Here is a 57,671-nt window from a genome sequence, read left to right as displayed (position 1 = left end):
GCGGACCGACCTGTTCGCGATTTCAACGCTCCTCCTGATCGGCGTGGCCGTGTCCATCATCATGCTGGAACGGCTGACCCGCTGGAGGCACAATTGAGCCGCCTGCCCGGGCTCGCGGCGGAGGCGGCGGAGGCGGCGGAGATCAACGCGCCGGGCGCCGGACGGCTAAGGGGCTCGCGCGCGCCGCGCGGAGCCCGGCGGACTCCTGCGCGTAAGCGCAGCGATGCACAGCCCTTGTTCACCTTGGCGCTGGGCCTGACCAGCGCCTGAGCAGCGCGACCTCGCTCGGGCTCGCGCGCAGCTCGGCCCCGGGGCGCCGAGCTCGAACGCTTGCCCGACGGCGCCTCCTGCGGGGTACCGGGCCCAGACCGCGCGCCGCCCAGGGTTCGCTCACTCTGTCATGCGCTCCGCGCAGGGCGCCTACACAGCGGCGTCCACGCGGGCGTGAGGTCCTCGGCCGTCTGTGCGAACAGGTTGGATCGGCTGACGGCTTACGGTAAGCTGACCCGGCAATGCGGCTGTTTCGTCCCAAGCTCGCCGGGTTTTTGCGTGACGGCTGGACCCGGCGGACGGCGCTTTGCGCTCCACTTCGACCGTTGGGAATCGAGATCGAAAGATGAGCTTTCGTCGCTCCGCACTCCTACTCATACTCGTAGCACTCCTCACATTCTCCGGTCGGCCTGCCTGGGCGGACGATCTGGCCGATGAGGCCGATCTGCACTTCAGGATCGCCACGGAGCGCTACTCGGCGCGTGACTACCGAGGCGCCCTGGAGCACTTCCTGGTGTCGAACCGGCTCGTCCCGAACCGAAACGTCATCTTCAACATCGCCCGAACTTACGAGGCGCTCCAGGAGTACCCAGACGCATTTCGCTACTACGTTCAGGCGCTCGATCTCGAGCCCAACGCCGCGCGCAGGCCGGCGATCGAGGAGGCGCTCGCGCGCATCCGACCCAACGTCGCCGTCATCAACGTGACGACGGACCCGCCGGGAGCGACGGTGTACATCAACCGCCGCGATCTCGGCGGCCGCGGCAACACGCCCCGCCTCCTCGGCTTCCAGCCCGGCAAGCACAAGATCATCGTCGACCTCGAGGGGTATGAGCCGGCGGAGGTCGAGAACGTCGAGGCGAAGATCGGCGAGCAAACGAACGTCGCGGTCAAGCTGAAGCGCATCGTCGGGACGGTGCGCGTGGTCGGTGAGATGGCGGGCACGACGGTGCGGGTCAACGACGCGAGCGGCCCCCCGGCGTGCACCGCGCCGTGCGATCTCACGCTGCCTCCTGGCCGGCATCGCCTCTACCTCTCGCAGGAGGGGTATCAGCCGTCGGAGCAGGACGTGAATGTGGCGGCCGCGAGCACGGTGACCGCGCGTTACCGGCTCAACCCGCTCACCGGCAGCCTCGTCGTCAACGCGGATGAGCGCGACGCGCTCGTCGAGGTCGACGGAAAGCCGATGGGCTTCACGCCCGCGGTCCTCAACGTGCAAAGCGGCCAGCGCCGCGTGCGCGTCTCGCTGCGAGGCTTCCGCCCGGTCGAGCAGTCAGCCAACGTGATGGCCGGACAGCAGACCCGAATCGACATCTCCCTCCGGCAGCTCGAGGAGGTCGAGGCCGCGTCGCGTACGGCAGAGGCCGTCGAGGACGCGCCCGGCTCGGTTACCATCATCTCGGGCCAGGAGCTCCGCGCGATGGGGTATCCGACCGTCGCGGAGGCCTTGAGGGGCATGCGCGGCGTCTACACGACGTACGACGGCACCTACTCCTGGGTTGGCATCCGCGGGATCAGCATCCCCGGCGACTACAGCAACCGCGTGCTCGTGCTCCTCAACGGACACTCGATCAACGACACGTGGGACGGTCTGGCCTTCGCCGATCAATCGGCGCGCACCGACCTGGAGGACGTCGAGCGGATCGAGGTCGTCCGTGGCCCGGGCTCGCTGCTCTACGGTACGGGCGCGTTCGTCGGCGTCATCAACATCGTGACCAAGGGCCGCCCGACGTCGTTCGGCGCGGGCGTCGGGGTGGGCGCGGCGCAGCACGGCTTCATCCGGGGCCGCGGCCAGGTGCAGGTGCCCTTCGGGCGCGACTCCGGCATGTGGCTGTCGGTCGCCGGCGGCCACGGCCAAGGGCGAGACTACTTCCTGCCGATCCCGGAGGGACTCGAGACCAAGTGGAAGGACGGGGATCCCAACTCCCGCGGCGCGGACCACTTCAATGTCGGGACGGTCCAGGGGCGGCTCTGGTACAAGTCCCTCTCGGCGCAGCTGTCCTACAACGAGCGCAAGAAGTCGCTCCCGACCGGCGCCAACTTCACCATGGTCGGCGACGACAGGACGTTCTACCGCGACAGGCGCGGGTTCGCCGAGCTCACGTTCTCGCCGCGGTTCTCCGATAGCTTCTCGATGACGACCCGCGTGGCCGTCGACATGCAGCTCTACGATGACACGCTGTGGCTGTTCGCCGACGGTGCCGGCACGACCCATGACGTCGAGAAGTACCAGGACACCTGGCTGCTCGCCGATCAGCGATTCGAGGTCTCACCGCTCCGCGAGCTGAAGGTCACCGTCGGTGCCGAGGGGCAGATACACATGCTCGGCAGGCAACGCATCGAGGAGAGGGATTGCGCCGGTGATATCTGCACCGATGAGCTTGTCCTGCCCGTGGGCGGCCTCGACCCCAACGACGAGGATCTGTTCGACTCGCACCCTTACCAGATCCTCGCCGGCTACGGCGTTGTCGACTTCGTCCCCTCCGACCGCGTCCGCGTCTCCGCGGGTGCTCGTATCGATTACTACAACTACGGCAAGGACAACCTCAGCTTCAACTCCGGGATCAGCCCGCGTATCGCGCTCGTCGTCAAGCCCTACGAAGGGGGCAACCTGAAGGTCACCGGTGGCCGCGCGTTCCGCGCTCCGCCCATCTACGAGCTCTTCCTGCAGGTGCCCTCGAGCTTCTTTGCACCGGGCTTCAATCCGCTCGAGCCGGAGGAAGAGCAGATCGGTCCCGAGAGCGTGCTCTCGGGAGAGGTCGAGTTCACGCACCGGCTCTCGTCCACGCTCTCCCTGCTCGGCGCGGGGTACGTGAACTACATGACCGACATGATCGCGCAGACCGGCTCGTTCACGGCAGACGACAAGGGTAGGTACGACAACACCAAGGATCCGATCCTCGTGCTGGGCGCGGAGGCCGAGCTGCGCCGCGAGTGGCGCCAGGGCTGGATGGCCTCTGTCTCCTACTCCTATTCACGGGCGCGGTACCTCAGGGAAGGAGACGTCGAGGAAGTGCTCACGAAGGTGCCCAACTCTCCGGAGCACATGGCCGCCGTCAAGGGGACCGTGCCGCTGTTCGGAAAGGCCCTGATGCTGTCGACGCGCCTCACCGTCGAGTCGCCGCGCCTCGACAAGACCCTGGAAGAGACCGACCCCGCGGTGATCTGGGACGTCGTCCTCTCCGGCCAGGCGGACGTGGCCGGCCTCCGCTACAACATGGGCGTCTACAACGTCGCCGACTGGGAGTACGAGGCCCCCATCTCGCCCCAGTTCACGGCGACCAGGATGCCGCAGGCAGGCCGCACCTTCCTCCTCTCTGCCAACCTGAACTTCTGATCATCGCGCGGCCGACCTGGCCGCGCGCTCTCCACCTCACGGCCATCACCTCTCGGCGCTCCGCCCCCGCGCCGCCCTGCTCGACCGCAGCGCAGGGCGGCCAGCGCAGCGCGTAGCCTCGCGCCTCGCGGGCCATCGGGCGGCGTCGTCTCGGCGGACTCATCCATTCCAGGCGTGGTGCAAGCCACACGTGCGGCACCGTTCCACTCTGGCAGGAGTTGCCCCGCTGCACGCGGTTCGCGCCACGCGCGAATTCAGCGTCTCGCGTGAACTCAGCGCCTGGACCGCCCTCGCGCGTTATGCAGCGCTCTCGGGCGCTTCCTTGCCAGGTGCAAATCGTGCGCCGAGGCGCAAATCACGCATGATCATCCGCATTCCGCGATCGAGGCGCGATGGTATGGATCGGTGCGCTCGCCTCACGCCGCCGTAGGAAACGCGGCGTTCTGACGATGCTCGGCGACGTAACCGAAACCGAGTAACCACATCATCGGACCCGCACCTCTTGTGACAATCGGCGCGGTCATGATTTTGCTTGAAAGCAAAACATCGCTTGTCCATCATGGTCACTCGTGAATTTCCGCTCCTCGACCTCGGATCACGCGACCCACGGCGCGCGCGGTCCGGAGCGACGGCGGAACGACGGGCGCGCCGCTCGGCGGATCGCGCCGCGAATAGGAGCGACCAGGAGAGCGATGGGCGCCGATTTTCGCGCCGAGCCGTAGGCCACGAGACGAGCGCGCGTTGGGTATGCCGCCCGTGGCGCGCCGTCTTGACGGTGTTTTTGCCAACCTGACGATTGTCAGCCATCCCGAGCAAGAGGTCCATGCTGCCCGACCGCCCGATCGATGTCCCCGAACAGTCGTTCGCTTCCGTCTACGACCGGCGTCGCCTCGCGGCCGCAGGGGAGATGTTGCCACAGCTGTGGGACACCCTACCTGAGTGGCCGAGCGTCGGCGGCGGGCGCCGTGTCATCGTGCTCGGCGGCGGGATTTCGGGGCTGTGCACCGCATGGTCGCTGCGGAAGGCCGGCTTCGACCCGATCATCCTCGAGCGGAATGACCGTGTAGGCGGTCGCTTCTACACGCTCCGGAACCACTTCGGCGACCAGTACGCCGAGCTCGGCGTCACCCGGATCGCCGACACCCACGTCCTCACGCTCGCCTATGCGCGCCACTTCGGGCTGGAGATCCTGGAGTACCCGCTCGATGCGACGCAGCTGTACTACGTCATGGGCAGTCGCTTCCTGAGCACCTCGCGAGGCAAAGCGCACTATCCTGCTGACTTTCCGCTCACTCCAGAAGAGCGGGACATCGACGCGGAGTCGCTCAACCTGCAGCTCGCGGCGAAGGCGTTCTCGGTGATCGGAGACCCGCGGGACGCGCAGTGGCCACCGGCCACTGTCCGCAAGGACTTCTCGGGCGAGACGTTCTACCGCAGCCTGGATCGGACCGGGGCTTCGTTCGCCGCGAGGGAGATCTGCCGGGCGTACGAGGGAACGGAGATCGAGATGTTCAGCGGCCTCGCCTGGTCCGCGAACCAGAGGCTCGACGCCAAGTGGTTCCACACGTACGCGATCGCCGGCGGGAACGACCGCCTGACCACCGCGTTCGCTGACGATCTCGGCGATCGCATCCTCAAGGGGGCCCATGTTCAGCGGGTGATCTCCCGCGAGGACGGAGTGTCCGTCGAGTTCCTCAGGAACGGGGACCCCGAGACGATCGAGGGCGACTTCGTGGTGTGCGCGCTCCCCCACCGCATCCTGCTCGAGGTCGCGTTCGACCCGCCGCTCTCCGGCCCCAAGCACCGCGCTGCGTCGGAGATCCCGATGTTCACCGTCACCCGCCTCAACTTCCAGTTCTCGCACCGGTTCTGGGCGGATGAGGGCATCATCGGGTTGCTCGCGGCATGCACGACCACGCCCATCGAGCGTCTGTGGGACCTGACCTCGCTCCAGGCGGGCACCTCGGGCATCCTCACGGCGTACGTGCAGGACCGCAACGCCGCGGCGCTCGACGAGCTGCCCACCGCGGCCGATCGCATCGAGTTCGGGCTCAAGACGATGGAGTCGTTCTTCCCGAACGCCCGGCAGTACTTCCAGAAGGGGCTGTCGTTCTCGTGGCACCACCAGCCGTACACGCGAGGCGGCTGGCCCGCGTACCGGCCTGATCAGACCGACCTGATCGCGGATCTCCAGCGCGGTGAGGGGCGCGTCGTCTTCGCCGGCGATCACACGTGTCTCTACACGGGCTGGGCGCAGGGTGCCCTCGAGTCGGCGCACTTCGCCACGGCCGAGGTGATCGCGGCATCGCGCGGGTTGATCGAGCCGACCACCTGAGCGAGCTCGCCAGGCGCCTCCCCGGCGCGACGTTCGCGACTCCCCTCGGACGCACGCCGCAGCGGGCATAACCAAGCTCGTTCGGTCGCGCTCAGCGCACGAAGCCCTCCACCCCACCATCGATCACCAACGTGGACGTGAACGTTTACGTGGACGTTTACGTGGTCGTGGTCGTGGTCGTTCACGACCTACCGTTGACGACCACGACCACGTTCACGTCCACGTTCACGTTAACGTTCACGTCCACGACCACGTCCACGACCACGACCACGTAAACGTCCACGTAAACGTTCGGATGTAGGAGAACGCGGCGCGAAGCTTGGTTAACGCCTATGCGCCGCAGACGGGGTGTATAAGGTCGCTGGTATGGCTCGCCTCCTCCACGTCATCGGAGTCCAGTCCCGGCCCGTGCCCGGCGACCCTGCTGCGACGCTCGAGAAGCTCGAGCGCGAGGTACAGACGCTGGGGGCCTCGTTCCCCGAGGCGCAGCTCTACCTGTTTCCCGAGCTGTGGCTCACGGGGGATCACCCGTTCCGCCACACCTCCCCGTCGCACGAGCTCGCCCAGCCGATCCCGGGGCCGCTCACGAGGCGGCTCGGCGCGATCGCGCGCAGGGCTGGGAGATGGCTCTGCGCCGGGTCGATCTACGAGCGCGCGGGCGACAAGCTGCACAATACCGCGGTCGTCTTCTCGCCGAGCGGCAAGCTCGTCGCCCGGTACCGCAAGCTCTATCCCTGGATGCCCTTCGAGACCTGTGCGCCGGGCGATGAGCCCGCTCCCGTGTTCGACATCCCGCGCGTCGGCCGGCTGGGGCTCATGATCTGTTACGATGGCTGGTATCCCGAGGTCGCGCGCGGCCTGGCGCTGCGCGGCGCCGAGGTGATCTTGCACCCGACGCTCACCACGACGCCGGATCGCGAGGAGGAGCTCGTGCTCGCCCGCGCCCGCGCGATCGAGAACCAGTGTTATGTGGTGAACGTGAACGCCGCGGTGGAGATCGGCGGCGGGCGCTCCATCGCGGTCGATCCCGAGGGCCGCGTCCTCTTCCTGGGCGGCTCCGGGGAGGAGTACCTCGGGGAGGTGCTCGATCTCGACCGCGTCCAGACGGTCCGCGCACACGGCACGCGCGGGCTGAACCGGGTGCTCCGCCAGTTCACCGAAGACTCGCCAGAAGCCGTGTTCACGCCGTACCGAGAGCGCTCTCCGCGCCGCCGGACACGCTCGTAGACGCGACGCAGAGCGGCGGTCTCCCGCACAGGAGACGGGTCCAGATCGGCGTTTTCGGCGCGGAAGCGCACTCCTGTGCGCTGAGCACCGAAAACGACGAGATGGGCCCGTATCCGAAGCGGGTGACCGTCGCTCTAACGCCGCTCTCCCTCGGCCGGCTCCCTTGCTTTGTTTGCGCCAGGCCGGCACGCGATGAGCCCGAGCCCCTCCTGGGCGATGGTCGCCCCCGCAAGCGCCGTGATCTCACCCACGTCGTACGCGGGCGCGACCTCCACGACATCCATGCCGACGAGCGCGATGCCCTGGAGACCCCGCAGGATCTCCAGCGCGACCGCGGTGGACATCCCCCCGCAGACCGGCGTGCCGGTGCCGGGCGCGAAGCTCGGATCGAGGAAATCGATGTCGAACGTCAGGTAAACCTCGTGGTCTCCGACGATGTTACGAACGTGCTCGATCACCGCCCTCGCGCCATGGCGATGAATCCAGGGCGCGTCGAGCACCTGGAAGCCAAGCGTATCGGCGTTGTAGGTGCGGAGCCCGATCTGCGCCGAGCGGCTGGGCTCCACGAGGCCCTCCCGCGCCGCGTGGAAGAACATGGTGCCGTGATCGACCCGACCCGATCCGACCTCGTCGCTCCACGTGTCGGAGTGAGCGTCGAAATGGATCAGCGAGAGCTTCCCGCGCCGCTTGGACACGGCGCGCAGGATCGGATAGCTCACGAAATGATCCCCCCCGATCGAGAGGGGCGTCACCCCGGCGTCGAGGATGCGGCCGATGTGCTCCTCGATGGCGGCAGGGCTCTCCTCCGGACGCCCGTAATCCCAGACGCAGTCGCCGTAGTCCACCACGGCGAGCCGGTCGAGCGGATCGAACTCATAGCCGTAAGGGCGGTTCCACGCGAGGTGCGCCGAGGCCTCCCTCACCGCGCGCGGACCGAAGCGCGTCCCTGGGCGGTTGCTGGTCGCCGTGTCGAGGGGAATGCCGGTGACCGCCACATCGACGCCCGTCAGGTCGCGCGTGTACTTGCGGCGCAGGAAGGAGAGCGCACCGCTGTAGGTCGGCTCGCGCCGGATGCCATAGAGGCTCTCGCCCGTGAACGCGTTGTCTACGATCATGCCTCTCGCACGAGAACTGGTCTTGGAGCGATGATCTTCCATGGGGGTCCTTACCTTCAGATCGACACGCTCCACCGCGTCGCATCGGACGCCTTGGGCGCGGTGCGCTCCGGTGGCAGCGAGCTACGCCGCGCGCTCCAGCCGGGCTCGTCGCTCACGCGTCGGGGACGCGCCGGCGAGACGAGCGCCGCGCCAGAGTGACACGTCGATGGCAACGAAGCATTCAGTTTTGCAAGGGACTCCACGCAGCGGCCCGGTTTCCAGCTCGGGCGTGCGCTCGACACCGGCACGTCGCGCAGGATGGGCATCGGCGTGATCGGAGGCTGAGCACCTCGTTGGCGCGCCATCGCCTCGCGGTCAGTTCGACTTCACGGCCGCCCAGACCTCGTCGTAGAGCTTGGCCGACTCGCCGAGATCACGATGGGCCTCCAGGCGGGTCGCCATATCGCCCGTCGGATAGATGAGCTGGTTCGTGCGGTCTTCGACCGGCAGCTTGGCCTGCGCGGCGCTGTTCGGGGTCGCGTACTTCGTCATCATCGAGAGCTGCGCGCCGCCGTCGGGGGTCAGCATGTAATTGATGAACTTGTGAGCCATCTCGGGGTGGGGCGACTTGGTGGGCACGGTCATCACGTCGACCCAGATCACGGAGCCTTCCTTCGGAATGACGAGGGCGAGGCGATCCTTGTCCTCCCAGACCACCTTCTGCGCGTCCCCGTTCCAGACGACCGCCATGTCGACGGAGCCGCCCTTCACGTCCTGCGTCGCGCCGATGCCGCCCTTGAAGCCGAGGCACTTCGGATTGCTCTTGGCCTCCTTGAGGATGCGCCCGGCCTCCCGGATCTCTTCAGGCTTCGACGTGTTGCTGGAAAATCCCTTGTACTTCAGCGCCGCGCCGACCATGTCCCGCATCTCGTCGATCAGCACGAACGTCCCCGGCGTCTTCTGGGCGTCGAAGAGCACCCCCCACGTCGGATCCATGTTGGGGATCTTCTTCTTGTTGTAGATGATCGCGACAGTGCCCCACTGGTAGGGGATAGAATATTTGTTGCTCTCATCGAAGTTCGGGCCCGAGAACCGCGACTCGAGGTTCTTCAGGTTGGGGAGCTGGGCGTGATCCAGGGGGCGGATGAGCCCGCGCCGCGCGAGCCGCCCGCTGGCGTGGGCCGCCATCACGACGACGTCGTACTGCGCGTCGGCGCCCGCATAGGCGAGCTTGCTCTCCATCTCCTCGGTGGAGTCGTAGATCGTGAGCCGCAGGCGGGCGTTGTTCTGCGTCTCGAAGTCCTTGATGCTCTTATCGTCCAGGTAGTTCGGGAAGATGAGGACGCTGAGCTCGGAGGGCTGAGCCGCAGGTTCCTTGGCGCCCGACTCTGCACGTGCTTCAGCAGGAGCCTTATCTTTGCCGCAGGCGGCGACCGATAGGACACCCAACAGAATGGCTAATACCATCAGGGGTCGACGTTGAGTTTTCATAAGTTGTCCTTTCTCCAGCTGCTCAAGGCGGACAGGCCTGCGGGTGTTCGCTGGCGCGATGCTGGCCTCTGAGATCTCCGGAAGCGCAAACCAGCGGAGCGCGTCTGCGGACCGAGGCCCCCATCGGCCGGTAGGACGCGCGCGGGATGCCGGGAAGCCCCGGCCGCAACCCTATGGATCGTGGATTGCAAGCGCGCGTCCCCTTGTCAAGGAAAATGTGGTGCCCAGTAAGCACCGCGACTGGCCTTCTCATTCGGAGCGAAACCACGACTGTTCGCAAGCTTAGGCGAATCGTACATTCCGTGGCTCTGAATCCGAAAGAGATCGTCGAAATTGCATTCAAATGTGTGTTCGCCACGCATCCACGCGCATCTGGGATAGCGTTTACACGAGATTGTTCTCCCCCAGGTGAAACGGCGCGCGGCACGGCAATGCGTGTTTCGACGCTACCGGAACACAGGACCGCAATGTTCGCAGGCTGCGCTCGATGCTCGTGCGCGTCGTGCTCGATCGGATCTGCCGGATCCAGGTGCTCACGCGTGCAGCATTGAAGAGCGGGCACACCGGCTCCCCGGCGCGCAGCGCGCACCGGCGAGAGGCGTTCTGCCGTCGCACCATGCTGCAAGCGAGTCTCCACGGGAACGCAACGCTCCAGGCCGATCCGATCGAGTCTAGTTGAACAGCGATTTCACGGGCCCCGTCGAGTGCACGATCCTCCGGGCCAGCAGCGTGACCACGTTGTGATGGAAGGCCGCGGCCAGCTCGGGCGCCTCCGCCGTCATTCGCCGCAGCGCCTCCTCCGAGAGCCGGTAGAGCGTGGACTGCCGGCTGGCGGTGACCGTCGCCGACCGCTTCTCGCCCATGTAGAGCCCGGACTCGCCCACGACCGACCCCGGCCCCATCGTGCGGAGCCGCTTCACCTTCTTTCCGCCGATCTCGAGCCAGGCCGTGAGCTCGCCGCTCTCGATGAGATAGAGCTCCTTCGAGACATCTCCGGCCCGGAACAGATCGAACCCATCCGGGAGCTCCACGCGCTCGAGGTAGCCGAGAAAACGTAGCATTTCATCGCGACCGCCGAATACATCCTGGAGATCGTAGAACAGCATCGGAGGCGGCAGCATGCTGGGCGGCGCCTCCGCGATGATGTCCTTCTCACACGCCTCGAGGCCTCGATCCAGATCCGGGTAGATCTGGCAGACGTCGTCGCCGTCGCCGACGAAGACCTCGCCCCGCTCGAGGTGATTGCGGATGTCCACGCGCACCTCCGTGAAGAAGAGCTTGACGCTGTTCGCCTTGGCGAGCCTGCGGAGCCGGAGGAAGCTCGCGATGGCGGACGAGTCGATGCCGTTGACGTGGCGGAAGTCGAGCAGCAGATAGCGCACCTCACCGTCGTCGCTCTGGATGCGCTGCTGGGCGGTCGAGAGGAGATTGTACGCCGTCCCGAAGAAGATATACCCTTGGAGCTGGAGCACGTAGAGCTGCTTGGCGCGCTCCGTCAGGGTCATCTCCTCACCGTCGCTGCGAGCGACGTTGCTGCGCAGGTGGAGCCCGGAGATGGCGTTGCGCACCACCTCGATGCGGCTGTAGCTGAGCGCGAAGAGGATGAACGAGACGCCGAGCCCCACGCCGATGCCGACAAGGAAGCCCCGGACGGCGACGACAAGGAGGATCACTACGATGACGAAGTACTCGATGCGCCGCAGCCGGAACCAGCCCTCGTAGAGCGTGTTGATGAGGAAGTGGAATCCGAGATAGGCGATCAAGCCCCCGAGGACGGGGCGCGGGAAGTACAGGATGGCGTCGGCGCCGACGAAGAGCACGATGCAGCTGATCGCCGCCGCGACCAGCCCCGAGACGCGGCTATTCGAGCCGGCCTTGTAGCTCATCGACGACTCGGCCAGCGACAGGTAGCCGACCATGCCGCCAAAGAGGCCCGTGACGATGTTCGCGACGCCCGTGGCCCGCAGCTCGCGGTCGAGATCGATCTCCTGCTCGGTCGCGAGCTCGACGCCTGACGCGCTGAGCAGCACGGTGATGGCGGCCATGATCGTGACGGCGGCCATGTTGCCCGCGCTGCCGAACAGGACCGCCCAGTCCACCTTCCCGAAGTCCGAAGCGCCGATCGGCGGCCAGAGCGACGCGGTCGGGAACGGACCGAGGAGCCAGCCGCTGTCGAGCACCTGCTGCACGCTGACGCCGGCGAGGCCCAGCGAGACGTAGAACACAACGATCGAGCCCCCGAGCAGCACGGGGAGGAGCAGGAGCGACGAGAACCGCCGCAGCACCAGGAGGAGCAGGACGCCGAACACGATGCCCGGGAGGACCCGCTTCAGGAGCTCCGGATCCATCACCACGCTCGGAAAAATATCGAGCGTCGATGGTTGGCCGGACATCACCGAGATCGAGCCCTGGAGGAGGAGCCAGCCAGCGCCTGCGATGAAGCCGCCGGCGACGGGGTACGGGATGAAGCGGACCAGGATGCCGAGCCGTAAGAGGCCGAGCAGCAGGAAGAAACCGCCTGCGACCACGGAGGTGATCGCGATGGCGGCCACGACCGTCGGGAACGGGCTCGCCGCCGGGTCCTTCTGCGCGATGGCCGTCGTGATCGCCGCCGCCATCGAGGCGAGAATGACGGCGGCGTCCTCCTGCGGCGCGGCGATCACCGGCTTGTAGGAGCTGAGGAGTGACACGATCACGCCGACGATGACGGAGCTGATCAGGATGATGCCGATCCCTCTCGAGAGGTAATCGGCGAGCCCGTGGTTGAAGATCAGCGCGCCAAGTGAGATATCGAACGAGACGACCAGCGTCCCCGAGACCATTCCGGCGATCACGGCGGGCATGAGCTTGGAAGGCTTCGCCTTCTCAAGGAGCTCCTCGTTCAACAGCGCAGGTGACTCCTTTGTTGCCTGTCGTGTCATGCTCTTGGGAGACCTCTTGATCGATTGTCAGCGGAATTCGCAGGGCGGCGAGGGCCGGGGCGCGCCGGCGCCGCGCGGGCCGGCGGGGCCTCTGCACCGCGATCTAGGGAACGCGCGACGACGTCGGACGACGGGGTCGCCTTCGCGTGGGCGGAGGGCACGGCTGCGTCCCCCACCGGCTCAAGAGGCCCCCAGCTCACGCTCGATGGCAGCGGCCTGCTCCTGCAGGGCCTCCGCCTCGCCGAGGTGGCCGCTCAGCCGGTGCAGCTTCGCGAACTCCCCGAGGAGCCTCGCCTCCTCGCGCCGGTTCCCGATCTGCCGCTCGACCGTGATCGCGCGCGAGTAGAGCGTGCGGGCGGCGTCGTACCGGCCCTGGACGGCGTAGGCCATCCCGAGGCTCGCGAGCGTGAGCCCCTCGGCCGGCAGGTTGCCGGCCTCGCGCGCGGCGCGCAGCCCCTCCTCCCAGTACGTGCGCGCGTCGTCCGGCTGCTGCATCGCCCAGTGCGTGCGGCCGAGGCCGAGGAAGCCGAGCGACTCGGACCCGCGATCGCCGAGCTTCTGGGCGTCGGTGAGCACGCGAATGTGCTCCTGCCGCGCCTCCTGGTACCGCCCCCTCGCCTCGAGGACGTCGCGCGCGAACTCGTAGCGCACAACGACGCTCTCGGGCGTGGGCTCCGGCGAGAGCTTGAAGTAGACGCGGTAGAGGCGGGTCGCCTCCTCGTGGGCGTAGCGCGCCGCCGCCTTGCGGGCGCCCGCGAGGAAGTAGCGGCGCGCGTGGTCCACCTTGCCCGCGCGGCGCCAGTGGCGGCCGAGCGCGACGAGCTGGTCCTCGAGGTCGTCGCCGTAGAGGCTCTCGATCGCCTCGGCCGCGAGCCGGTGGAGCTCCTGGAGCCGCGCGCGGGACTGCATCTCGTAGGCCGCGTTGCGGAGGAGCGCGTTGCTGAACTGGAAGCGCCGCTCCGTCATCTGCGACCAGATGCACTGCGCCTCGCCGATGCGCACGTGCTCCTCGAGCACGGAGGCGTCGGGGAGCATCAGCGCGAGCACGCGCAGGTCGAACTCGCGCCCGAGGACGGCCGCGGCGACGATCGTCTGCTTCACCTTCGCGTCGAGCCGGTCGAGGCGCGAGATGAGCAGGCTGTTCACGTTCTTCGGCGGCATGAACGTGTTCGAGATCGAGATGGAGCTCGAGCTCGAGCCGTAGCGCCCGTCCTCGAGCCAGTAGGCGAGGATCTCCTGCGCGAAGAACGGGTTGCCGCCGGCCGTCTCGCAGAGGAGCGTCGCGAGCATGTCCGGCATCGGGCCGCCGAAGAACGGGACCGCGAGCGCGAGGAGCTGCTCGCGCGGCAGCGGCTTCAGCTCGATCACGTTCTCCGAGATGCCCGGGTCGAGCGGGATGCGCACGGGGGTGCCGTCGTCCTTGCGCCGCGTCGTACAGATGATCGCGATGGGCAGCCCCCGGCACGCGCGCGCGATCACGCGCACCGCCTCGAGCGAGTCCTCGTCAGCCCAGTGCGCGTCCTCGAGGTGCAGGATCACCGGCTGGAGCGACGCCTCGGCGAGGAAGACGAAGCTCAGCGCCGAGAGCGTGCTCGTGTACCGGAGCTTCGGGTGCAGGCGCTCGTACGGCGAGTCCTCCCAGCGGATGCCGATGAGCGCGGCGAACACCGAGCGCGCGCGATCGAGCTCGCGCTTCAGCGCGGCCTGGCTCTCGGGCAGGCGCTCGAGGAGGTACTCGAACGCGTCGTCGAAGTTCGTGAGCTTCTCTTCCTTGCCGAGCGCGGAGGACTCCCAGAAGTACTCCTTCAGCGCGAACTCGAACGCGTTCAGCGAGCTCTGGAGCGTCTGGTCGCAGCGCGCGTCGATCCACAGGAAGGGCCGGTCGCTCTGGTGCTCCTCGCACCGGTGGCGGAAGCGCTGCACGAGGTAGCTCTTCCCGAGCCCCGGCTCGCCGTCGATGTACGTGATCCCGGCCGGCTTGCCCTCGAAGATCGGCCCGACGTAGCGCGCGAGCTGCTCGATCTCCGCCTCGCGGCCGATGAGGCCGAGGTCGTAGAACTCCTTCTGGACCGAGATGCGGCGGCGCTCCAGCGAGTAGACGAGGATGGGCAGATCGAAGCCCTTGAACCGGAAGATGTTCTCCGTCGTCCACTGGTAGCTCGTCTCCCCGGCGCGGAAGACCTGCTCGTCGGCCCAGATCGCCGACCAGGGGGCCTTCGCGACGAGGCGCGCGGCGAGGTTCGTCGCGCGGCCGATGCACGCGAACTCGTGGCGCTCGGTGCCGCCGTTGAAGCCGGCATACCGGACGTCGCGCGTGATCCCCGCCCGGAGGCGCATCTGCCGGAGGCCGCGCTTCTTCAGCTCCAGCGCGAAGTCGAGCGCGCGATCGTTGTCGTTCTCGTGGGTGATCGGCGCGCCGAAGTGGATCAGCGCGGCGATGCCGAGATCGCCCGCGTCGATGCCCGTGAAGGTGCCGCCGTAGAGCTCGGAGAGCTCGTGCAGGAGGCGCGTGAGCTCCGCGAAGCTCGGGATCTGCTCGAACGAGAGGAAGACGCTCGTGACGTTGCGGAACTCGCCCTCCGGGGGCATGTCCGCGACGCCCCTCGCCACGAACGCGGTGCCCTCGCCGCGCGGCGGGTTCCTCGGGACCTGCGGCATCCTGGGCGCCGGCACGTCGCCGAGCTTGTAGACGCCCTCGCCGTGGTACTTCGCGCTTGCGGGCGGGATGCGATCGCAGAGCGCGCGGTCGAGGAGGATGTCGCCCTTCAGCGCTTGCCGCTCGATCGCGACGCACGCGGCGAGCGCCTGCCCGTGGAAGTGGTAGTACGCGCGCTCCGGGGAGATGCGGACGATGCCCCACTCGACCGAGCCCCACGCGAGCCCCATCCGGAACGAGAACGGGAAGCTGCCGAAGGGCGTGTCGCGCTCAGGGTGCTCCGCGAACAGGTCGCGCATCGCGAGCGCCGCGCCGAGCACGTACTCCGCGACCTTGCGGTCTGGCGTGTCCTGGAACAGCGCCGTGAACGCGTCGCCCGCGAAGTTCGTGATGAAGCCCCCGGCGTGGTGGACCGCGGCGATGAGCGGGTCGAAGTAGTACCGGAGCGTTCCGGCGAGCGTCTCCGCGCCCGCGCGGCCGTGCTGCATCAGCTTCTCCGTGAGCTCGGTGAAGCCGGGGATGTCGATCATCAGCACCGCCCCCGTGAAGCTGCCCTCGGTGTTGCCGAGAGCGTCTTGCTGGATGATGAAGTCGGGGACGAGCGGGTTCATTTCCTTGCTCCTCAGCAACGGATCCCGCTTGGAATCGGCCTGGGAAGCGCGTCTGCGGGACGCAGAGCCTGGAGTCTACTGCCGGCGGGAACGGATGAATACCGGGATCTTCGATCGATCGTTCGGTCGATCTGCACGGGCTGGATTCGCCGCTGGATTTGGCGTTTCTCACGCTGCCGCTGCGCGGGCTGGTGAGCGTGCGCGTGTCCGTGCGCGCACTCCTGCGCAACTTCCGGAGATTGCGGCACATCGTCTCCTTCGCCGTGCGCACCGCGCGGGGGGTGCCCGTCGACAGAAAGCCTGGAACAAGGTGCCTCCACGTCAGCGAGGACATCCGCCCAGAGCGGCCGCGCGGTGAAGACAGACGGGGAGACGACGATGTGGTGTGGGGGGCGCTGGAGGGTCATCGTTCGATCTGGATATCCAGCGGCCGAGGAGAAGGAGGCGGGGGCGGCGCGTCGGGGGCGGGCGCGGGCCTGACGGCCGGCCGGCCAGAGTAGGGGCGAGGCGCCGGGGCGGCCGGGGGCGGCGTCGGCGCGGCAGGCGTGCTCGTCGGTGCCGCGGCCTGCTTCGTGAGCGTCGCGACCAGGCGCACGGACTGATCGGAGGGGCCCTGGACGATCGAGTACGGCTCGTACCCCTCGTGCCGCACGGTCAGCCGGCGCGGGTTGGCGCGCACGGAGCTGTTCGAGAGCGACAGCTGGAGCGGCGTGTTCCCGAGCGGCTTGCCGTCTTCCAGCACCTCGGCGCCGGACGGCATGGACTCGACCATCAGCACGAACGACCCGACGTCGGCGGGCGGCGGCGCGACCTGCGGCTTCTCCTGTTGCGCGGCGGCCGGCGTCGGCGGCGGCTCGCTGGAGCGCATCTGCGACATCGCGACGCCGATGCCCGCGACGGCGAGGACGCCCACCGCGACGAGCACGATGCCCTTGCGGCCCTGCGGCGCGGCGTCGGCAGGGCGCGAGGCGGCGCCGAGCGAGGCGTCGTCCACCTGCGAGGTCGTGGCGCCGGACGTCGACGTGGGCGACGACGAGCTGGCGGGGATCGCCGTCATCACGCGCACGGGCGGCATCGGCGTCGGCATCCTGCCGGTGCCGGTGGAGTCCATGGTCACGAGGCCCGTCGAGCCGAACGCCGGGGAGAGGCCCATCGCCTGCGCGCACTCGCCGAGCCCGCGGATGAGGGCCTCCATGTTGGCCGGTCGGCCGTCCGGATCCTTCGACAGGCAGCGCAGCACGAACGCCTCGAGCGGCTCGGGCACGTCGGCCTCGGGGTTGCGCTCTTTCATCCGCGGGACGGGCTGCTGCAGGTGGGCGATCAGGATCTGGACCGAGTTCTGCGCCTCGAACGGGACCTTCCCGCAGAGCATCTGATAGAGGATCACGCCCAGCGAGTACACGTCCGTCCGCAGATCGACCTTGCCGTGCGAGATCTGCTCCGGCGACATGAAGCGCGGGGAGCCGAGGAACGAGCCCTGCTGCGTGAGCTCCTCCGAGTCGTCCGCGAGCACCTTCACGAGGCCGAAATCGAGGATCTTGACGAGCTCGCCGGTGTCCTCACCGGGGACGAGCATGACGTTCGACGGCTTCAGATCGCGGTGCACCACGCCGTGCTTGTGCGCCTCGCGCAGCCCGCGGGCGATCTGCCGGGCGATGCCCATCGAGTCGGGCGCCGAGAGGCGGCCGGCCTTGCGCAGCCGCCGGAAGAGCGTCTCGCCCTCGAGGAACTCCATGGCCATGAAGTACCGCTCGGGCTCCATGTTCTCGACTCGGCCGTAGTCGAAGACCGTGACGATGTTCGGGTGCTGGAGCCTGGCGAGGATGCTCGCCTCGAGGAAGAAGCGCTTATGAAAGTTGGGGTCGATTTGATTCGATGAGTTCGTGGGCGTCAGGACCTTGATCGCGACCTGCCGCTCGAGGGCGATCTGCTCGCCGCGATAGATGACGCCCATGCCGCCCGTCGCAAGGAGGGAGTGGATCTTGAACTTCTGATTCAAGACCTTTCCCAGCAGCGGATCGGACTCACCGCTGGCCGAGGCACCGTCCGAAAGCTTCTCCGCCGTGCTCATGGCCTCTGTCTCTTTCCCCTTCCCATCCCGCTGGCCCCCACTGCTGGCAGTCGGGGAAAGCGTACCCCGAGCCCGTTACGCGCTGCCTAACGCTCGACTTACGTTCGACTTACGTACTGGTTCACGTGCTGGTCAACGTTCAGGTCGACGTGCCGGCTCACGTTCCGGTTTACGTTTTCGCTTACGTTCTTGCTTACGTTCTTGCTTACGTTCTTGCTTACGTTCTGATGCAAATTCTGGTACCCGCCTCGCTGCGGCACCTCTCGCGCTCGTCGGGTTGGCTTTCGGACCGGCTGCGGCACGTCTGAGCTCAGCCTACCGTAAGCCGCGAGCCGATCCAACCCAGCTGCTGAAGATGACATGGGTTGGCTACCCAACCACACGCTGTGGGCGTGCCCCCCCAGCCGGGACGCTCGCTCCCTGAACGAGCTTGCTGCATGGGCGGATGTACCCGTACTCTGACCGGGTCCCCGATGCCGCCGCAGCACTTCATCCGATGCCAGGCGTGCGGGTTGCCACACCCGTCGGACACCGAGAGGTGCCCGGTGCACGGCACGGCGCTCACGCCGAGCGTCGCCCCGCCCTCCTCGACACGGGTACCGCCGACGAGCAGGGGCGAGTCGGGGTGGCCGGTGGACGGGCCGCTGCCGCCCGATATCGATCCCGATCAGCCACGGCCGACGAAGGAAGCGCCGCTCGTCGGCCGCTTGCTGCACGACCGCTACCGCATCCTCGGCGTCATCGCGAAGGGCGGGATGGGGATGGTCTACGACGCGATCCACATCGGCCTGCGGCGCCGGGTCGCGATCAAGACGCTCCGCGGCCAGTACGCTCAGAGCAAGACGGCCATCGCGCGCTTCCACAACGAGGCCGCCGTCGCCGGCCGCTTCGGCCATCCGAACATCGTCGAGGTCTACGATCTGGGCGTGCTCGACGACGGCACGCCGTACCTCGTGATGGAGCGGCTCGAGGGCGAGACCATCACCGAGCGGCTCGCGCGAGAGCGCCCCATGCCCATTCCCGTCGTGCTGGATGTGGCTGTCCAGGTGCTCAGCGCGCTCGTCGTCACGCACACCGAGGGCATCCTCCACCGCGATCTCAAGCCGGACAACATCTGTCTCGTCGGCGGCGGCCGCGGCCCGCTCACCGTGAAGGTGCTCGACTTCGGCGTCGCCGAGGCGTTCAACACCGGGGTGGCGCCGTCGATCCTCGTCTCGATGGCCGCCGCGGGGAGCCACGCGATCGCCGGCACGCCCGCGTTCATGGCCCCGGAGCAGGCGCAGGGCGTCCGCGATCTCGACGCGCGCGCGGACCTCTACTCGGTGGGCATGCTGCTCTACGTGATGCTCACCGGGCAGCTGCCGTTCAAGGCGCCGACGGCCGCCGCCCTGCTCGCGGAGATCCAGCGCGTGAAGCCGATCCGCCCGCGCATGCTGCGGCCCGAGGTGCCCCACTCGCTCGACGTCGCGACGATGCGCGCGCTCGCGCTCGATCGCGAGGAGCGCTTCCCGAGCGCGGCCTCGATGATGGACGCCCTCGAGCAGGTGCAGATCGAGGCGGCGATCGGCGGCAACGCGCCGGCCGAGCCGGAGGCGGAGCCGGTCGATCCGGACTCCGAGAAGGTGGAGTACTTCTACCGGAAGAGCGTGCTCCCGCCGCCGATGGAAGAATGAACGGCACGGGCGGCACATCGAAGATGCGCGCCGTCGTCATCCGCGAGCCGGGCGGGCCGGAGGTCCTCGAGGTGCGCGAGGTCGATGCGCCCGACGTGCCCGATGGTCACGTGCGCGTCGCCGTCCGCTTCGCCGGGGTGAACCGCGCCGATCTGCTCCAGCGGCTGGGCTTTTACCCGGCGCCGCCCGGCGCGCCGCAGGACGTGCCGGGGCTCGAGTACTCCGGCGTGGTCGAGGCCACGGGGAAGGGCGCGCGCCGCTTCGCGCCGGGCGATCGCGTCTTCGGCCTCCTCGCGGGCGGCGCCTACGCCGAGCGGGTCGTCGCGCACGAGCGCGAGGTCGCGCCGGTGCCGGACGGGCTCACGGACGAGGAGGCGGCGGCGGTCCCCGAGGCGTTCGTCACCGCCTACGACGCGCTCGTGACGCGCGCCCGGCTCGCGCCCGGCGAGCGCGCGCTCGTGCACGCGGTCGGCAGCGGCGTGGGCACGGCCGGCCTCCAGATCGCCCGCGCGCTCGGGTGCTTCGTCGTCGGGACGTCGCGCACGCAGGACAAGCTGGATCGCTGCCGCGAGCTCGGGCTGCACGCCGGGATCGCGACGTCGGGCGCGACGTTCGCGGACGAGGTGCTGAAGGCGACCGGAGGCGCGGGGGTCGACGTTGTCCTCGAGCTCGTCGGAGGCGCGTACGTCGGCGAGGACCTCAAGGCGTGCGCGTCCAAGGCCCGGATCGCGCTCGTCGGGCTGACGGCCGGCGCGTCCACGGAGCTCGATCTGCGCGAGCTCCTGCGGAAGCGCATCGAGCTCTTCGGCACCGTGCTCCGCTCGCGCCCGCTCGAGGAGAAGATCGCGGCGGCGCAGGTGCTCGAGCGGAACATCTCCCCGTGGCTCGCGAGCCGCGCCGTGAGGCCGGTCGTGGACCGGGTCTTCCCGATCAGCGATGCCGCCGCGGCGCATATTTACGTCGCCAGCAACGCGTCGTTCGGGAAGGTGCTGCTCCAGCTCGGCGGGTGATCGAGCGCCGCGGTCACGCGCCGCGGCCGGTGAGCCGCGCGAGCGCGCCGGCCTCCGCGTCGTGCGCCCCGGCCTCGTCAGCCGGCGTCCACGACATGTCGACCTCGAGGCGGTACGAGCCCTCGAACGCGTGCGGCGGCGAGCCGCCCCACTCCTCGGGCGAGAGCATCGAGAGGTAAGGGACGCCGTCGCCGCGCCGGTACAGGTGGTAGACGTGGCCGGGCCGCTTCTTGAAGTTGCACGCCGCCCGGTGGAGCTCGCCGTCGCGCTGCGCCGCCTCGAGGACCCGCCGCGCCTCGTCCTGGAGCGACCGGATCTGCCGCGCGATCTGCGCGAGCTTGCCGCCGGTGACCGCGCCGAGCAGCGCGTCCGCCTGCTGGATCTCCCGCGCCACGTCGACGAGCTCGTGCGGCGCAGAGAGCCGGCTCAGGGGATACGGCGAGGTGCGGGAGGGCCCCTCGTGGCGGCCGCCGCCGTGCTTCGTGTAGCCGTCGTCGCTCATGCGGTCCACGTCGTCATGGATCGTCCACGGCCCGGCGTCACGGGTCCGGGCACCCATCTTCATCCGCGACGCCGTCCTCGTCTTCCTTCTGCGTGGGGCAGCGGTCCTCATCGTCGAAGACGCCGTCTTCGTCGTTGTCCCCCTCGGGGCACCCGTCGTCGTCCTGGAAGCCGTCGCGGTCCTCCGGGAGCTCACGGCACTGATCGACGTCGTCCGGCACGCCGTCCTTGTCGGCGTCGTGGACGCGCGGGGTCCACGCCACCGAGAGGACGGCGCGCAGGGGCGCGGTGCCGACCCCGCCGGCCAGCGCCGTCTCGACGCCGGCCAGGAACGAGACGTCGCCCAGCGCGTAGCGCGCGGCGAGGCCGAGCTCCAGCGCGGCCGCCTCCTGGTTCTCGAACGGCGCGATCGGCGAGAGCGGGAGGTGCCCGTGCGCCTCCAGGAAGAACGTGGCGCGCCCCTCCGGGTCGATGCCCAGGATCTGCGGCCGGAGCGAGAGGCCGAGGCCGAACGGGAGCTCGTGCCCGAACACCGTGGGGCACGGATCGTCGCCCGCGGCAGAGGCCGGGGTCGCCTCGCACCCGAAGCGGGCCTCGCCGGCGCGGAGCTTGAGCCCCGCCGCGACGTGCGCGCCGAACGCGATCAGGCGGTACTCGGCGAGGAGCCTGAGCTCGTTCGTGACGCCCCCCTCCCCCACGAACGACGCCTCGTCCCCCGTGGGCAGCGTGAAGCGCTCGTGCAGCGCGACCGCGAGCCCGCCGAGATCGCCGCCGGTGGGCTGCACGAGCGTGAACTTGCCGACGAGGCCGAGATCGCCGAGCGCCTGCGCCGGGAGCCACGTGTCGCCGAGCACCCGCGTGGCGTCGGACATGGGCGCGTCGCCGGTCTGGTGGAGGACCACGGGCAGCGTGAGCCCGACGAGCAGGCGCCGCGCGATGCCCACGCCGGCCGCAAAATCCGCGCTGAACTGGTGGCGGATGACGTCGAAGCGGACCGCATCCGAGGCCGGATCGCGGAGCACGATGGGTCGGTAGGCGTACGAGGCCCAGAGGCTCGCGCTCCACTCGCCCGTGTCCGGGGTCGCCGCGGGCTCGAGGTAGACGCCGGCCCCGGGGTCGATCGAGGCGCGGAACCCGCGGAGATCGGCCGACGGCTGCGCGGCAGCGAGCGGGGCCACAGACGCGGCGAGCAGCGAGGACAGGGCGATGGCGCTCGGTCGCATGGCCGGTGGAGACTAGACGAGCGCACGGGAAGCGCACGGGAAAGTGGGCCCCGTCGTCCGCCCGCCGCGCGCTGCGCGCCGGCCGTGATCGCGATGGCCAGCGCCGAGCACGGGGCGAAACACGGCGCGAGGCGCGCGGTCGGCCCCCGAAACATCGCGTTCCGCCGCGGGTTGTGCGATAGCGGGGGCATGGACTCCATCCGGATCCGGGGCGGGAAGCCGCTCTCCGGCAAGATCCGCATCAGCGGCGCGAAGAACGCCGCGCTGCCGATCCTCTGCGCGACGCTGCTCTCCGACGGGGAGAGCTTGCTCCGCAACGTGCCCGCGCTGCGCGACATCGAGACGACCTCGGCGTTGCTCCGGTTCCTCGGACGCGACGTCGAGACCGCGCCGCCGCTCGTGAAGGTCGGCGCCGGCGACAACGTGCGGCCCGAGGCCCCTTACGAGCTCGTCAAGCAGATGCGCGCGAGCGTCATGGTCCTCGGCCCGCTGCTGGCGCGCTTCGGCCGCGCCAAGGTGTCGCTCCCCGGCGGCTGCCAGATCGGGACGCGCCCGGTGGATCAACACCTCAAGGGCCTCGAGGCGCTCGGCGCGACGATCCGGCTGTCGCGCGGCTACATCGTCGCGGAGTGCAAGCGGCTCCGCGGCGCCGAGGTCGTGTTCGATCTGCCGACGGTGACCGGCACCGAGAACCTGATGATGGCCGCGGCGCTCGCGAAGGGGCGCACCACGCTGGTGAACTGCGCGCGCGAGCCCGAGGTCGAGGAGCTCGGCCGGGTGCTCAACAAGATGGGCGCGCGCGTGAGCGGCGCCGGCACGGACGTCATCCACATCGAGGGCGCGGACGAGCTGGAGCCGTTCGATCACGCGATCATCTCCGATCGGATCGAGGCCGGCACGTACATGGTCGCGGCGGCCGCGGCCGGCGGCGACGTGCTGATCGAGAACGCGCCGCTCGAGGACCTCGAGGCGGTCGCGGCCAAGCTCCGCCAGGCGGGCGTCGAGGTGGGCCGCGAGGGCGAGTGCGTGCGCGTCCGCCGCGAGGGGCGGCCGCTGCGCGCCGTCGACGTCACGACGGCGCCGCACCCGGGCTTCCCGACCGACATGCAGGCGCAGTTCATGGTGCTGATGTGCCTCGCGCAGGGCACGTCTCGCATCGTCGAGACCATCTTCGAGAACCGCTTCATGCACGTCCCCGAGCTCGCGCGGATGGGGGCGCACATCGACGTGGACGGCCACACGGCGCACGTGCACGGCGGCGCGCCGCTGTCGGGCGCGAGCGTGATGGCCACCGATCTTCGCGCGAGCGCGTCGCTCGTCATCGCCGGGCTCGTGGCGACCGAGGGCGAGACCGAGGTGCTGCGCGTTTACCACCTGGATCGCGGCTACGAGTTCATGGAGCGCAAGCTCGCGCAGCTCGGCGCCGACACGGTGCGCGTCGAAGGGCGGGCCGGATGACGAAGCCCCTCACCATCGCCGTCCCCAAAGGGCGGATCCTGAAGGACCTCATCCCGCTCGTGCGGCGCGCGGGCCTCGACAGCACGCCCCTCGAGGAGAACGATCGCCGCCTGGTCCGGCCGACGGCGGACGGCGCGTTCCGGTACGTGTTCCTGAAGCCGGACGACGTCCCGACCTACGTCGAGTACGGCGCCGCCGATCTCGGGGTCTCCGGCCGTGACACGCTCCTCGAGCGCCGGCACGATCTCTACACGCCGCTCGATCTCGGCATCGGCCGCTGCCGCTTGGTCGTGGCCGGTCCGGAGGACACGCCGATGCCCGATCTGCCGCGCGTCGCCACGAAGTACCCGCGGATCGCCGGGGATCACTTCGCGAGCAAGGGCGTGGTGGCGGAGATCATCCCCGTCCACGGCTCGGTGGAGCTCGCGCCGCTCGTCGGGCTCTCTCACCTGATCGTCGATATCGTCGAGACGGGCTCGACGCTGCGCGAGAACCGCCTCGAGGTGCTCGAGACGGTCACCGAGGTGAGCACGCAGCTCATCGCTAACCGCGCGTCCTACAAGCTGCGGAGCGACACCATCCGCCCGCTGGTCGAGCGCCTGCGGGCCGCGACGGCCGCCGCGGGGCGGTGATCGCCGCGGGGGCGCTCGTCGCCGCTCGCTGATCGAGGACAGCCGCCGTCCGGAGACCCAGAGAGAGGAGGCCCAGCTGCTACCGCACCTCGCCGCGCTCCCGGCCGACATCGACACCTGGGTGGGAGGGGGGACCAGCGTCGTCGCGGGCGTGCACCGCGAGCAGCCCGCGGCCCTTCGCTTCGACGCGCTCGCGCAGGCCGAGGTCGGGCTCCGGCTCGCGAGCGGCTCGCTGTACTTCCGGCTCGATCTCGACGTGCAGGCGACCACGGCGCCGCTCGGCCTGCCCGCGTTCGGGCTGCCGGCGTTCGTTTATCCCACGTGGTCCTTGCCGACGCCGGGGATCAAGATCGGCCCGCCCGAGTGGGCGATGCTCCAGATTGGCCGCGAGGATCACCACCTCCGGCTGGGCATCATCACGCACCCGATTGGCATCGAGGACTGGGACGGCTGGATCAACGCTTTCCCGACAACCTCGACCATGATCAGCACCGTCCCGGGCCGGATGCTCGGCGTCGAGCCCGGGCTAGTCCTCGGCGAGGGATACGAGATCAACCTCTTCGGCGGCTTCGATCTCGACGTCGACGCGCCGACGTTCGGCGCCGGTCTCACCACGATGCAGCCGCTCTGGTCGACCTGGTCGGGCGTCGCGCTGTATCCGTCGATCGATTTCTACTCGGCGGTCGTCGCCCTGGAGCTCTACCCGGCCGAGGCGCTGACCGTGTCGATCGACGGCAGCGTCGGGCTGGTCGGCGCGGCGGACGAGGCGGGAGCGATCGCGCTGAAGCCCTGGGTGGGAGGCGAGATCATCGCCAATCTCCTTCCGAAGGTGGCAATCCATCCGGTCTTTCGAATCCAGGCTCTCCACGAGCCCGGGGGCGCGCTGTCTGCCTTCCTGTTCGCGCCTCAGCCGAGCGTCTCCGCGAGCGCCGGGCTCACTTACACGCCGTTCGATGAGCTCAAGATCAGCCTCGAAGGCAAGGTCTCCAAGGTCGAGGACGACGTCATGCCCGGCCTGTTCGCCCTCGTGGCGCTCCGCCGGCCTGAGCCGCCGCCCTACGCCGCCAAGTGAGGCGACGGAAGCGGCGCCGCGCCGCCGCACTTTTCCATGGATGGGTGAGTCGGCGCGAAACACTCGAAACGTAACGTGCCGGAGCGTAACGAAACGTAACACGTAACTCACACGCGCCCGCGCGTTGCCCGCGCGTTGACTGACGTCCGTCGACCCTGTTTTTCGAGTCTCGCGCGGGCGCGGCCTTGTGATAGGGTGGCGGCCCCTCTCATGAAAATCCACGAGTATCAAGGCAAGCAGCTCTTCGCTCGCTACGGAGTGCCGGTACCGAAAGGGGAGCCCACTTTCCAGACGAGCGAGGTGGCGCCGATCGCCGATCGGCTGATCGCCCAGACAGGCAACCCGGTCGTCGTCGTGAAGGCGCAGATCCACGCGGGCGGCCGCGGCAAGGGCGGCGGCGTCAAGGTCGCGAAGGGCGGCAGCGCGGAGGCGACCGCCCTCGCCGAGAAGATCCTCGGCATGCAGCTCGTCACCAAGCAGACGGGCCCCGAGGGGCAGAAGGTCCGGCGGCTCTACATCGAGCAGGGCCTCGACATCGCGCGCGAGCTCTACTTCGCGATGCTCGTCGATCGCGAGCGCCGCCGCGTCGCGGTGATCGCCTCGACCGAGGGCGGCATGGACATCGAGGAGGTGGCCCACAGCACGCCGGAGAAGATCTACAAGCTCTTCATCGATCCGGTGCTCGGCCTCGCCCCGTACCAGGGGCGGCAGCTCGCGCTCGCGCTCGGGCTCACCGCGAAGGAGACGCAGCGCCAGTTCCTGAAGCTCGTGGCCTCGCTCTACGCCTGCTTCACCGCGGAGGACTGCTCGCTGCTCGAGATCAACCCGCTCGTCGTGACCGGCGCCGGCGACGTCTTCGCGCTCGACGCGAAGGTGAGCTTCGACGACAACGCCGAGTTCCGGCACGCCGACTGGAACGGGATGCGCGACGTCGACGAGGAGGATCCGGTCGAGCTCCAGGCGAAGCGGGCCGGACTCTCCTACGTGTCGCTCGACGGCGACATCGGCTGCCTCGTGAACGGCGCCGGGCTCGCGATGGCGACGATGGATATCATCCTCCATTACGGCGGAAAGCCGGCGAACTTCCTGGACGTCGGCGGCGGTGCCTCGCAGGAGCAGGTCAAGACCGCGTTCCAGATCATCCTCCGGAGCGAGCGGGTCCGCGGCATCTTCGTGAACATCTTCGGCGGCATCATGCGCTGCGACGTCGTCGCGGCCGGGGTCATCGCCGCGGCGAAGGAGCTCGGGCTCAAGGTGCCTCTCGTGGTGCGCCTCGAGGGGACGAACGTCGAGGCCGGCCGCAAGCTGCTCGACGAGAGCGGCCTGACCATCCAGTCGGCGAGCTCCATGGCCGACGGCGCGCAGAAGATCGTGGCCGCCACGCGCGGCGGCAAGGCCGGCGCCTAGGGCGCCCGCGAGCACCGAGCCTCGAACCCAGTTGAGCAGCGAGCCAGCGGCGGTGGCCGAGCTCCTGTCCACGTTGAAGGTAGAGTAATCAAGCGATGAGCATCCTCGTCAACAAGGACACGCGGGTCGTCTTCCAGGGCATCACGGGCGCCTACGGGTCGCAGCACGCCCGCGCCTGCATCGAGTACGGGACGAAGGTCGTCGCCGGCGTGACGCCGGGCCGCGGCGGCCAGCGATTCGAAGACAAGGTGCCGATCTTCGACACGGTCGAGCAGGCCGTGCGCAACGAGGGCGCCGAGGTCTCGTGCATCTTCGTGCCGCCGGTCGGCGCGGCGGACGCGATCACCGAGGCCATCGATGCGGGCTGCAAGCTCGTCATCTGCATCACCGATGGCGTGCCGGTGCTCGACATGATCCGCGTCCGTCGCTTCCTCGAGGGGAAGCCGGCGCGGCTCATCGGGCCGAACTGTCCCGGCGTGATCACCCCGGGAGAGTGCAAGATCGGGATCATGCCGGGCCACATCCACAAGAAGGGCCACATCGGCGTCCTCTCCCGCTCGGGCACGCTGACCTACGAGGCGGTCGGCCAGCTGAGCGCCCTCGGCATCGGCCAGTCGAGCTGCGTGGGCATCGGCGGCGATCCGGTCGGCGGCATGGACTTCATCGACGTGCTCGAGCTCTTCAACCAGGATCCCGATACCCACGGTGTGGTGCTGATCGGCGAGATCGGTGGGACGGCCGAGCAGCGCGCGGCGGCGTGGATCAAGCAGAACATGAAGAAGCCGGTGGCGGCGTTCATCGCCGGCCGCGCGGCGCCTCCGGGCAAGCGCATGGGCCACGCTGGCGCGATCATCGCGGGCGGCGAGGGCACGGCGGCCGAGAAGATCGCGGCGCTCGAGGCGGCGGGGGCCAAGGTGGCGGCCACGCCGGCTGAGATGGGCATCGCGATGCAGGCCGCGATGGCGGCGGCGCGCTGATCTTCTGGCCCGAGAGGGCGTCGAGCGTGCGGCGGTCTTGCTGTGCGCGATCTTCCGAATTGCCCGGCCCGGGGCGAGGGTGCTCGTTGGGCGGGGTGGGGGCCCCGCCGAACTCGCCCGAGACATCTCTCCTCCAGCGAAGCTGGAGGAGAGATGTCTCGGGCTCAGACATCGGCCCATCCCCCACCCCGCCCAACGAGCACCCTCGCCCCGGGCCTACCGCTGTCCCTTTTTAACCCACCTCAGACATCGGCCCATCCCCCACCCCGCCCAACGAGCACCCTCGCCCCGGGCCTACCGCTGTCCCTTTTTAACCCACCTCAGACATCGGCCCATCCCCCACCCCGCCCAACGAGCACCCTCGCCCCGGGCCTACCGCTGTCCCTTTTTAACCCACCTCAGACATCGGCCCATCCCCCACCCCGCCCAACGAGCACCCTCGCCCCGGGCCTACCGCTGTCCCTTTTTTACCCACCTCAGACATCGGCCCATCCCCCACCCCGCCCAACGAGCACCCTCGCCCCGGGCCTACCGCTGTCCCTTTTTAACCCACCTCAGACATCGGCCCATTCCCCGGGACTACCGCTGTCGTTTTTGATGCACGTCGGGTATCGGCTCATCCTCCGACAAGCACCCTCGGTACGAGGCGACGGAGGTCGCGTGAGGATGCGCTATTCAACCGCTCCTCGACGCAAGCAGCGGTTTTCCTAAGCCGCTTCGATCACGCGCCGAGCGATATCGTCCGCCGCTCGGCCGCGCTCTTCATCGCGGCTTCGATGACGCGGATCACGTCGCGCGCCTCCTCGGCGCGCACCGGCGGCGGGGCGCCGTCGAGGACCGCCGCCGCGATGCCCTCGTAATAGGCCTCGTAGGCGCCAGGCAGGCTCTCGATCGTGCGGCGCTCGCCGCTTGCCGTGACGAGCGTGCCGAACCAGCGCGGGTCCTCCCGCCCCCACTCCGGCACGCCCGGGCGCACGCCCGCCTTGAGGGCATCCTCCTGGCCGTCGATCCCGTACTTGAGGAAGCTCCCGGCGTCGCCATGAACCGCGAAGCGCGGCCCCGGCTCGGGCACCAGCGTCGAGGAGCGCACGATCACCCGGCGCCTGCCGTAGTCGAGCGTCAGGTGGAAATAGTCCACCGTGCGCGCCCCGGATCGCTGCGCGAGGACGTCGGCGGTCACCGCGCGCGGCGGGCCGAAGAGCACGAGCGCCTGGTCGATCAGGTGCGCGCCGAGGTCGTACAGGATCCCCGAGCCCGGCGCCTCCTGCTCTCGCCAGCCCTGCTTGATGGCGGGGCGGAAGCGATCGAAGTGCGCCTCGTACGACGCCACCTCACCGAGCAGGCCCTGCTCGATGCAGCTGCGCACAGTGCGGAAGTCCGCGTCCCAGCGGCGGTTCTGGAAGACCGAGAGGAGCCGGCCCCGGCGCGTGGCCAACGCGATGAGCTCGTCCGCCTCGGCGCTCGTGATCGTGAACGGCTTGTCGACGACCACGTGCTTGCCCGCCTCGAGCGCGGCGCGCGCGAGCGGGAAGTGGGTCTCGTTGGGCGAGGCGATGACCACGAGGTCGATCCCTGGCTCGGCGATCAGCACCTCCGGCGTCGGATGCACGGCGACGCCCGAGTGGTCGGCCATGACCTGGCCCTCCCGGCGGGTCGCGATGGCGGCGAGGCGAAGCCGAGGGACGGCCCGGATCAGCGGGGCGTGAAAAACGGCGCCGGCAAGACCATAGCCGACGAGGCCGACATAGACGCGCTGGGACATGGCAGGACGGGCTCGTCCGGGACGCTAGCCCGAAGAGGCGCTGGGGGGAAGCCCGACCGCGAAAACGCCGAGGAGCCTCCAGAGGCGCGTGACGGCGGCTGGCGAACCGCCACAGGCATCCACAACGCGGCGATCGCGCATGGCGAGCCGCCACAGGCGTCCGCGACGCCGCGATCGCGCATGGCGAGCTGCCACAGGCATCCGCCACTCGCTGTCGCGCTCGGTTATATGCCCAGAGCATCCACATCACGCGTCATCCAACGTGGCACTCCGCACAAGGCTTCTTCGAACCCTACGAGCTCACACCGGAGGGCCGCGCCCGCGACGATCACGGGCGAGGTGGTCGCCGCGCACCCAATGTCGTCGCCCATGACCCCCTTCGCCGCAACGCGAGGCGGTTCGTACAGACGCGGCGCGGCGGTTGCGATAGCCTCCTGCGCTTGGAGGCTTTGATGCAAGCCAAGAGCATCCTTTCCGTGGTGGCCCTGACCACCTTGATCGCCGGCAGCCCCTTCGCTGCAGGGTGCAAGACCACCGCCGAGGCCACCGTGACCGAGGAGTCGGTCCAGGCGGTCCCCGTGGTCATCGAAGATCCGTTGACCGAGGAGCACGACGGCGGCTCGGTCGGGTGGGATTTCGCGCCCGACGGCGCCGTGAAGGCGATCGTGAAGGCGCCTGACGGCAAGCCCATCGACAAGGACGTGAGCGGCACGCTCACCTGGAAAGGGCCGAACGGCGACGCGCAGGCCCCGCTCGCGCTCGACGCGAAGACTGGGCTCCTCGTCGCGACCGGGCCCAAGCTCGAGGCCGATCTCACCGAGGTGAAGTACAACATCATCGTCGCCGGGAAGCCGTGGAATGGCACGCTCCACGTGCCCTCAGGGGGCACGAAGGTCATCGTCGAGGGCGCGAGAAAGGCCGAGAAGAGGCCCATCCCCCCGGGCAAGACGGGCCCGAACGGCGGGGTGATCCAGGTGGTCGGCGACGACACGATCGAGGTGGTCGCGGACAAGGCCTCTGGCCAGGTACGGGTCTACGTCCTCGACGCGGACCTGAAGCCGGTCCCCGTCGGCGACCGCAAGATCAAGCTCGGCTTCGTGGGACAGGGCTCCGAGCTCGTCGTGCTCACCCCCGGCCCGGGCGGCCTGTACTGCGTCGGCAAGGTCGCGGCGAAGGTCAACCCGGTGAAGCTCACCGTCGTCGTGGCGCACCCGACGTACGCCGACGTGGTGCTCGTCGGCTATCGCCCCGGCGTGCACGTCATCGTCGGCCCGAGCGCGCCTTCCCTCAACGTCGTGGTGGCGACGACGTGGAACGTGGATGTGAAGGTCAGGACGACTCCAGGCGTGGTGGTGGTCCACGATGACGACGACGACGACGATGACGACGGCCGACCGGTCCACATCCACGTGCACGGCAAGCACAAGCACCACAAGCACGGGCACGCGCACGGGCACTGGAAGTGACCCCGCGCGGCGCTGGGCGGCGTACCTCACCGCCGAGGTCGACGCCGCCTCGCTCGCCGTCTTCCGCGCCGGCTATGGCGCCCTGATCGCCTGGGAGGTCGTCCGGTACGCCCTCCACGATCGGATCTACCGCTATTACATCGAGCCAGGCTTCTTCTTCAGCTTCGTGCCCTTCGTCCGCCCGTGGGGCGGGACAGGGATGTACTGGCACTTCGGCGCCCTCTTCATCCTCGCGCTCCTCTGCGCCGTCGGGCTGTTCTACCGGGTGAGCGGCGCGCTCCTCTGCGCCGCGCTCACGTATGTCTTCCTCCTCGACAAGGCACAATACCTCAACCACCTCTATCTCCTCTGCCTCCTCGGCCTGCTGCTCGCCGCCGCCCCGGCGCACCGCGCGCTCTCGCTGGATCGGCTCCGCGCGCGCCGCGCCTCGCTGGGCGACGCGCCGCCCAGCGCGCCGGCGGAGACCGTGCCGCGCTTCTATCTCTTCGCCCTGAAGGCCCAGATCGCCATCGTCTACTTCTACGGCGGCGTCGCGAAGCTGAACGGCGACTGGCTCCGGGGCCAGCCGCTCACCCTGTGGCTCGCCGCGCACGGCGACGCGCCCCTCGTCGGGCCGCTCCTTGCCTCGCCGACAGCGGGGCTCGCGCTCTCCTATGCAGGGCTCTTCATCGACCTCTCGATGGGCTTCCTGCTCTTCTCCCGGCGCACCTTCCCGATCGGCGCGGCGCTCGCCGTGGCGTTCAACCTCTCCAACGCTCTCCTGTTCAAGATCGGTATCTTCCCCTACGCGATGATCGCCTCGCTCGCGCTGTTCGGCGATCCCTCGTGGCCGAGGCGGCGCCTGCCCTTCCTGTTCAAGGGCGCGGACTCCCCCGGCGACGACGCCCGCACCCCCTCGCCCGCCGCGTCGCGCCGGAGCGCGCTGCCGCTCGCGGCGCTCCACGGATATCTCCTGTTCCACCTCGTGGTGCCGCTCCGCCACTGGGTCTATCCCGGCGACGTCGCCTGGAACGAGGCAGGACACCGCTTCTCGTGGCGCATGAAGCTGCGCGACAAGAGCGTGAGCGAGCTCGGAATTCACGTGCTGGATCCGCGCACCGGCGTGCGCGAGCCGCTCGACGTCGAGGCGTGGCTCACGAGCCGCCAGCTGGGGGAGATGTGCGCGCGGCCCGACATGCTCGTCGACTTCGCGCACCATGTCGCCGATCGCTTGCAAAAGGACTCCGGGGTGCGGCCCATCGTCACGGCCAGGGTCGTCGCGTCGCTGAACGGAGGTCCCCACCGCGACCTCGTCGATCCGACGCTTGATCTCGCGTCGCAGCCGCGTGGCCTCCTCGCGCTCGTGCAACCCCCCTAGCTCCGCGTCGCCAGGCTGGTCCTGGCTTGCGCACACACCGTAGGCCCTCGTGGAGGGGGCTCGTCGCGCGGGGCGGGGACGGGCTGATGTCTGAGCCAGATAAACGTCCTGTGTCCGGCGTGCGCAGCACGACGGGCACAGGACGTCTCACGCGAGCTCTGCCCGTCCCCGCCCCGCGCGACGAGCCCCCTCCACGAGGGCCGGGCGGCCCGGAAATACCTCACCCGCGCCCAGAAACGCACCTGGACGCTTGGCGTCGAGTGCTCCGCATCACACACAACGACAAGCAGCGCAGCGTTGCAGCGTGACACAGCACACGTCGAGCCCGCTTCTTTGCACTCCCTGGGTGAATCCGCGGAAGACGGCCTTATACTGATCCTTCCCGGACGTAATCGGCCGCACGGTACATGCGGACGAGGTCATCACGCGGTGGAGCGCAAGCACGTCATGACCACCACAGCACCGTTCGATTTGCCAGGACACGTCGTCGAGCAGCTGATCCATGAGGGCGGCAAGACCCACGTTTACCGCGGCCGCCGCGCCGCGGATCAGCGGCCGGTCGTCATCAAGACGCTGAAGGGGGAGCACCCCAGCGTCCGCGATCTCGCCCTGTTGCGGCATGAGTTCAGCCTCCTGCGCGATCTGGATCTCGAGTCCGTGGTGAGGGTGTGCTCGCTCGAGAGGACGCGCGGCGGCCTCGCCCTCGTCACGGAGGCGGTCGAGGGCACGACCCTGAGGGCGATCCTCGACGATCGCCGGCTGGATCTCCGCGCGGCGCTGGCGCTCTCGGCGGCCATCGCCGACGCCATCGGCGCGGTGCACCGCTGTCGCATCACGCACAAGGACATCAATCCCAGCAACATCATCGTCAGCTCGGACCTGCGCCGCGCCACGCTCATCGACTTCGGCGCCTCGTCGCGGCTCAAGCAGGAGTTTCAACACTCGACCTCGGCGTCTACCCTGCAAGGCACGCTCGCGTACATGTCGCCCGAGCAGACCGGGCGCATGAACAGGGGCATCGATTACCGCGCTGACCTCTACTCGTTCGGTGTCACGCTGTATGAAATGCTGACCGGAGCGCTGCCGTTCCCGGACGGCGATCCGGTGGACGTCCTCTACAGCCACATCGCGCGGCAGCCCGCCCCGCCGCACGAGCGCCGCGAGGACATCCCCGAGCCGGTCTCCGAGATCGTCATGAAGCTCCTCGCCAAGGCGCCCGAGGACCGCTACCAGAGCGCTCACGGCGTCAAGGCAGACCTCGCGGAGTGCCTGCGCTCCCTCGAGCAGGCGGGCCGGGTCCACCCCTTCCCCATCGGTCAGCGCGATCGTAGCCACGAGCTGCGCGTCCCGCAGAAGATCTACGGCCGGGACGAGGAGCGGGACCGGCTCCTGGCCGCCTTCGAGCGGGCCCGCGCGGGCGCCGCGGAGCTCGTGCTCGTCTCCGGCTACTCCGGCGTCGGCAAGAGCGCGCTGGTCCACGAGACCTACAAGGCCATCGCCAGGATCGGCGGCCACTTCGCCCACGGCAAGTTCGATCAGCTGAGCCGCGGCGTGCCCTGCGCCTCGGTCGTGCAGGCGTTCAGGGGGCTCGTGCAGCAGCTCCTCTCCGAGCGGACAGACGCGCTGGCCCACTGGAGAGCGGAGCTCGGCGCGGCGCTCGGCCCGAACGCCGGGCTCCTCGTCGACCTCATCCCCGAGCTCGCGCTCATCGTCGGCGAGGCGCCCGGCGTCGCGGCGCTCGGCCCCTCGGAGTCGCAGAACCGCTTCGACATGGTGTTCCGGAGCTTCCTTGGCGTGTTCGCCGCTCCGTCGCGCCCGCTGGTCCTGTTCCTCGACGACCTCCAGTGGGCGGACCCGGCGTCGCTCAGGCTGCTGCGGCTCCTGCTCACCGACGCCGACACACGCCATCTCCTGGTCGTCGGGGCGTACCGGGACAACGAGGTGAGCCCGGCGCACCCGCTCGTCATCACCCTCGACGCCGTCCGCGCCGCGAGCGCGGCCGTGACCGACATCCCCCTCGCGCCGCTCTCGCAGGACGACGTGACGGCGCTCGCCTCGGACGCCCTCGGCCGCGCGGCGAAGGACGTCGCCCAGCTCTCCGAGCTCATCCACGACAAGACGCTGGGCAACCCGTTCTTCATGGGGCAGTTCCTGCGCATGCTGGGCGACGACGGGCTCCTCCGGTGCGACCCGGAGACGGGCAGATGGACATGGGATCTCGCAGCCATCGAGTCGCGGGCCGTGACGGACAACGTCGTCGACTTCATGATCGCCAAGCTGCAGAGGCTCTCGCCGCCCACCCAGCGCGCGCTGACGCTCGGCGCGTGCATCGGGCACCGGTTCGACCTGCGCACGCTCGCCACGATCTCCGAGCAGCCGGCCCCGCAGGCGGCGCAGGATCTATGGGCGGCCATGCAGGAAGGGGTCCTGCTCCCCATCGACGCCGACTACCGGCTCGTGCACCCGGAAGACCCATCCCACGGCGAGCCGGCGACCGACGCGTCGCTCGCCGTCTCCTACCAGTTCTTGCACGATCGCGTCCAGCAGGCGGCCTATGCCCTCATCGCGGACGAGCACAAGTGCGCCGCCCACCTGCGCGTCGGCCGCCTGATGCTGGCCAGCCAGCGCGGCGAGCCGCAGGAAGAGGAGCTGTTCGACACGGTAAACCATCTTAACTATGGTGCCGCCCTCATCGCCGATCCTGGCGAGCGCGAGCTTCTCGCGCGCCTGAACCTGCGCGCCGGGAGGAAGGCCAAGAGCTCGACCGCGTACGGGGCCGCGGCGGAGTACTTCAGCGCCGGGCGGAGCGCGCTCGGAGACGACGGCGCCCCGCGGGATCACGCGCTGCGCTGGTCGCTCACGCTGGAGGCGGCCGAGTGCGAGTACCTGTGCGGCCGCTTCACCGAGGCCGAGGCGCTGTTCCAGCGGCTGCTCGAGGTGGCGGCGTCGAACCTCGATCGGGCGCGGGTCCAGAGCCTGCGGATGAAGCTCTATCAGGTCGCCGGCCGCTACGACGAGGGCGTCACCGTCGGACAGAAGGCGCTGCGCCTGTTCGGCGTCGAGATCCCCGGGGCGAGCGACGAGATCGGCGCCGCCGTCTCTGCAGAGGTCGCGCAGATCCCGGAGAGCATGGCGGGCAGGAGCATCGAGGACATCCTGCACGCGCCGCTGCTCGCCGACGAGCAGATCCGCGCGGTCATCAACCTGCTCGCCGACTGCGCTCCCTGCGCGTACATCGGGCGGCCGGGCGTGTTCCCGCTCATCGCGCTGAAGATGCTGAACCTGTCGCTGCGGCACGGCAACACCGAGGCGTCGTGCTTCGCGTACAGCGTCTATGGGTTCATGCTGGTCGCGGCGTTCGGCGATATCCCGTCGGGATTCCGCTTCTCGGAGATGTCGATCCGGCTGAACGAGAAGCTCGGGGACGTCTCGCTGCGGGGGACGCTGCTGCACCTCCACGGCGATCACATCAACTTCTGGGTCCAGCACATCCGGAACGATCTCCCCATCCTGGAGCGGGCGTTCCTCGCGTGCATCGAGGCCGGCGACCTGGTGTATGCGAGCTACCTGGCCTTCGAGACCGTCTGGCAGGTCTACGAGAAGGGTGATCCGCTGGCGGACGTCCACCGCGTCGCCGAGCGCTTCGCGTCGTTCGCGCGCAAGACAGGCAATCACGCCGTCCTCGAGACGATCCGGCTGGAGCAGCAGTTCCTGCGCAGCCTGCAGGGGCTCACGGCGGCCGACGCCTCGCTGAGCGAGGAGGGCTTCGCAGAGGAGGAGTGCCTGGCCGCGCTCACCCGGGCGAGCTTCGGGTGCGGTATCGCCTTTTATCACATCATCCGGCTCATCCTGCTCTATTCCCACGGCCGCCCCGAGGAGGCGCTCGCCGCCGCGGAGGCGGCGCGCCCGGTGCTCGGGGCCGTCATGGCGATGCCGATCGAGGCGACATACCACTTCTATCTCGCGCTCACGCTGATTGCGCTCGGCGAGCGCGACGAGCGCGAGCGGGAGCGGCACGCCGGGGCGCTCTCCGCGTCGCTCGAGAAGCTCGAGCTCTGGGCGCGCCATTGCCCCGACAACTTCCGCGTGAAACTCGTACTGGTCCTGGCCGAGGCGGCGCGCGCCTCCGGCCGCGACGTCGAGGCGATGGGGCTCTACGACGACGCCATCGACGCCGCCCGTCAGAGCGAGTTCGTTCAATACGAGGCGCTCGCGTCGGAGCTGGCCGGCCTGCACTACGCTCGCAAGGGCCGGCGGCGCATCGCCACGCTCTACCTGGACGCGGCGATGCACGCCTACCGGCAGTGGGGGGCAGAGCGGAAGGCCACGGCGCTGATCCGGCAGCACGGGCTCGACCCGCTCCCCATCGCTCGAGGGCCTGCGGCGGAGCACGAGAAGGCCGCCGCGAGATCGAGCAGCATGTCGGTGAGCCACCCGCTCCTCCACAAGCTCGCCGACGTCGCGGCGGTGCTGCAGACGACACACGCGATCTCCAGCGAGCTCGTGCTCGGGAAGGCGCTCGACCGCGTGATGCGCGCCGTCCTCGCGAGCGCCGGCGGCCAGCGCGGCTCCCTGGTGCTCGCGCGCGAAGAGCGGTTGTTCATCGAGGCGTCCGTCACCATCGATCCTGCGTCGATCGAGGTGGAGCTCCGGCGTCCGCTGGAGGAGTCCTCGGCCCTGCCGGTCAGCGTGGTCCACTACGTGGCGCGGACGCGAGAGCTCCTCATCCTGGACGACGCCGCGGCGAGCCCTCGCTTCGCGGCGGATCCCTACCTCGCCGCCCACCGGCCAAAGTCGGTGATGGGCCTCCCGCTCGTCCACCAGAACCGGCTCACGGGCGTGCTGTACGTGGAGAACACGCTCGCGAGCGGCGCCTTCACCCCGGAGCAGACCGAGCTGCTCCGCCTCCTGGGCGCGCAGGTCGCGGCGGCGCTCGAGAACGCGCTGCTCTACGGCCGGCTGCAGGAGGTGTCCGACAGGCACCGCGACATGAACGATCGGCTCGAGAGCGAGGTGCAGCGGCGCACCGAGGAGCTGTTCTCGGTCAACGCGCGCCTGTCGAAGCAGGCAGATGAGCTGAACCGGGCCAATGACCTGCTGCTCGAGGAGCTCCGCGAGCGCGAGCGCGCCGAGCAGGCCCGGGCAGCGCTCCAGGAGGAGATCATCGGGGTGCAGCGGCTGCGCCTCTCGGAGATGGCGACGCCCATCATCCCGATCACCGATCGCGTCCTTGTCATGCCGCTCATCGGGACGATGGACGCGGCGCGCGCCGCGCAGGTGCTGGAGGCGACCCTCGCCGGCGTGGAGCGCCACAACCCGTCGATCGTGATCATCGACATCACCGGCCTGAAGCACGTCGACGCCGGGGTCGCCGACTCGCTGATCCGCACCGCCTCGGCGCTGCGGCTGCTCGGCGCGCAGGCGATCTTGACCGGGATGCAGCCGGAGGTCGCCCGTGCGCTCACGCAGGGCGGGATCGACCTCCGCGGCCTCATCACGCGCTCGACGCTCCAGAGCGCCATCGCCCACGCGATCACGCCGTCCCCTGCCGCACGACCCCGCTGAGCGCGCGGCGCGCTCCGTCATCGCTCCTGCCCATGGGTGAGGTCTGCGCGGCCGCGCGCGTGGTCATCGTTTGGGCGCTACGGCGACGCCTGTTTGTCCTCACAGCGGCCCAGCACGAAGATCCCGCAGACGCGCTCGTTCACCAGGCACTGCTGCCCTTCCGGACACTGCGACGGATCGAGCACCGTCGGGTCGCACGGCCTCGCGCAGAACGGGGGCGGGCCGCGCGGGGCGTCGTAGACGCCGTTCCCGTCGCGATCCAGGAAGATGGGGTTCGTGACCGCGTAGGGCGCCACCGGGTACCAGTCGGGGACCGGAGGCGACGCCGTGAAGAACCGGGAGAGCGCCTCGACCTGCGTGAACGCGAGGCTCGCGACCCGGGGCAGCTGGAGCTCGCCGAACGACACCGGCAGCGCGACCGGCGTGAGGAGGTTCTCGTCGCGCAGGCCCATCGCCACCACCACGACCCAGCCGTCCGATGGCGGCGCCGGCAGCACGAGCCGCTCGTCGACGTCCACGATCGCCGACGGCCCCGAAGGCGGCTCGAGCACCCGGACCAGGCGGCCGCTCACGTAGACCTCGACGCGATCCACGCCGAACCAGCTCGCCGTCTCGATCCGCAGGTCGAGCGGCACCGTGTCGCCCTCGACGCGCGCCACGCCGCCGAACGTCGCGCCGCCCACGCTCGCGCGAAGGAACGGCCCGTAGGTCGCGAACGCGCTGCCCGCGCGGAGCGACGCCGTCGCCTCCTCGAGATCGAGCGCCGCCGGCTGGTCGGTCCGCGAGCGGAAATAGGTGCGCGGGAAGCCCGGCTCCAGCGAGGCGCCGTGGCTGTCGCTGCTCCCGACCTGCGTCGGCGAGAAGCCGTGGTCGAGGTAGCGGAACAGGTCGTCGACCTGGCCCGCGTGGAAGGTGCACGGCCGATCCGCGTCCTCCGGCGGGACCGCGCCGCCCTCGCCTCCCAGGCAGAGCGCCTCCCCGTCGGCCGCGGTCGTGTCGAAGTCCCAGACGGCGTCCTGCTCCTCGGGCGTCCTCGTCAGGATCCGCTTGGTCACGCTCCAGGCGAGCGCCGAGCGGGCGCGCTGCTGGCACACCGCGTACCGCTCGCCAGGCTGACACGCCGGGAGGCCGCCAGGAAGCGCGGCGCAGGCCGCGCGGAGCGACGCCTCGTCCGTCGCGGCGTCGATCTGGGACAGGCACCGGTTGAAATCGACGACCTCCTGCACGGTGGGGGTCCGGAGCAGATCGAACCGCTTCGCGTTGAAGACCTCCATCGCGTCGAAATCGCAGCTGCCCGCCTGGAACAGCGGGTTGCTCGCCTCGAGCGTCGGGATCGACCGGCGCAGCGTGAAGGGGTCGACGCCGAGCTGGTCGATGTACCCGATGAACCCGTCGCGCGGGTGAGCGACGATCACGAGCGCGTCCTCGCCCTCCGCCGCCGTGCCGCGCACCCCGTCGATCACGTCCCCGCCCGCGCGGCAGACCCAGTCGAAGACGCCGTGATCCGGCACGTCGAGCTCGTCGTAGCGGAGCGGGAAGCCGATGAAGTGCCCGAGCTCGAGCGTCGAGACCTCGGCGCCGACCGCCGTCTTCAGGTGCGGCTCGAGCTCCAGCTGCCTCACCGCGGGCTCGAGATCCGTGTGCACGTCGTGGTCGGTGGCCACCGCGACGTCGAGCCCCTCGACGACCGCCGAGGTCACCCGCTCCTCGAGCGGCATGCCGCTGTCGAAGCTCGGGCGCTGGTGCAGGTGCATGTCGATCGACATCCAGCCCGTGGAGTCGACCTCGCGCGGCACGACCGCCTCGATCCGCCGCACCTCCCCGGCGCGCACCTCGAGGTCGGGGACCTCGAACCGGCCGAACTCGGGCCCGCGCGTGGCGAGGACGCGGTAGCGCCCGGGCTCGATCTCGACCGCGCCCTCGCCCGTCGCCGATCGCTCGATCTGCCGGACGCCGCTGCCGAGGCGGCCGTGGCCGAGGTAGACCCGCCTCCTGCCGTCGCCCTCGAGCGGCTGCCCCGCGGCGTCGAGCGCGACGAACGTCAGCTTGGCGGGCGCGAGCCGGCCGCCCTCGTCGACCACCCGGTATGCGATCCGCGCGGGGCTCGGCAGCTCCGCCGCCACCGAGACCGTGGCCCCGGCGCCGAGCGCCACGCGGATCGGCGCCGACACGGCGGTACCCTCGGGGTTCTCCGCGACGAGCAGGTAGCCGCCGGGCGCGAGACGCGCGTGGAAGTCGCCGTCCTCCACCGGATCGAGCCCGAGGTCGGCGTCGATGGAGCTGAGCAGCCCGACGTCCCCCGAGCGCGCGAGGTTCGCCTCGACCAGCGCGTCGACGCTCGCGAAGGCGGCGCCAGGATCGGGGTCGCGGAAGACGTGGACCCGCGCGTTCGGCACGGGCGCGCCCGTCGGCCGCCACCGCACGGCGCCCTCGAGCGATCCGGTCGGCGTGCCCCGGGCGCCGTACACCACCTCGGCGACGCTCGCGATGTCGCCCTCGCCCACGGCGAAGTAGCGCTCGTAGGTGAACGACCGCTTCCTGTCGCACGCCTCGTCGTCGGAGTCCGCCGCGAGGCAGCTCCGGCCGGCGCTCAGGAAGGCCGTCGCCGCGCTCGTGAAGACGGGGACGTTGACCGTGGCGGGCTGGCCGCCCTCTTTCGCCTTTGTGAAATAGCCGTAGCTGACGTCGCCGCCCGCCGCGGCGACGAAGTCGAAGCTGAGCGGCTGCTGGAACGTGTCCCGGCCGGAGAAGAGGGCGTCGAACACCGCCTTCTCCTCGTCGAAGCCCATGCCGGGGCCGAAGATGTCGTTCTGGTTGCCGAAGAACACGAAATCGCCGGCGACGATCCCGCCCTTCCGCTCGGGATCTCCGTTCCGCTCGTCGCCAAGGATGCCCCTGAAGATGTCCGAGGGGCCCGCGTAGTTGTCGAGCGAGAGCGGCTCCCCGCAGGCGCACGTCGGACAGCCGTCGTCGCCCGCCGCGAGGCCGTCCTCGCACTCGATCGCGCACGAGGCGACGCTCGGGCACCCGAGCACCTCGTCGGGCAGGAGGAGCGTCGTGCGGATCGTGACGAACCGCTCGCCCGGGCGCAGGACGTAGTCGGTGCGGAAGCGCATCGCCGGTTTGAGGCCGTCGAACAGGAGGCCGAGCAGGTCCTCCTGGGTCTTCAGCACGCCGAGCGCGTGGAAGAGAAAGCCGCCGTCGCCCTCGACCCGGACGATCGCCTCCTGCCCGTCGGAGCCGTCGTTGACCACGAAGACCTCGGTGGCGCCTGGGTCGGGCACGAGCAGGTTGGCGACCGGGAACGACTCGGCGAAGCGGTCGCGGCCCGACGCGCTCGCGAAGCGCGGATCCGGGCGGCGCAGGTCGGCGTCGACCAGCGAGCCGCCGTAGACGCCCGGCCCCGGCGAGTGGCGCGGGCCGAGGATCGCGACCCGGATCTCATCGTTTTCCAACAGGAAATCGCCGACATCGGCCATCGCCACCGGGCCGCCGACCAGCTCGAAGCGGTTCTCGATCGGCTTGGCGCGCAGGAGGTTCGGCTCCTCGCAACCAACCAGGCCAACCAGGCCGAGGAGACCGAGGGCGGAGCGGCGGGTTCGCATGGCGGGCCGCTAGAATGACAAGCGGGCTGAAGCCGCATGCAAACAGCAAGAAGTTGAACCGCCAAGGCGCCAGAAGACGCCAAGATTTCTGTGTTTTTCTTGGCGTCTTCTGGCGCCTTGGCGGTTCATTTCTCTGGTTTCCAAGCAGTTCGGTGCTCTAGAGGTTGAGCTGCAGCTGCAGCGCCACGGCGTCGTTGTCGAGCGCGACCCCGTGGCGCTCCTGCCGGTGGGTGAAGTCGGCCTGCGCCTTGAGCGTGTTGTCGATGAAGTGGTAACTCGCGCCGGCGGTGAGGGCCCAGCTGTCCGTCTCGTCCGAGAGGTCGAGGTTGGGATCGAGCCACTCGAACCGCGCGCTCACGCCGAGCTTGATGCGCCTCACGAAATACCCCACCTCGCCGACGATCCCTATCGACGTGACCGGGGCGAGCTGGCCGAGCGGCTGTGTCGGGGTGCTCTCGGGGTTGCTCTGGTTCCAGAGGAGCTCGGCGAGCGCGTGTGCGCCCGCGGCCTGGACCAGGACGTCGGCGCCGATGCCGTGGATGTCGCGCGTCCCGCCGTCGCTGAAGAAGTAGCTCGCGCCTGCGCCGACGCGGAGGCGCGAGACGGCGAGGTCCTGCACCGAGCGAGGGAGGGGGCCGAGCGGCTCGGTGGCGAGCCGCGCGACGTAAGCGACGTGGTCGAAGCGGTTGCCGAAGCTCGCCGCGTTCTCGACGTAGCCGGCGAAGAACTGATCCGAGCGCTGGAAGCCGTTGAACATGCCGGCGAAGTAGCTGAACGCTCTGCCCCGGAAGTGCCCCTCGACGTGGAGGCCGACCTGGCGGGAGGGCGCCATGGCGCGCACGGCGAGGGGCCGCTCGATGAGCGCGCCCTCGCCGGCGCCCGCCATCGCGGAGCGGCTGAACGGCACGTCGTGCGCGCCGAAATAGAGGTTCGCGAACGGGAAGTGAGCGTAGCCGATCCACGCCTCGGAGAGCCGCGCCGAGCCGTCCGCGCCCCCGGCGAGCTCGCCCGAGACCGCGAACGGCACATACCCGGCGAGCCTCCCCGCGAAGCCGACCCGGGCGCGCCGCAGGCGGAACCCCTGCCCTTCGGCGACGTCGCCCGCCTGCAGGAAGGCGTCCTCGCCCACGTAGGGGACGGCCTGCGCCTGCACGAGCACGATCGGCGAGAGCACGAGGCGGCCGATCGCGAGCTGGAACGGCGGTCCTTCCGCGGCCGGCGCAGCGGCCGACCCGGCCGGTGACGGTGTGGCCGCGGGGGGTGCAGCCGCGGCGGGCGGCGCGGCACCTGCCGGAGATGTGCTGCCGGCGGGTGCTCCGGGTGCGGCGACAGCGGACGGCGCAACGCTGGCAGGCGGTGCGTCCGGCGTGGCCGCCGGGGTGCCGGATGTGGCCCCGGCAGGTGGCGTGGCCGGCGCACCGCTCGGCGGCGCAGCTCCGGAAGGTGGCGTGGCCGGCGCACCGCCGGGGGGAGCCGCGCCGGGCGGCGGTGCGACCGGGATGGCCGGCGCAACCGGGATGGCCGGCGCCGCGGGCGGGGGAACCGGGAGCGCGTCGGCGGCCGGAGGCTGGGCTGGCAGCCGCTGGGCGGGTTGCGCGCTGGCCGGCGGACACCAGAGCGCCACCGCTGCCAGGAGGATAGGGGCGAGCGCAGCGCCGTCCGGCGCCGTGCTGCCCCCGCGGCGCCGCGGCCGCGCACATCGAGGATCCGCACCGCGACGAGTCCATGCGCAAGGTGACATTGGCATCCGTGCTGGCCGGCGGGCGAGAGGGTATCGCAGTGAACTCGGCAACAGCGCCGCTGGCAGGCGCCTTCGTCTATCCCACGTGTCGACAGGGTGTCAACGCGCCGCCTCGCACCCGCGCGCACCAGGCGTGTTGCCCTTTCCGGGCACCTGCGATGGGCGTACACTGATTGCTCCCGAACCCCGCGGCGCTCGACGTCGATCGCCGCCCGTTCCCGGAGGCGGGCTCGCCCCGCCGCCGCGCGGAAGGCCGGAGTAACCGGTGCTCCGCGCGGTTGACCTCTCGCTGGATGTCCGTCAGCCGCGCGAAGGCGCGCAAAGGAGGTGGAGAATGAGGGTGTGCAGGAGAGCGCCCGGAGCTGCCGTGGCGCTGCTTGCGGTGCTGGTTGCGCCTGGCCTGGCGCAGGCGCAGGAGGTCGTGCCGCCGCCCCGATTGCCCGCAGAGCGGGCTGCGACGGTGCTGTCCGACGCACAGTTCAAGGCGCGGTTGGAGGCGCTCGCAGCAGAGCTTCCGTCCGCGCAGATGGGACGTAACTGGAAGCGTGTGGTCGACGAGGCGCTGCGGCGGGTGAGCGACCTGCCACAGGCGAGCGCGCCGGCGCTTCCGTCCTCGGACATTCTTTTGGATCCGGAACCGCCGGTGGAAATCGACGGCCCGACTCAGGGGTTTCCGGAGGTGGGCGCGACATTCGAGCTGGGCCCCTATGAGGTCACGCTTGCGCCGGTGGTGCTGCCCGTGTCGCCGGTGGTCTGGAACATGCCTGGCGAGCAGGGGATCCTTCCCGGCGCCCTGGTGCGGCTGCCGTGGGCCGTTCCCTAGTCCAGTCTCCGGGTTGAAAAAGAAGTCAGACCAGAGCGTCGTTTACGTGGTCGTGGTCGTTTACGTGGTCGTGGTCGTTCACGGCCTATCGTTGACGACCACGACCACGACCACGACCACGTAAACGTTCACGTTGGTGACCTGGAGGGGGGCGGGCTTCATGCCTGAACGTGACCGAACGAGCTCGGTTAACGCCTCTGCCCCCCTCTCCGAGCGCCGGGCAACTCGGCACAACCTCTTCGTCTTCACGTCCCCGTCGACCGGAGCCTCACCCGCCCCCAGAGGGCCCGATCATCCTCTCCGGCCGAACGATCTCGTCGAACTTCTCCCCCTCGAGGACCCCGAGCGCGACCGCCGCCTCGCGGAGGGTCGTCCCTTCCGCGTGCGCCTTCTTGGCGATCTTCGCTGCGTTGTCGTAGCCCACGTGCGGGTTCAGCGCGGTCACCAGCATCAGGCTCTCGCGCAGGTTCCGCTCGATGCGCTCGCGGTTCGGCTCGATGCCCCGCGCGCAGTGCTCCTCGAACGACGCGCAGCCGTCGGCGAGCAGCCGGATCGACTGCAGCACGTTGTGAATGATGAGCGGCTTGTACACGTTGAGCTCGAAGTTGCCGCTCGCCCCGCCGATGCCGACCGCGACGTCGTTGCCAAGCACCTGAGCGCACAGCATCGTCATCGCCTCGGCCTGGGTGGGGTTCACCTTTCCCGGCATGATCGAGCTGCCCGGCTCGTTCTCCGGGATCGTGATCTCGCCGATCCCGCAGCGCGGCCCGCTCGCGAGCCAGCGGACGTCGTTCGCAATCTTGGTCAGGCTGCAGGCGAGCACCTTCAGCGCGCCGTGCGCCGCGACGAGGGCGTCGTGCGACGCGAGCGCCTGGAACTTGTTCGGCGCGGTGACGAAGGGCGCCCCCGTGAGCTCGGCGATCTTGGCGGCGACCTTCACCGGAAACTCCGGGTGCGCGTTGAGCCCCGTCCCGACCGCCGTGCCCCCGAGCGCCAGCTCTCGCAGCGGCGGGAGCGCGCGCTCGATCGCGGCGAGGCCGGCGTCGAGCTGCGCCACGTAGCCGGAGAACTCCTGCCCGAGCGTGAGCGGCGTCGCGTCCTGCAGGTGCGTGCGGCCGATCTTGACGATGTCCGCGAACGCCGCGCTCTTCTGCGCCAGGGTCTCGCGCAGCCGGCGGACCTCCGGGAGCAGGCGGCGCTCGATCTGGAGCGCGGCGACGACGTGCATGGCCGTCGGGAACACGTCGTTCGAGCTCTGCGACCTGTTCACGTCGTCGTTCGGGTGGACCGGCGATTTCGAGCCCATCACGCCGCCGCTCATCTCGATCGCGCGGTTCCCGATGACCTCGTTCACGTTCATGTTGGTCTGGGTGCCGCTGCCCGTCTGCCAGACGACGAGCGGGAAGTGGTCGTCGAGCTTGCCGTCGATGACCTCGTCGGCCGCCGCGACGATGAGCGCGCACCTGTCCGCCGGCAGGAGCCCCAGATCGCGGTTGACGAGCGCCGCCGCCTTTTTCACGGTGGCGAGCGCGGCGATCATCTCCCGCGGGAAGCGCTCGCCCCCGATCCGGAAGTTCTCGAGGGAACGCTGCGTCTGCGCCCCCCAGTAGCGGTCGTCCTGCACCGCGATCGGCCCGAAGCTGTCCTTCTCGATGCGCGTCCCCATGGCCGCGTCTTAGCGGCGGCGAACGCGCCCCTCAAGCGGCGCGAAGCCCTGTCGCCGGCGCGTGTGCAGACGCGTAAGCGCGTAGGCGCATTCGCGCTGCGGGGGTAAAAAGCGGGCGTGCTCTTGTTTTCCCGCCTGTTTTTTGCCAAGTTCGCGGGCCGCGCACGCGCGAGAAACACGGAGATCAGCATGGCCGGCATGGACACAGTACCGCGGGAGCTGCTGCAGGCTGCCTACAGGCGCAACCCGATTCACCTGCTCAAGATCCCGCTTCATTTCGGCATCTGGGCCGCGGTCACGTGGGTGCTGTACGCGACGCAGCACCACCCGCTCGCCATCCCGATCGGGGTCGCCTGCTCGTGGTTGATTGCCAACCTCGTCCGCGGCCTCGGCGCCGTGGCGCACGACGCCGTCCACGGCAGCTGCTCGCGCTCGAAGCTCACCTCGTACGTCATCGCCCTGCTCTGCTGGGCGCCGACCGGCATGAGCGTGACGCTGTACACGAACTACCACCTTCATCATCACAAGATCGCGAACACGTACCCTGACGTCGACAACTTCGTCGTCACGGATTACACGCGGAACCCCGTCCTCGCGAGGCTCCTGCTCCTCGCCGTCTACACGTTCGCCTATCCGCTCTACTTCCTCGGCTGCATGGCGCGGTACGTGAAGCGGCTGTCGCCGCTCCAGCGCGTCAAGATGAACGTGGAGCTCCTCGGCTTCTACGGGCTCATGGCCTTCTTCTACTGGGTCATGCCGCTCCAGGTGTTCTTCTTCTTCTATGTCCTGCCGTTCGTCTTCGGCGCCATCCTCGCCAGCGTGACCTCGATGATCGAGCACTACGAGATGCTCCCGGGGGAGGACGCCTACAGCTCTCGCACCTACGGGACGAGCGCGCGCGTCACGAACTTCCTCTGGAACAACGTCACGTACCACAACGAGCACCACAAGTTCCCGGGCATCCCGTTCTACAACCTGCGCAGCTTCCACGAGGCGGCGTATCCCTACTACGATGAGCGGGTGAAGTCCGCCTGCCACCCGTCGATCGTCGGCGTCGCCCTCTCGCTCTACGGCCGTATCCTGAAGCTCGAACTCGCGAAGCTCGACGACCGGTACCGCGGCCTCAACAAGGACGACGAGCGGCGGAAGATGATGGCGCTCAACGGCATCCAGCCCGGCGCGACCGCCTGAGCTTCGCCCTGCTCGCGACCGAGGTTCGGTCGGCGAACGCCAGACACCGGCCATCCCCAGGCCGCGCGATAAACTGTCCACCAGCTCGATTCTCCCGTGGCCGGCGCCGCCCGATGCCGCGGTGAACGCGATGATGGCCGAGGATGGGGTTGCCCGACGGAGATGTGCTGTCCGGGGCAGCGTCGCCGAGATCATCTTGCTCCTCCCTGATGCATCCACGATGCTCGCATCATGGGAGGTGCGTCCGTGCGACTCATCAGGTCTCTGGTTGCCAGCGTTGTGTGCTTGAGCGCCGCGGGTTGCGGCGATGGCATACGTCTCGATCCGCCGAAGCCGGAGGGGCGATGTGTGCCGGGGCAGCAAGTGTCCTGCGCTTGCCTGGGCGGCGACGTGGGGGTGCAGAGTTGCCTCCCGGACGAGACCTTTGGCCGGTGCAGCTGCCCCGACGCAACGGGCGGTACCAGCGGCGTGTCGACCAGCTCCGGGGGCGGCGCCGGGGGCTCTGACGGCAGCACCAGCGGTAGCGGCGGCTCCGCCCCTTCCGAGCTCACCGAGGTCGACATCGAGGCTCGCCACGTGATCGCCGACCCTGTCCGGCGCGTGTTCTACGCGACCGTGGCCGGAGACGCTGCTGCCCATGCCAATTCACTGGTCGTCGTGGACGCCGCATCCGCCAAGGTGGTGGACTCGGTCTTCGTCGGCTCGCAGCCGCTGACGATGGCGCTCTCGGACGACGCCTCCACACTGTGGGTGAGCCTGCAGGGCAGCTACGAGATCCGGCGGGTCGATCTCACGTCGGGTTCCCCCGTGCCGGCCGAGCAGTACCCGTTGCCCGAGGGAGAATTGGGCGATCTCGCCTACGCCGGTCCCATGGTGGTGCTGCCGGGGACGAAGGACAGCGTGGCGCTCTCGCTCCACCGGGAGGATGTGAGCCCGAGTTATGCAGGGTCGGCGATCGTGGACAGCGGCGTCGCCCGACCTGACCAGACGCCCGGGCACACGGGCGCGTCGCGGCTGACGGGCGGCCCCACGGGATGGGTGTTCGGCTACAACAACCTCCATACGGGGTACGGCTTCTACTCGCTGAAGGTCACGGAGACCGGCCTTACCTCGACCGAGCACGAGGATCTCATCTCCGGCTTCGACACCGACATCGTCTACGCGGACGGACGGGTCTATGCCACGAGCGGGGAGATCGTGAACGTCTCGAATCCCTCGTCCCCCACGAAGGCCGGAGAGTTCGCGTACAGCGGGAGCGCCGTGCTCCCGCTCGCGCCGGAGCCGCGCCTCCTCATGCTCTCGGTGGACTTCAGCGACCCCGCGGTGCTCCGTTTGCTCGATACGGAGACGTTCGCGCAGGTCGACGCGGTGACCTATCCGGATCTGGACATCGAAGACGCTGTCGATCTCGTATCGATCGACGGCGAGTCGCTCGCCTTCATCGGGAGCCGCGGCTTCGATGATCCGCCGCGCCTCTTCGTCCTCAAGAACCCGTTCGACGGCTGAGCGCCGGCGCCCTCGCGAAGGCCGCCGGCGCTGCCGCGGCCTCGACGAGAGCGTCCAGCAAGCAGGATGGGATTGCGCTGAACGGCATCCGGCCCGGCGTGACCGCCTGGGCCGGGCGAAGGCTCAATCCGCGGCGAAGCAGTAGATACGGCCCGCGCCGCCCACCGCCGCGAGCTGCTGCTGGCTGCAACCGGTGGGGGCGTGCACGGAGTTCCACGAGTTGTAGGGGGCCTGGCTGCTCATGTTCGGACCGAGGCCGTCGGAGTGCCCCACCTGCGGCCCAGGCGTGGCGGTGGACGACGTCCAGTCGTTGCACGTGGCGGCCAGGGCCGTGCCGTCCGCCGCCGAGCCCGTCAGGATGTCGTGCTCGATCGGCGAGGGAGAGTCCTTCCACTGGCCGTTGATGGGGTTGCCTTTGTGATCGACGAAGAGCTCCGGGTTGCCCCCGGGCAGCGCATGCAGCGCCTCGACGGTGGCGGCCACCGTGACCCCCTTGGCGTTGACCCAGGGCCCCTTGCCGATGCGATCGCGGGCATCCTCCGTGCTCGTGCTCAGGTACGCGCGCCACGTGCGACCGCCGGCGCCCACTTCGGCCGCCAGCGCCTGGCAGGTCGCGTCCGCGCCGGCGATCCCCCCGAGATCGCCGCCGCTGTCGCTCGGGGTGGACACGAAGAAGCCCAGGGATGAGGTGCCGGGGTCCCCGCCGGCCCCGGTGGCGGGCCCGCCAGCTGTCCCCGCGCCGCCCTCGCCTGCGCCTCCCTCGCCTGCGCCGCCCGAGCCGCCCGTCCCCGCAGCGCCGCCTCCCCCGACGCCCGTGCTCCCTGACCCGCCGCTGCCTCCGGTACCGCTGCCCGAGGCGCTGCTGGTCGAAGCGCTGCTGCTGCTGGCCTGGTCATTACTCGTACCGCTAGAATCGGATTCATCCGAGCAGGCCGTAGAGGTGACGAGGAATGCTGCGGAAAGGACGAGGTAGATCTTGTGCACGGCAGAGCTCCTGAGTGGGCGAATGGCGCGCACGATACCGACAGCTCGCCCCTTGCCGCAACCCTCGATCGCGCAAATGCTGATAGGTCGGAGACAGGTCGAACGAGAAGGCAGCGCGGTAGACCTTGCGGCTGACCGATCGGGTCGACGTGCTCTCCAGCGCGACCACGGCGGGAAGAGGCGCCTTTCAGGTGCTGTGCCCCCCTGTTACGCTCGATCCAATGGCGCGCACGGCCCCCGTCCCGAATATCCCCGCAATCCCCGGCATGAACCCCGGCGTCTTCATCATGGGCGGCGGCGGCGGCAGCGGCAAGGGCGGCAAGGGGAGCGGCAAGGACCAGGGCGCCGATGGCTCCAACGGGGGCAACGACGCCAACGGAGGGGGGAAGTCGGCCTGCGGCGGCGCGGGCGGCGACGGCTCCGGCTGCCCGAACCACCACGGGTCGAAGAAGAGCGGGAAGGTATCGAAAGGCGACCCCGTCGACGTCGCCACCGGCCGCGTGTTCACCGACCCCGTGGTCGATCTCGAGCTGCTCGGCCCCCTCGGCTTGCGGTTCGTGCGCCGCTACAGCACGAGCGCCCGCGAGCGTGACGTCGGCCTCGGCTTCGGCTCGGTTCACTCGTTCGCGTGGGCCGTCGAGGTGCGGCGCCAGACCACCGTGCTGTGGACCGACACGGGCGCGGAGCTCTCGTTCGACCCCCATTGCCGAGGGGGACGCGGGCGTCGGCCCCGACGGCTGGGTGCTGACCCGCGATGCCAGCGGGTTCGTGCTCGATGACGCCGCAGGTACGTTCTACCTGTTCTCCGAGCGCGACGGCTCGACATACCGCCTCTCCGCCGTGCGCGACGCCCATGGCAACACGACGCGGCTCAGCTACCGCGAGGGGCGTGTCGAGTCGATCACCGACGCCGCCGGCCGCGTCGTGCGCGTGCGGCGCACGCCCGACGGCCGCATCGCCGCGCTCGAGATCAAGAACGCACCCGAGCGAGGGAGGTGGGTGACCCTCCGGAGCTATACCCACGATGAGCACGGCGACCTCGTCGCCGATACGGACGCTGAAGGCTGCGTCAGCCACTACACCTACGACGATCACCGGCTGACATCGCGCACGGATCCCGAGGACCTCACCTTCCATTTCCGGTACGACGAGCGTGGCCGCTGCGTCGAGACCTGGGGCGATCACCTCGATCCGGGGCGCCTCGGCCTCGCCAACGGCGTGCCCGAGACGCTCGCCGACGGCACGAAGGTCCGGGGGATCTACCACTGCAAGCTCGTCTACGGCGACGACGGGTACTCGGAAGTGGTCGACTCGATCACCGTGCATCGGTATTTCGCCAACGAGTTCGGAAAGCTCGACAAGGCCGTATCCGGCGGGGCCGTTTACTGCCGCACCTACGATGAGAATGGCAATCTCCGCTCGTTCACCAACCCGCTCGGCGCCACCACGACCTGGGTCCGCGACGCCCGCGGCCGCACGCTCCGCGTGAGCGATCCGCTGGGCCGCACCACCGTCATCGAGCGCGAGCCGGACGGGCACATCCGCCGCGTCACCGACCCAGGCGGAGGCGTCACGGAGGTGACGCGCACCGCGGGGGCCCTGTACTGGGCCGATCCGATCGGCGCGACCTTCGAGGTTCGCATCGAGGCGCGCGGGCTCATCACGGAGACCGTCGCGCCGAACGGCGCGCGCACGCGCTTCCTCCACAACGCGCAGGGCAACGAGATCCAGAAGATCGACGGGACAGGCGCCGTCACGGAGCACGTCTACGATTTCTGGGGACGCTGCCTGTCGGTGCGCGACGCGCTCGGGAACATCACGTCGTACGCCTACAACGAGCGGGGCGATCGCGTTGCCGAGCGCCACCCCGACGGGGGCGTGACCCGCTATGCCCACGATCGCAACGGGGACGTCGTGCGCATCGACCACCCGGACGGCACCGCGACGCGCTTCGATCGCAGGGGCCTGGGCAAGGTCTGCGCGATCCGCCGTCCGAACGGCGAGGTGAACCGGCTCGGCTACGATCGCGAGGGTCGCCTCGTGCGGGCCGAGAACGCGCGGGGGGACGTGTACGTCATGCGCTACGACGCCGCGGGCCGCATGGTGTACGAGCGGACGTTCGCCGGGCTGGAGAAGCACTATCGGCACGACATGGCCGGACAGCTCATCCTCGAGAAGAGCGGCGCGGGCGAGACGACCGAGTTCGCCTACGACGCGGCCGGACAGCTGGTGCAGCGCACCCTGCCGGACGGCGCCACAGAATCGTTCGAGTACGATCATTGCGGCCAGCTGATCGCCGCCGTCACGCCCGCCGGGGAGCTCACGTACACGCGCAACGCCGTCGGCTGGGTGGTGGAGGAGCGGCAGCTCGCCTCGGGAGACCTGTTCGTCGTGCGGCGGACGTACGATCTCATGGGCAACGTCGTGCAGCGGACGACGTCGCTGGGCCACTCGGCCGCCTTCGCGCGGGACGCCTGCGGCCGGGCCGCGCAGGTCGTGCTGGACGGGCGCGCGACGGTCGACGTCGCGCACGACGCGCTCGGGCGCGAGATCGCCCGCGCACTGCCGGACGGCGGGCGCATCCAGGTCGTCTACGACGCGCTCGGCCGCATGGCGCAGCGCTGGGTGGGCCACCCCGGGCAGGCCAGCGCAGGCGCCGGCCGGCCCGACTGGGTCGGCCCTCGCCCGCCGGGGACGACAGTGTACCAGGCGTTCCGCTACGGGCCGTGCTGGGAGCTCGTCGAGTCGTGGGACAACGCGCTCGGCCGGAAGCTGTTCGAGCACGACGCCGCAGGGCAGATCCTAGGTGTCCGCGGCGAGCGCGGCCGGGGGGAGCGCTTCGCCTATGACGGCGCGGGCAACCTCCACGAGCCGGACGGCGAGCAGCGCGCTTACGGCGCGGGGAACCGCCTGGTGCAGAAGGGCGGCACCACGTATGCGTGGGACGAGTCGGGCAGGCTGATGAGCGCGCGCGACGCGGAGGGCCGGTTGACGCGGTACACGTGGAACAGCCTCGGGCTGCTCGCAGCGGTCGAGAGACCCGACGGGAAGGTGATCGAGCTCAGCTACGATCCGTTCGCGCGGCGCATCGGGAAGCGCACGTTCGAGCGCGCGCCCGACGGGCAGCGGCGCGAGGTGTCGAGCGTGCGCTTCGTGTGGGACGGCGGCGTGCTGGTCCACGAGATCAAGCGCGTGGCGCAGGTGGCGGGCGATCCCGTCGTGGAGGAGCGCACGTACTGCTTCGAGCAGGCCCGGTACGCCCCCTGGGCTCACCGCGACACGCGCATGGCGGGCGGGCGGCGCGAGGAGAGCCCGTGGTTCCATTACCTCAACGACGACGTGGGCGCGCCGGAGCGCCTGGTCGGCCCGGCGGGCGAGGTGGTGTGCGAGCTCGACCGATCCGCGTTCAGCGCGAAGGTGAAGGAGGGCGGGCGGACCACGACGCCGCTCCGCTTCCCGGGCCAGTACGAGGACGAGGAGACGGGGCTCGTCTACAACCGCTACCGCTACTACGACCCCGCGCTCGGCCGGTACCTGAGCGCGGACCCGGCGGGGCTCGACGGCGGCTTCAACGGCTTCGACTACGCAGGCAATGCGCCGACGCGGTTCGTCGATCCGAACGGGCTGATGCCGTTCTCCACCGTCCGGAACGCGGCAGGGAACAACCCGGAGGGCAAGGATTTCACCGATCCGAAGAACCGCCGCGGGGTGCCGGGCGATATCGAGGGCAAGAGCCAGGGAGAGCGCGGCGGGAGAACGGCAGAGAACCAGCGCGAGCAGTTCGGCAAGGACGACGCGATCACCGAGGCCGTCAAGAACGCGCAGAGGGCACGCGATCCGCAGAAAACCCCGACGGGGGACACGACATGCGCGGAAGTGGACGCGCTGCACAAGATGGCGCGGCAGATCCGCAATGAAGGGGACGCACAGCGAACGGCGCAGGGGAAGCGTAAGATGACCAATGAGGAGGTGCGCGCCGAGCTTCAGAAGCGCTTCAGGAACGGCGCGACGATCGAGACCACGAACGAGTCCGGCCAGGGAATGGCGCCCTGCCCCATGTGCGCGCAGATCTTCCGCGAGCTCGGCCTCCACCCGGCGAACATCGGCGACGACGCGAAGGGCGGCGTGGTCGGCCCAAACAACGACACGGAAACCAAGGTGAACAAGATGGGACGGTGGGACGGGACCTTCACGCAGAGCAGCGAGCGCACGGACTCTCGGAAGAAAAACATCACCACGGTGCCCTCCTCGACGCCTCCGTTCGCCGGCACGTGACCCGCGCAATGACAATGCCCCCGCTTCATATCCTCGCCCCCGCACCTGCCGAGCTCGCCTGCAGCTGCGCCTGGGAGGAAGCATCGAGCGCCACGCTCGACCTGACGGAGCAAGCCGCGCTCGCCGCGCTCGGCCGGTGGCTCGAGGAGCCGGCCCGCCCCTATGCGATCCTGCACGGCCCACGCGCGAGCCGGCGCGCGGTCGTGGGCGCCCACCTCGTCCGCACGTCGCAGGAGAGACCAGCCTGGGACGCGCAACTCGTGCCAATCGGGCCTGATCTCAGGCTCGAGCGCGACCTGCTCGCGCTGATGGTCTCGCGACTGCTCGGCGCCTACGGAGGCGGTGCACCTCGGCGGATGCGCATGCGGATCGGAGAGGAGCATTTGCGCCTAGGGCTGGCGCAGGACGCTCCCTCGCTGCTACTCGCGATCACCGACGTCGAGGAGGCGGAGCCGCTCGTCTCCTGGCCGGCGCTGTTCGCCGACGTGGGGCCCCGCGTCAAGGTGCTCGCCACCGTCGAGGGCGACGACGCCGCGGCCCACGCGTGGATCCCGCGCCTCGGCTTCGATCCGGCGCGCACGCGGATCCGTCCACTGCCGGCGCGGCCGTGGACGGCGCCGGGCGATCCCGCGGAGCTCCTCGCGGCCGCCGACGCGGTGCCGGCCCGGCTCCTCGGCCTGCTCGCGTGCGCCTACGGCCGGCTCCGCGAGGACGAGATCACGACCGCCCTCGGGGCCCCGATCGAGAGCGCCCTCGCCGGGATCGAGCCGCACGTCGCGGTCGTCGAGGGCACGTTCGCATTCCGCTGGAACGCGGCCCGCCGCGAGGTGGAGGAGTGCCTCGACCGCGGCGCGCGTGAGACGTCGACCCGCCGGCTCCTGTCGCTTCCGCCGGACGGCTATCCCTGCGCCTACGTGCGCGCGCACCTGGAGCAGAACGACGCGCCGCTCCAGGCATTCGCAGCGCTGGTCACCGAGGAGCACCTCGCCCGCTGGATGGCCCGGCCCGAGGCCTACCTCGGCTTCGTCGCCGACCTCGAGCGCGTGCGCCGCCACGCAGTGGAGGCGCTCGCATCGGGCCACGAGGCCGCGGCGCTCGCGGTGCGCGCGGCGCTGGTCGAGGCGAGCGTGAACTCGTGCGCCCGCCGCGAGGACGACAATGCTCCTGTGGGCGTCGAGCCCATGACTCGGGAAACGCCGATCGCGGATGAGCGGCGGCAGGCCAGGGCGCTCATCGCGCTCGGCTCCGCGATGACGGCCGGCCCGGCGCGCGCCGAGGTGCTCGCGTGGGCCGAAGACGCCACACGGCGCATCCCGGAGACCGACTTCCGCGGCGACGCATTCCTGAGCCTCGCCGATGTCGTCGAGGGCGAGGCGGGATACGCGTTCGCGCGGGAAGCGCTCGCGACGTTCCGGACCACAGAGAACGCGGAGGATCGAGCGCACCAGATGCTCTTCATGGCGACGGGGTTGCCTCCGGAGGAAGGGATCGCAGTCGCGCGCGAGGCGCTCAGAAGCCTCCGCGACGGCGCCGGAGATCCCGGCCGTGCGGAGGTCTTCGCCAGCGATTTTCCGCGTGCCGTCGCCGAGGCGCTCTGGCCCGACGCGGAGGCGCTGCCTGAGCCCGCGCGAGCGCGGGTGCTCGCCGCGCTCGCGCGGGCCCTCGGCGATCCCGAGCGCGTGCGCACCGCGTTCGCCGCGCTGGAGCAGCACGCCGACCCATACGACCTGGACGAGCACCGGAGGCTCAAGTGGCTCGTGCCGTTCCTCGACGCCCCGGACGCCCGCCGCGCCGCAGCGCTCGCGCCCCGCTTCGGCGAGCAATCCGCCGAGATCTTCGAGGAGCTGATCCCGCGTCTCATCGCGCTGGGCGATCCCGCCGAGGACCTGCTCGAGACGCTGCCGGAAGCGGCACGCGTGCGGGCGCTGGCCCGGAGCCTCCCCTTCGCCGCGGAGCCGGTGCGGCTGCGGGCGCACATTGACGAGACCATTCGGAAGGCCGAGCCGCTCGAGCGCTACGGGCTGCTCTTCGACGTGGGCCCCTGGTTCGCAGCGACGGGTCACAGCGACATGGTGCTCGCCTGGATCGCGCCGCTCAGTGACGCCCACCACCAGGTCGTCCTCGGCTTCCTGGCACGCCACGATCCCGCGCACGCGCCCGAGCTCACGCGCCGCGCCCTTTCCCTGGCTCTGCGCCTCGGCGCCGACGAGCCGGACCGCCTGATCGAGCTGCTCCCGCTGGCCCGCCATTTCCCGGCCGAGGGCGCCGCCGCGGCGCTCGGCATCCTGCTCGACGCAGTGGCCGGAGACATCCGCTCCGCCGCGCTCGCGGGCGACGGCGTGAGCCTCGAGAAGCTCGCGCCGCTCATCGCGGCCCTCGCGGGCGACGAGGGCCTGGCCGGCGCAGCGCGCGAGGTGGTGAAGGTCGCGGCGTGGTTCCCCTGAGCGCCGCGGTGCCCGCAGGCTGCCGTCGTCGCCTGCCGAGCGCCCGCGTGCCCTGGCGGCGCGGCGGAGGCACCCTCGGCAACGGAGGACGCCCAGGCTGGGCACGGACCCGCTATCGCTTCTCCTTCGCCATCGCCTTCACGACCGCGCCGGCCGCCATGACCAGCGAGCTCCTGAAGGCGTGGAGCCGCTGCTCCCCCGCCGATCCTTTCGCGGCCAGCTGGTTTGGCGCGCAGGTGAACCAGGCCATCGACAGCCCGAGGAGGATGATGAACAGGTCCTCGGCGCACGGCTTCTGCGTCGCCCCGAGGTCGTAGGCCGCGGCGAGCTCCTGCACCTTGGCGGTCCCAACGTCGTGCCCCACCGCCTCGGGCAGCTCGAGCTGGCTCCAGATCATCATCCGCACGGTCTTCGGATTCTCGACGAAGTGGTCGAAGACGCCGGCGACGAAGGCGGGGAGGTCCGACGGGTCGAAGGGCACGGCGTCGAACGTGCTCTGGCACCGCTCCTCGAGCACGCTGCGGAACAGGTCCTCCTTGGAGCCGAAATAGGCGTAGATGGCCTGCTTGTTCGCCGAGGCCCGCTCGGCGATGCGGTCCACACGCGCGCCAGCCAGCCCTCGCTCGGCGAACTCATCGAGCGCAGCGTCGAGGAGCCTCTTCTTGGTCGCCGCCGAATCGTAGGGCATGGGTGGATCCTTCATGGAGCACACGCCGTGGCGCGCGGCAAGAAGAGCGCACCGCCGGCGTTCGAGCCGCAACCTTCGGGCCTCCCCCGCGCGGCAAGCCCGCGGCCGTTCGCCACGCGCAGCGGCAACGTCGCTCCGCCCAGTTGACACGGCCAAGGCCGCTCCCTACATTTAAACCACCCAGTTGGTTTAACACCGAGGAGCGCGTCGCCGCATGATGATGGCGATGGCGCCGCGCGGTGTCGAGATTGTACGCGCGGGCGTTGCCGAAGCGCCAGGGCGCCGCCGGCCGCGGCGCCGCGACGAGGACGACGCGCAGAGAACCGGAGAAGGGACGGAGCGATGGCGAATCCGCAACAGAACAAGAACGACGACGTCAGCGCGCTCTTCAAGCCATTCGAGCTGAAGGGGCTGAAGCTCAACAATCGGTTCGTCATGGCCCCCATGACGCGCCAGCGATCGCCGGGCAACGCGCCGGGCGAAGCGAACGTCGATTACTACACCCGGCGCGCCGCTGGAGACGTCGGGCTCATCCTGTCGGAAGGAACGGTCGTCGAGCGGCCGGGCAAGCTTCACCTCCGCGACGTGCCCCACTTCTACGGCGAGCGGGCGCTGGACGGCTGGCGAAA

At 69.8% G+C, this 57,671-nt stretch carries 35 protein-coding genes (2 of these 35 cut by a window edge); 22 read left to right on the top strand and 13 right to left on the bottom strand.

Annotated features, from left to right (window positions below; genetic code table 11):
* From WME79_RS49485 to WME79_RS49465, 5 genes are all read left to right on the top strand, one after another.
* Positions 1 to 97, top strand: the 3' portion of a protein-coding gene (locus WME79_RS49485) for an ABC transporter permease (RefSeq protein ID WP_437530200.1). It extends 734 nt beyond the left edge of the window; only the last 97 of its 831 coding nucleotides appear in the window; its start codon lies beyond the left edge, outside the window; the stop codon is at positions 95 to 97.
* A gap of 519 nt (positions 98 to 616) precedes the next feature.
* The gene (locus tag WME79_RS49480; protein WP_437530198.1) at positions 617 to 3,607 is read left to right on the top strand and encodes a TonB-dependent receptor domain-containing protein; all 2,991 of its coding nucleotides are present in this window, start codon (positions 617 to 619) and stop codon (positions 3,605 to 3,607) included.
* Between the two features lie 823 nt (positions 3,608 to 4,430).
* Complete coding sequence (locus WME79_RS49475) at positions 4,431 to 5,942, top strand: flavin monoamine oxidase family protein (RefSeq protein WP_437530195.1); 1,512 nt, start codon at positions 4,431 to 4,433, stop codon at positions 5,940 to 5,942.
* A gap of 131 nt (positions 5,943 to 6,073) precedes the next feature.
* Entirely contained in the window at positions 6,074 to 6,217 is a 144-nt protein-coding gene (locus tag WME79_RS49470) for a hypothetical protein (protein ID WP_437530192.1), read from the top strand.
* 91 nt (positions 6,218 to 6,308) lie between these two features.
* A complete protein-coding gene (locus tag WME79_RS49465) occupies positions 6,309 to 7,169 on the top strand; it encodes a carbon-nitrogen hydrolase family protein (RefSeq protein ID WP_437530189.1) in 861 nt (286 codons plus the stop codon).
* A 134-nt stretch (positions 7,170 to 7,303) separates the two neighbouring features.
* On the opposite strand, the gene speB is transcribed toward WME79_RS49465, so the two are convergent.
* The 5 genes from speB to WME79_RS49440 all read right to left on the bottom strand — a co-directional run bounded on the left by speB (position 7,304) and on the right by WME79_RS49440 (position 18,016).
* On the bottom strand, positions 7,304 to 8,284 hold the full coding sequence (gene speB, locus WME79_RS49460; RefSeq protein WP_437530186.1) for an agmatinase: 981 nt from the start codon (positions 8,282 to 8,284) through the stop codon (positions 7,304 to 7,306).
* 357 nt (positions 8,285 to 8,641) lie between these two features.
* The gene (locus tag WME79_RS49455; protein WP_437530183.1) at positions 8,642 to 9,715 is read right to left on the bottom strand and encodes a polyamine ABC transporter substrate-binding protein; all 1,074 of its coding nucleotides are present in this window, start codon (positions 9,713 to 9,715) and stop codon (positions 8,642 to 8,644) included.
* Between the two features lie 713 nt (positions 9,716 to 10,428).
* On the bottom strand, positions 10,429 to 12,642 hold the full coding sequence (locus tag WME79_RS49450) for a SulP family inorganic anion transporter (RefSeq protein WP_437530180.1): 2,214 nt from the start codon (positions 12,640 to 12,642) through the stop codon (positions 10,429 to 10,431).
* A 216-nt stretch (positions 12,643 to 12,858) separates the two neighbouring features.
* Positions 12,859 to 15,945 (bottom strand): AAA family ATPase, encoded by a 3,087-nt coding sequence (locus WME79_RS49445; RefSeq protein ID WP_437530177.1) that lies wholly within the window; start codon positions 15,943 to 15,945, stop codon positions 12,859 to 12,861.
* Between the two features lie 403 nt (positions 15,946 to 16,348).
* Positions 16,349 to 18,016 carry a protein kinase domain-containing protein gene (locus WME79_RS49440; protein WP_437530175.1) on the bottom strand — a complete coding sequence of 556 codons (1,668 nt, stop codon included), beginning with the start codon at positions 18,014 to 18,016 and terminating at the stop codon, positions 16,349 to 16,351.
* Between the two features lie 512 nt (positions 18,017 to 18,528).
* Between WME79_RS49440 and WME79_RS49435 the strand changes: the two genes are divergently transcribed.
* Together WME79_RS49435 and WME79_RS49430 are read left to right on the top strand one after the other, a co-directional pair.
* Positions 18,529 to 19,689: a serine/threonine-protein kinase gene (locus WME79_RS49435; RefSeq protein ID WP_437530172.1), complete on the top strand. Its 1,161-nt coding sequence runs from the start codon at positions 18,529 to 18,531 to the stop codon at positions 19,687 to 19,689.
* 23 nt (positions 19,690 to 19,712) lie between these two features.
* Positions 19,713 to 20,699: an NAD(P)H-quinone oxidoreductase gene (locus WME79_RS49430; protein WP_437540100.1), complete on the top strand. Its 987-nt coding sequence runs from the start codon at positions 19,713 to 19,715 to the stop codon at positions 20,697 to 20,699.
* A gap of 13 nt (positions 20,700 to 20,712) precedes the next feature.
* Here the strand turns inward: WME79_RS49430 and WME79_RS49425 are convergent, their stop codons facing one another.
* Positions 20,713 to 21,264 (bottom strand): DUF2452 domain-containing protein, encoded by a 552-nt coding sequence (locus WME79_RS49425; protein WP_437530169.1) that lies wholly within the window; start codon positions 21,262 to 21,264, stop codon positions 20,713 to 20,715.
* The gene (locus WME79_RS49420; RefSeq protein WP_437530166.1) at positions 21,239 to 22,423 is read right to left on the bottom strand and encodes a hypothetical protein; all 1,185 of its coding nucleotides are present in this window, start codon (positions 22,421 to 22,423) and stop codon (positions 21,239 to 21,241) included. The genes WME79_RS49425 and WME79_RS49420 overlap by 26 nt, the downstream gene beginning before the upstream one ends.
* A gap of 189 nt (positions 22,424 to 22,612) precedes the next feature.
* On the opposite strand from WME79_RS49420, the gene murA reads away from it, so the two are divergent.
* The 5 genes from murA (at position 22,613) to sucD (ending at position 27,969) form a co-directional block, all read left to right on the top strand.
* Entirely contained in the window at positions 22,613 to 23,881 is a 1,269-nt protein-coding gene (gene murA, locus WME79_RS49415) for a UDP-N-acetylglucosamine 1-carboxyvinyltransferase (RefSeq protein WP_437530164.1), read from the top strand.
* Positions 23,878 to 24,513 (top strand): ATP phosphoribosyltransferase, encoded by a 636-nt coding sequence (gene hisG / locus WME79_RS49410; protein WP_437530161.1) that lies wholly within the window; start codon positions 23,878 to 23,880, stop codon positions 24,511 to 24,513. Before murA ends, hisG begins: the two co-directional genes overlap by 4 nt.
* 121 nt (positions 24,514 to 24,634) lie before the next feature.
* Positions 24,635 to 25,585 carry a hypothetical protein gene (locus WME79_RS49405; RefSeq protein ID WP_437530158.1) on the top strand — a complete coding sequence of 317 codons (951 nt, stop codon included), beginning with the start codon at positions 24,635 to 24,637 and terminating at the stop codon, positions 25,583 to 25,585.
* 210 nt (positions 25,586 to 25,795) lie between these two features.
* Positions 25,796 to 26,992 carry an ADP-forming succinate--CoA ligase subunit beta gene (sucC, locus tag WME79_RS49400; RefSeq protein WP_437530155.1) on the top strand — a complete coding sequence of 399 codons (1,197 nt, stop codon included), beginning with the start codon at positions 25,796 to 25,798 and terminating at the stop codon, positions 26,990 to 26,992.
* Between the two features lie 95 nt (positions 26,993 to 27,087).
* Positions 27,088 to 27,969, top strand: coding sequence for a succinate--CoA ligase subunit alpha (gene sucD, locus WME79_RS49395; RefSeq protein WP_437530152.1), 882 nt, complete (start codon positions 27,088 to 27,090; stop codon positions 27,967 to 27,969).
* A gap of 721 nt (positions 27,970 to 28,690) precedes the next feature.
* On the opposite strand, the gene WME79_RS49390 is transcribed toward sucD, so the two are convergent.
* Positions 28,691 to 29,731: an oxidoreductase gene (locus WME79_RS49390; protein WP_437530149.1), complete on the bottom strand. Its 1,041-nt coding sequence runs from the start codon at positions 29,729 to 29,731 to the stop codon at positions 28,691 to 28,693.
* Between the two features lie 452 nt (positions 29,732 to 30,183).
* Here WME79_RS49390 and WME79_RS49385 point away from each other — a divergent pair, with 452 nt between their 5' ends.
* From WME79_RS49385 to WME79_RS49375, 3 genes are all read left to right on the top strand, one after another.
* Complete coding sequence (locus tag WME79_RS49385) at positions 30,184 to 31,197, top strand: hypothetical protein (RefSeq protein WP_437530146.1); 1,014 nt, start codon at positions 30,184 to 30,186, stop codon at positions 31,195 to 31,197.
* Entirely contained in the window at positions 31,094 to 32,554 is a 1,461-nt protein-coding gene (locus WME79_RS49380) for an HTTM domain-containing protein (RefSeq protein WP_437530144.1), read from the top strand. The genes WME79_RS49385 and WME79_RS49380 overlap by 104 nt, the downstream gene beginning before the upstream one ends.
* 447 nt (positions 32,555 to 33,001) lie before the next feature.
* Positions 33,002 to 38,119 carry an AAA family ATPase gene (locus WME79_RS49375; protein ID WP_437530141.1) on the top strand — a complete coding sequence of 1,706 codons (5,118 nt, stop codon included), beginning with the start codon at positions 33,002 to 33,004 and terminating at the stop codon, positions 38,117 to 38,119.
* Between the two features lie 77 nt (positions 38,120 to 38,196).
* Here the strand turns inward: WME79_RS49375 and WME79_RS49370 are convergent, their stop codons facing one another.
* Together WME79_RS49370 and WME79_RS49365 are read right to left on the bottom strand one after the other, a co-directional pair.
* Positions 38,197 to 41,724, bottom strand: a complete 3,528-nt coding sequence (locus tag WME79_RS49370; protein ID WP_437530138.1) for a PHP domain-containing protein — start codon at positions 41,722 to 41,724, stop codon at positions 38,197 to 38,199.
* Between the two features lie 157 nt (positions 41,725 to 41,881).
* Positions 41,882 to 42,898 carry a porin gene (locus WME79_RS49365; RefSeq protein ID WP_437530135.1) on the bottom strand — a complete coding sequence of 339 codons (1,017 nt, stop codon included), beginning with the start codon at positions 42,896 to 42,898 and terminating at the stop codon, positions 41,882 to 41,884.
* 934 nt (positions 42,899 to 43,832) lie between these two features.
* On the opposite strand from WME79_RS49365, the gene WME79_RS49360 reads away from it, so the two are divergent.
* Positions 43,833 to 44,288: a hypothetical protein gene (locus tag WME79_RS49360; RefSeq protein WP_437530132.1), complete on the top strand. Its 456-nt coding sequence runs from the start codon at positions 43,833 to 43,835 to the stop codon at positions 44,286 to 44,288.
* A 268-nt stretch (positions 44,289 to 44,556) separates the two neighbouring features.
* Here WME79_RS49360 and fumC read toward each other — a convergent pair whose 3' ends face one another.
* Entirely contained in the window at positions 44,557 to 45,954 is a 1,398-nt protein-coding gene (fumC, locus tag WME79_RS49355) for a class II fumarate hydratase (protein WP_437530130.1), read from the bottom strand.
* A gap of 189 nt (positions 45,955 to 46,143) precedes the next feature.
* On the opposite strand from fumC, the gene WME79_RS49350 reads away from it, so the two are divergent.
* A complete protein-coding gene (locus WME79_RS49350; protein ID WP_437530127.1) occupies positions 46,144 to 47,145 on the top strand; it encodes a fatty acid desaturase family protein in 1,002 nt (333 codons plus the stop codon).
* A gap of 348 nt (positions 47,146 to 47,493) precedes the next feature.
* Positions 47,494 to 48,651 carry a YncE family protein gene (locus WME79_RS49345; protein WP_437530124.1) on the top strand — a complete coding sequence of 386 codons (1,158 nt, stop codon included), beginning with the start codon at positions 47,494 to 47,496 and terminating at the stop codon, positions 48,649 to 48,651.
* Between the two features lie 123 nt (positions 48,652 to 48,774).
* Here the strand turns inward: WME79_RS49345 and WME79_RS49340 are convergent, their stop codons facing one another.
* Positions 48,775 to 49,635 carry a hypothetical protein gene (locus WME79_RS49340; RefSeq protein ID WP_437530122.1) on the bottom strand — a complete coding sequence of 287 codons (861 nt, stop codon included), beginning with the start codon at positions 49,633 to 49,635 and terminating at the stop codon, positions 48,775 to 48,777.
* A gap of 221 nt (positions 49,636 to 49,856) precedes the next feature.
* Between WME79_RS49340 and WME79_RS49335 the strand changes: the two genes are divergently transcribed.
* From WME79_RS49335 to WME79_RS49325, 3 genes are read left to right on the top strand one after another with little or no spacing between them, the layout of a single operon-like run.
* Positions 49,857 to 50,414: a DUF6531 domain-containing protein gene (locus WME79_RS49335; protein ID WP_437530119.1), complete on the top strand. Its 558-nt coding sequence runs from the start codon at positions 49,857 to 49,859 to the stop codon at positions 50,412 to 50,414.
* Positions 50,377 to 53,910, top strand: a complete 3,534-nt coding sequence (locus WME79_RS49330; protein WP_437530116.1) for an RHS repeat-associated core domain-containing protein — start codon at positions 50,377 to 50,379, stop codon at positions 53,908 to 53,910. The genes WME79_RS49335 and WME79_RS49330 overlap by 38 nt, the downstream gene beginning before the upstream one ends.
* Before the next feature lie 8 nt (positions 53,911 to 53,918).
* Complete coding sequence (locus WME79_RS49325) at positions 53,919 to 56,354, top strand: hypothetical protein (protein ID WP_437530114.1); 2,436 nt, start codon at positions 53,919 to 53,921, stop codon at positions 56,352 to 56,354.
* Between the two features lie 112 nt (positions 56,355 to 56,466).
* Here WME79_RS49325 and WME79_RS49320 read toward each other — a convergent pair whose 3' ends face one another.
* Entirely contained in the window at positions 56,467 to 57,042 is a 576-nt protein-coding gene (locus tag WME79_RS49320; protein ID WP_437530111.1) for a TetR family transcriptional regulator, read from the bottom strand.
* A 342-nt stretch (positions 57,043 to 57,384) separates the two neighbouring features.
* Here WME79_RS49320 and WME79_RS49315 point away from each other — a divergent pair, with 342 nt between their 5' ends.
* Positions 57,385 to 57,671, top strand: partial view of an NADH:flavin oxidoreductase gene (locus WME79_RS49315; protein WP_437530108.1) — the beginning only. Its footprint extends 808 nt past the window's final position; the window shows 287 of its 1,095 coding nt (coding positions 1-287); the start codon lies at positions 57,385 to 57,387; its stop codon lies off the right edge, out of view.

The organism is Sorangium sp. So ce726 (genome assembly GCF_051521405.1).
Lineage (GTDB): Bacteria > Myxococcota_A > Polyangia > Polyangiales > Polyangiaceae > Sorangium.
This window is presented reverse-complemented; position numbering and strand designations above follow the sequence as displayed.

Bases quoted from the DNA above. Each gene is read 5' to 3' on its own strand.
- sucC (WP_437530155.1), top strand. From the start codon at position 25,796: ATGAAAATCCACGAGTATCAAGGCAAGCAGCTCTTCGCTCGCTACGGA.
- WME79_RS49350 (WP_437530127.1), top strand. From the start codon at position 46,144: ATGGCCGGCATGGACACAGTACCGCGGGAGCTGCTGCAGGCTGCCTAC.
- WME79_RS49430 (WP_437540100.1), top strand. From the start codon at position 19,713: ATGCGCGCCGTCGTCATCCGCGAGCCGGGCGGGCCGGAGGTCCTCGAG.
- WME79_RS49380 (WP_437530144.1), top strand. From the start codon at position 31,094: ATGACGACGACGACGACGATGACGACGGCCGACCGGTCCACATCCACG.
- WME79_RS49320 (WP_437530111.1), bottom strand. From the start codon at position 57,042: ATGCCCTACGATTCGGCGGCGACCAAGAAGAGGCTCCTCGACGCTGCG.
- speB (WP_437530186.1), bottom strand. From the start codon at position 8,284: ATGATCGTAGACAACGCGTTCACGGGCGAGAGCCTCTATGGCATCCGG.
- hisG (WP_437530161.1), top strand. From the start codon at position 23,878: ATGACGAAGCCCCTCACCATCGCCGTCCCCAAAGGGCGGATCCTGAAG.
- WME79_RS49425 (WP_437530169.1), bottom strand. From the start codon at position 21,264: ATGAAGATGGGTGCCCGGACCCGTGACGCCGGGCCGTGGACGATCCAT.
- WME79_RS49465 (WP_437530189.1), top strand. From the start codon at position 6,309: ATGGCTCGCCTCCTCCACGTCATCGGAGTCCAGTCCCGGCCCGTGCCC.
- WME79_RS49335 (WP_437530119.1), top strand. From the start codon at position 49,857: ATGGCGCGCACGGCCCCCGTCCCGAATATCCCCGCAATCCCCGGCATG.
- WME79_RS49480 (WP_437530198.1), top strand. From the start codon at position 617: ATGAGCTTTCGTCGCTCCGCACTCCTACTCATACTCGTAGCACTCCTC.
- murA (WP_437530164.1), top strand. From the start codon at position 22,613: ATGGACTCCATCCGGATCCGGGGCGGGAAGCCGCTCTCCGGCAAGATC.
- WME79_RS49385 (WP_437530146.1), top strand. From the start codon at position 30,184: ATGCAAGCCAAGAGCATCCTTTCCGTGGTGGCCCTGACCACCTTGATC.
- WME79_RS49445 (WP_437530177.1), bottom strand. From the start codon at position 15,945: ATGAACCCGCTCGTCCCCGACTTCATCATCCAGCAAGACGCTCTCGGC.
- WME79_RS49375 (WP_437530141.1), top strand. From the start codon at position 33,002: ATGACCACCACAGCACCGTTCGATTTGCCAGGACACGTCGTCGAGCAG.
- sucD (WP_437530152.1), top strand. From the start codon at position 27,088: ATGAGCATCCTCGTCAACAAGGACACGCGGGTCGTCTTCCAGGGCATC.
- WME79_RS49370 (WP_437530138.1), bottom strand. From the start codon at position 41,724: ATGCGAACCCGCCGCTCCGCCCTCGGTCTCCTCGGCCTGGTTGGCCTG.
- fumC (WP_437530130.1), bottom strand. From the start codon at position 45,954: ATGGGGACGCGCATCGAGAAGGACAGCTTCGGGCCGATCGCGGTGCAG.
- WME79_RS49390 (WP_437530149.1), bottom strand. From the start codon at position 29,731: ATGTCCCAGCGCGTCTATGTCGGCCTCGTCGGCTATGGTCTTGCCGGC.
- WME79_RS49440 (WP_437530175.1), bottom strand. From the start codon at position 18,016: ATGAGCACGGCGGAGAAGCTTTCGGACGGTGCCTCGGCCAGCGGTGAG.
- WME79_RS49475 (WP_437530195.1), top strand. From the start codon at position 4,431: ATGCTGCCCGACCGCCCGATCGATGTCCCCGAACAGTCGTTCGCTTCC.
- WME79_RS49325 (WP_437530114.1), top strand. From the start codon at position 53,919: ATGACAATGCCCCCGCTTCATATCCTCGCCCCCGCACCTGCCGAGCTC.
- WME79_RS49420 (WP_437530166.1), bottom strand. From the start codon at position 22,423: ATGCGACCGAGCGCCATCGCCCTGTCCTCGCTGCTCGCCGCGTCTGTG.